General features: G+C 72.3%; 50 protein-coding genes and 1 riboswitch. Of the genes, 18 read left to right on the forward strand and 32 right to left on the reverse strand.

The features are described from left to right. Positions 1-166: 166 nt before the first annotated feature. From ACFRIC_RS03265 to ACFRIC_RS03280, 4 genes are all read right to left on the reverse strand, one after another. Entirely contained in the window at positions 167-859 is a 693-nt protein-coding gene (locus ACFRIC_RS03265) for a hypothetical protein (protein WP_382778765.1), read from the reverse strand. A 165-nt stretch (positions 860-1,024) separates the two neighbouring features. Continuing rightward, a complete protein-coding gene (locus ACFRIC_RS03270; protein ID WP_382778766.1) occupies positions 1,025-1,954 on the reverse strand; it encodes a hypothetical protein in 930 nt (309 codons plus the stop codon). Positions 1,955-2,035: 81 nt separating this feature from the next. Beyond that, positions 2,036-3,211, reverse strand: coding sequence for a DUF2306 domain-containing protein (locus ACFRIC_RS03275; RefSeq protein WP_382778767.1), 1,176 nt, complete (start codon positions 3,209-3,211; stop codon positions 2,036-2,038). Positions 3,212-3,295: 84 nt separating this feature from the next. Next, positions 3,296-3,826 carry a helix-turn-helix transcriptional regulator gene (locus ACFRIC_RS03280; protein ID WP_382778768.1) on the reverse strand — a complete coding sequence of 177 codons (531 nt, stop codon included), beginning with the start codon at positions 3,824-3,826 and terminating at the stop codon, positions 3,296-3,298. Positions 3,827-4,036: 210 nt separating this feature from the next. On the opposite strand from ACFRIC_RS03280, the gene ACFRIC_RS03285 reads away from it, so the two are divergent. Then, positions 4,037-4,354, forward strand: a complete 318-nt coding sequence (locus ACFRIC_RS03285; RefSeq protein WP_382778769.1) for a hypothetical protein — start codon at positions 4,037-4,039, stop codon at positions 4,352-4,354. Between the two features lie 60 nt (positions 4,355-4,414). Here ACFRIC_RS03285 and ACFRIC_RS03290 read toward each other — a convergent pair whose 3' ends face one another. Further along, positions 4,415-6,511, reverse strand: a complete 2,097-nt coding sequence (locus ACFRIC_RS03290) for an NlpC/P60 family protein (protein WP_382778770.1) — start codon at positions 6,509-6,511, stop codon at positions 4,415-4,417. Between the two features lie 7 nt (positions 6,512-6,518). After that, positions 6,519-6,690: riboswitch (cyclic di-AMP (ydaO/yuaA leader) on the reverse strand. Positions 6,691-7,170: 480 nt separating this feature from the next. On the opposite strand from ACFRIC_RS03290, the gene ACFRIC_RS03295 reads away from it, so the two are divergent. Further along, positions 7,171-7,347 (forward strand): hypothetical protein, encoded by a 177-nt coding sequence (locus tag ACFRIC_RS03295; RefSeq protein WP_382778771.1) that lies wholly within the window; start codon positions 7,171-7,173, stop codon positions 7,345-7,347. Between the two features lie 12 nt (positions 7,348-7,359). Here the strand turns inward: ACFRIC_RS03295 and ACFRIC_RS03300 are convergent, their stop codons facing one another. The 4 genes from ACFRIC_RS03300 to ACFRIC_RS03315 all read right to left on the reverse strand — a co-directional run bounded on the left by ACFRIC_RS03300 (position 7,360) and on the right by ACFRIC_RS03315 (position 9,901). Beyond that, positions 7,360-8,106 carry an alpha/beta fold hydrolase gene (locus tag ACFRIC_RS03300; RefSeq protein ID WP_382778772.1) on the reverse strand — a complete coding sequence of 249 codons (747 nt, stop codon included), beginning with the start codon at positions 8,104-8,106 and terminating at the stop codon, positions 7,360-7,362. Positions 8,107-8,196: 90 nt separating this feature from the next. Then, positions 8,197-8,367, reverse strand: coding sequence for a hypothetical protein (locus ACFRIC_RS03305; RefSeq protein WP_382778773.1), 171 nt, complete (start codon positions 8,365-8,367; stop codon positions 8,197-8,199). 124 nt (positions 8,368-8,491) lie between these two features. Next, positions 8,492-9,196, reverse strand: a complete 705-nt coding sequence (locus ACFRIC_RS03310) for a beta-glucanase (RefSeq protein ID WP_382778774.1) — start codon at positions 9,194-9,196, stop codon at positions 8,492-8,494. Between the two features lie 330 nt (positions 9,197-9,526). Further along, complete coding sequence (locus tag ACFRIC_RS03315) at positions 9,527-9,901, reverse strand: VOC family protein (protein WP_382778775.1); 375 nt, start codon at positions 9,899-9,901, stop codon at positions 9,527-9,529. A gap of 230 nt (positions 9,902-10,131) precedes the next feature. On the opposite strand from ACFRIC_RS03315, the gene ACFRIC_RS03320 reads away from it, so the two are divergent. Continuing rightward, entirely contained in the window at positions 10,132-10,725 is a 594-nt protein-coding gene (locus ACFRIC_RS03320; RefSeq protein ID WP_382778776.1) for a DinB family protein, read from the forward strand. Positions 10,726-10,864: 139 nt separating this feature from the next. Here ACFRIC_RS03320 and ACFRIC_RS03325 read toward each other — a convergent pair whose 3' ends face one another. Next, on the reverse strand, positions 10,865-11,428 hold the full coding sequence (locus ACFRIC_RS03325) for an exonuclease domain-containing protein (protein ID WP_382778777.1): 564 nt from the start codon (positions 11,426-11,428) through the stop codon (positions 10,865-10,867). A gap of 152 nt (positions 11,429-11,580) precedes the next feature. Continuing rightward, complete coding sequence (locus ACFRIC_RS03330; RefSeq protein ID WP_382778778.1) at positions 11,581-12,036, reverse strand: MarR family winged helix-turn-helix transcriptional regulator; 456 nt, start codon at positions 12,034-12,036, stop codon at positions 11,581-11,583. Between the two features lie 185 nt (positions 12,037-12,221). Here ACFRIC_RS03330 and ACFRIC_RS03335 point away from each other — a divergent pair, with 185 nt between their 5' ends. After that, positions 12,222-13,676, forward strand: a complete 1,455-nt coding sequence (locus ACFRIC_RS03335) for an MFS transporter (protein WP_382778779.1) — start codon at positions 12,222-12,224, stop codon at positions 13,674-13,676. A gap of 57 nt (positions 13,677-13,733) precedes the next feature. Here the strand turns inward: ACFRIC_RS03335 and ACFRIC_RS03340 are convergent, their stop codons facing one another. After that, a complete protein-coding gene (locus ACFRIC_RS03340) occupies positions 13,734-14,363 on the reverse strand; it encodes a GNAT family N-acetyltransferase (protein ID WP_382778780.1) in 630 nt (209 codons plus the stop codon). A 230-nt stretch (positions 14,364-14,593) separates the two neighbouring features. Between ACFRIC_RS03340 and ACFRIC_RS03345 the strand changes: the two genes are divergently transcribed. Continuing rightward, complete coding sequence (locus ACFRIC_RS03345) at positions 14,594-16,789, forward strand: FUSC family protein (protein ID WP_382778895.1); 2,196 nt, start codon at positions 14,594-14,596, stop codon at positions 16,787-16,789. Positions 16,790-17,183: 394 nt separating this feature from the next. Beyond that, positions 17,184-17,732 carry a GNAT family N-acetyltransferase gene (locus ACFRIC_RS03350; RefSeq protein ID WP_382778781.1) on the forward strand — a complete coding sequence of 183 codons (549 nt, stop codon included), beginning with the start codon at positions 17,184-17,186 and terminating at the stop codon, positions 17,730-17,732. Positions 17,733-18,073: 341 nt separating this feature from the next. Here the strand turns inward: ACFRIC_RS03350 and ACFRIC_RS03355 are convergent, their stop codons facing one another. From ACFRIC_RS03355 to ACFRIC_RS03370, 4 genes are all read right to left on the reverse strand, one after another. Next, entirely contained in the window at positions 18,074-18,514 is a 441-nt protein-coding gene (locus ACFRIC_RS03355; protein ID WP_328664593.1) for an Lrp/AsnC family transcriptional regulator, read from the reverse strand. 43 nt (positions 18,515-18,557) lie between these two features. Beyond that, positions 18,558-19,907 (reverse strand): transaminase, encoded by a 1,350-nt coding sequence (locus tag ACFRIC_RS03360; RefSeq protein WP_382778782.1) that lies wholly within the window; start codon positions 19,905-19,907, stop codon positions 18,558-18,560. 183 nt (positions 19,908-20,090) lie between these two features. Next, complete coding sequence (locus ACFRIC_RS03365) at positions 20,091-21,158, reverse strand: dipeptidase (RefSeq protein ID WP_382778783.1); 1,068 nt, start codon at positions 21,156-21,158, stop codon at positions 20,091-20,093. Then, the gene (locus tag ACFRIC_RS03370; RefSeq protein WP_382778784.1) at positions 21,155-22,576 is read right to left on the reverse strand and encodes an amidohydrolase family protein; all 1,422 of its coding nucleotides are present in this window, start codon (positions 22,574-22,576) and stop codon (positions 21,155-21,157) included. The genes ACFRIC_RS03365 and ACFRIC_RS03370 overlap by 4 nt, the downstream gene beginning before the upstream one ends. Positions 22,577-22,739: 163 nt before the next feature. Here ACFRIC_RS03370 and ACFRIC_RS03375 point away from each other — a divergent pair, with 163 nt between their 5' ends. From ACFRIC_RS03375 to ACFRIC_RS03395, 5 genes are all read left to right on the forward strand, one after another. Next, entirely contained in the window at positions 22,740-23,585 is an 846-nt protein-coding gene (locus ACFRIC_RS03375) for an IclR family transcriptional regulator (RefSeq protein ID WP_382778785.1), read from the forward strand. Further along, on the forward strand, positions 23,582-24,532 hold the full coding sequence (locus tag ACFRIC_RS03380) for an ornithine cyclodeaminase family protein (RefSeq protein ID WP_382778786.1): 951 nt from the start codon (positions 23,582-23,584) through the stop codon (positions 24,530-24,532). The genes ACFRIC_RS03375 and ACFRIC_RS03380 overlap by 4 nt, the downstream gene beginning before the upstream one ends. A 139-nt stretch (positions 24,533-24,671) precedes the next feature. After that, a complete protein-coding gene (locus ACFRIC_RS03385) occupies positions 24,672-25,559 on the forward strand; it encodes an oxygenase MpaB family protein (RefSeq protein WP_382778787.1) in 888 nt (295 codons plus the stop codon). A gap of 98 nt (positions 25,560-25,657) precedes the next feature. Next, the gene (locus tag ACFRIC_RS03390) at positions 25,658-27,685 is read left to right on the forward strand and encodes an ATP-binding protein (RefSeq protein ID WP_382778788.1); all 2,028 of its coding nucleotides are present in this window, start codon (positions 25,658-25,660) and stop codon (positions 27,683-27,685) included. Between the two features lie 231 nt (positions 27,686-27,916). Then, complete coding sequence (locus ACFRIC_RS03395; protein WP_382778896.1) at positions 27,917-29,080, forward strand: MerR family transcriptional regulator; 1,164 nt, start codon at positions 27,917-27,919, stop codon at positions 29,078-29,080. Positions 29,081-29,099: 19 nt separating this feature from the next. On the opposite strand, the gene ACFRIC_RS03400 is transcribed toward ACFRIC_RS03395, so the two are convergent. From ACFRIC_RS03400 to ACFRIC_RS03445, 10 genes are all read right to left on the reverse strand, one after another. After that, positions 29,100-30,308, reverse strand: a complete 1,209-nt coding sequence (locus ACFRIC_RS03400) for a cysteine desulfurase-like protein (protein WP_382778789.1) — start codon at positions 30,306-30,308, stop codon at positions 29,100-29,102. Positions 30,309-30,595: 287 nt separating this feature from the next. Next, positions 30,596-30,874 (reverse strand): GlsB/YeaQ/YmgE family stress response membrane protein, encoded by a 279-nt coding sequence (locus ACFRIC_RS03405; RefSeq protein ID WP_355773918.1) that lies wholly within the window; start codon positions 30,872-30,874, stop codon positions 30,596-30,598. Positions 30,875-30,955: 81 nt separating this feature from the next. Then, a complete protein-coding gene (locus tag ACFRIC_RS03410; RefSeq protein WP_382778790.1) occupies positions 30,956-31,861 on the reverse strand; it encodes a YihY/virulence factor BrkB family protein in 906 nt (301 codons plus the stop codon). 140 nt (positions 31,862-32,001) lie between these two features. Beyond that, positions 32,002-32,430: an ATP-binding protein gene (locus ACFRIC_RS03415; RefSeq protein WP_382778791.1), complete on the reverse strand. Its 429-nt coding sequence runs from the start codon at positions 32,428-32,430 to the stop codon at positions 32,002-32,004. Continuing rightward, positions 32,427-32,798 (reverse strand): STAS domain-containing protein, encoded by a 372-nt coding sequence (locus ACFRIC_RS03420; RefSeq protein ID WP_382778792.1) that lies wholly within the window; start codon positions 32,796-32,798, stop codon positions 32,427-32,429. Before ACFRIC_RS03420 ends, ACFRIC_RS03415 begins: the two co-directional genes overlap by 4 nt. A 22-nt stretch (positions 32,799-32,820) precedes the next feature. Further along, a complete protein-coding gene (locus ACFRIC_RS03425) occupies positions 32,821-33,186 on the reverse strand; it encodes a PRC-barrel domain containing protein (protein WP_382778793.1) in 366 nt (121 codons plus the stop codon). Between the two features lie 134 nt (positions 33,187-33,320). After that, entirely contained in the window at positions 33,321-33,704 is a 384-nt protein-coding gene (locus ACFRIC_RS03430) for an STAS domain-containing protein (protein ID WP_382778794.1), read from the reverse strand. Beyond that, positions 33,701-34,819 (reverse strand): B12-binding domain-containing protein, encoded by a 1,119-nt coding sequence (locus tag ACFRIC_RS03435; protein ID WP_382778795.1) that lies wholly within the window; start codon positions 34,817-34,819, stop codon positions 33,701-33,703. Before ACFRIC_RS03435 ends, ACFRIC_RS03430 begins: the two co-directional genes overlap by 4 nt. After that, complete coding sequence (locus tag ACFRIC_RS03440) at positions 34,816-36,483, reverse strand: PP2C family protein-serine/threonine phosphatase (protein ID WP_382778796.1); 1,668 nt, start codon at positions 36,481-36,483, stop codon at positions 34,816-34,818. The genes ACFRIC_RS03435 and ACFRIC_RS03440 overlap by 4 nt, the downstream gene beginning before the upstream one ends. Before the next feature lie 152 nt (positions 36,484-36,635). Continuing rightward, on the reverse strand, positions 36,636-36,812 hold the full coding sequence (locus tag ACFRIC_RS03445; protein WP_192582574.1) for a hypothetical protein: 177 nt from the start codon (positions 36,810-36,812) through the stop codon (positions 36,636-36,638). A 207-nt stretch (positions 36,813-37,019) separates the two neighbouring features. On the opposite strand from ACFRIC_RS03445, the gene ACFRIC_RS03450 reads away from it, so the two are divergent. Then, on the forward strand, positions 37,020-37,613 hold the full coding sequence (locus tag ACFRIC_RS03450) for a DUF4383 domain-containing protein (RefSeq protein WP_382778797.1): 594 nt from the start codon (positions 37,020-37,022) through the stop codon (positions 37,611-37,613). Here the strand turns inward: ACFRIC_RS03450 and ACFRIC_RS03455 are convergent. Both ACFRIC_RS03455 and ACFRIC_RS03460 read right to left on the reverse strand, forming a co-directional pair. Beyond that, on the reverse strand, positions 37,610-38,059 hold the full coding sequence (locus tag ACFRIC_RS03455; RefSeq protein ID WP_382778798.1) for a hypothetical protein: 450 nt from the start codon (positions 38,057-38,059) through the stop codon (positions 37,610-37,612). The genes ACFRIC_RS03450 and ACFRIC_RS03455 overlap by 4 nt on opposite strands. Positions 38,060-38,157: 98 nt before the next feature. Continuing rightward, positions 38,158-38,517, reverse strand: coding sequence for a DUF5133 domain-containing protein (locus ACFRIC_RS03460; protein ID WP_382778799.1), 360 nt, complete (start codon positions 38,515-38,517; stop codon positions 38,158-38,160). Between the two features lie 199 nt (positions 38,518-38,716). Here ACFRIC_RS03460 and ACFRIC_RS03465 point away from each other — a divergent pair, with 199 nt between their 5' ends. Then, positions 38,717-39,289, forward strand: coding sequence for a Dps family protein (locus ACFRIC_RS03465; protein WP_382778800.1), 573 nt, complete (start codon positions 38,717-38,719; stop codon positions 39,287-39,289). Positions 39,290-39,379: 90 nt separating this feature from the next. On the opposite strand, the gene ACFRIC_RS03470 is transcribed toward ACFRIC_RS03465, so the two are convergent. Further along, positions 39,380-40,315: an anti-sigma factor RsbA family regulatory protein gene (locus tag ACFRIC_RS03470; RefSeq protein ID WP_382778801.1), complete on the reverse strand. Its 936-nt coding sequence runs from the start codon at positions 40,313-40,315 to the stop codon at positions 39,380-39,382. Between the two features lie 306 nt (positions 40,316-40,621). On the opposite strand from ACFRIC_RS03470, the gene ACFRIC_RS03475 reads away from it, so the two are divergent. The 3 genes from ACFRIC_RS03475 to ACFRIC_RS03485 all read left to right on the forward strand — a co-directional run bounded on the left by ACFRIC_RS03475 (position 40,622) and on the right by ACFRIC_RS03485 (position 48,685). Beyond that, entirely contained in the window at positions 40,622-41,503 is an 882-nt protein-coding gene (locus ACFRIC_RS03475; protein WP_382778802.1) for an RNA polymerase sigma factor SigF, read from the forward strand. Positions 41,504-41,869: 366 nt separating this feature from the next. Beyond that, the gene (locus ACFRIC_RS03480) at positions 41,870-46,147 is read left to right on the forward strand and encodes a HAMP domain-containing protein (RefSeq protein ID WP_382778803.1); all 4,278 of its coding nucleotides are present in this window, start codon (positions 41,870-41,872) and stop codon (positions 46,145-46,147) included. A 120-nt stretch (positions 46,148-46,267) separates the two neighbouring features. Beyond that, complete coding sequence (locus tag ACFRIC_RS03485; protein WP_382778804.1) at positions 46,268-48,685, forward strand: SpoIIE family protein phosphatase; 2,418 nt, start codon at positions 46,268-46,270, stop codon at positions 48,683-48,685. A gap of 202 nt (positions 48,686-48,887) precedes the next feature. Here the strand turns inward: ACFRIC_RS03485 and ACFRIC_RS03490 are convergent, their stop codons facing one another. Both ACFRIC_RS03490 and ACFRIC_RS03495 read right to left on the reverse strand, forming a co-directional pair. Next, positions 48,888-49,628, reverse strand: coding sequence for an HAD family hydrolase (locus ACFRIC_RS03490; RefSeq protein WP_382778805.1), 741 nt, complete (start codon positions 49,626-49,628; stop codon positions 48,888-48,890). 101 nt (positions 49,629-49,729) lie between these two features. Continuing rightward, positions 49,730-50,536, reverse strand: coding sequence for a DMT family transporter (locus ACFRIC_RS03495; protein WP_382778898.1), 807 nt, complete (start codon positions 50,534-50,536; stop codon positions 49,730-49,732). Positions 50,537-50,883: 347 nt separating this feature from the next. Between ACFRIC_RS03495 and ACFRIC_RS03500 the strand changes: the two genes are divergently transcribed. After that, a complete protein-coding gene (locus tag ACFRIC_RS03500; RefSeq protein ID WP_382778806.1) occupies positions 50,884-52,056 on the forward strand; it encodes a PP2C family protein-serine/threonine phosphatase in 1,173 nt (390 codons plus the stop codon). A gap of 102 nt (positions 52,057-52,158) precedes the next feature. Here ACFRIC_RS03500 and kstD read toward each other — a convergent pair whose 3' ends face one another. After that, positions 52,159-53,973, reverse strand: a complete 1,815-nt coding sequence (gene kstD / locus ACFRIC_RS03505) for a 3-oxosteroid 1-dehydrogenase (RefSeq protein ID WP_382778807.1) — start codon at positions 53,971-53,973, stop codon at positions 52,159-52,161. 251 nt (positions 53,974-54,224) lie between these two features. Between kstD and ACFRIC_RS03510 the strand changes: the two genes are divergently transcribed. Further along, complete coding sequence (locus tag ACFRIC_RS03510) at positions 54,225-55,868, forward strand: GMC oxidoreductase (RefSeq protein WP_382778808.1); 1,644 nt, start codon at positions 54,225-54,227, stop codon at positions 55,866-55,868. The last annotated feature ends 93 nt before the right edge of the window (positions 55,869-55,961 follow it).

The following is a 55,961-nucleotide window of genomic DNA, read 5'->3' on the forward strand; positions in this document are numbered from 1 at the left end:
CGGGGGTGGTGTGGCAGCTCCCCCCCCCCGCGGCAAACCGGCCCCACCGGGGGTGGGTTATCCCCCGGTTGTGGGGCCGCGGGGGGGGGGGGCGGGCCGGGCAACCCCGGGGCGGCCCGGCGCCCCGTCCGGAGGAGCGACCGCGACGGCAGCGGGACCCTCGGCGTCAGGCGGTGGAGCCCGCCGTGGTGAGGCGGTGCGAGCGGACGACGGCGAGCACGCATCCGGCGAGGAGGGCCGCGGCCAGGGCGGCCAGGGCGCGCAGCGGCCCCGTCGTCACGGGTCCCGTGGCCAGCGCACGGGGCGGCATGCGCCCCTCGGGGTCGTAGACGACGGCGAGGACGTCCCCCGGCCGGGTGGACCGCCCGCATCCCCGCAGGACCCGCACCGTGAGCGGCGCACCGTCCCGGGCGACCACCGAGCAGAGGAGGCGGGTGCGCCCCGCGCCCGCCCTTCCCTCGTCGTCGACGGACGTGACGACCATGGGCGCCACCCGCTCCCCGTCGACCGGCACCACGTCCGCCGCGGCCTGCGGGGCCTGGAGGGCGAGACACACGCCGAGTACCGCGACGATGCCGACCAGGGCCCGCCCCGCCCGCTTGCGGACGAGGTGCAGGACGAGGATCCCGGCGCAGACGAGGCCCGCCTCACCGCTCGCCAGCACGGGTACACCGGTCCGGTCGCCGGCGACCCCGGCGCCGACGATCGATCCGGCTCCGAGCGCCCCGACGAGGAGCCCCTCCCCCACCAGCCGCCTGGGCGGCCATCCGACGAACTCGGCGGGACCCCACACCGTGCTCCGCAGATACGCCGTCAGATCCGGCTCCTGGACGGGCGGAGGACGACGCCACCCGCGCATAGCTGTACCACCCCCGGCAACGTTCCTCGTCGGTCGACGCCTCGTATCCTGCCGCCCCGGTCCGGACCACGGCCCTTCCTCCGTCCGGCAGTGATGACAGGGGCGACGTTGCCGGGAGTCGGCAGCGAAGCCTGGTCCGCGTCGTGCGTCCCCGGCCCTCGGCCCTCAGTTCCCGACGGCGGGGGCCCGCCGGGGTCGTGCCGCCGGGGACCGCGCCAGCAGGACGCGTCCGCTGAGGCCGGCCAGCAGGAGCCAGGCCACCATGGCGACGAGGCAGAGAGCCGGCCCCGAGGACCAGTCGACGGCGGAGGCGCGGCAGGCCAGGACGACGGTCACGGCGACGGCGGTGCCGGGCAGTGCGATCAGGGCCGGTCCGGTCCGGCCCAGGTCGTCCTCGGCGAGCGCCCCGAGGACGCCGACGCCGAGGGCCAGTGCCCATACCCCGAGCCCCTGCGCGTCGGCTCGGCTCACGCTCCACGGCACGAAGTCGGCCCAGAAGCCGGGACGTACGAGCAGCCCCGTACCGATGCCGAGCCAGGCCGAACCGAGCACGGCCAGCGCCGGTTTCGACCAGCCGGGCAGCGGCGCGCCGCGCGGGCCGGGGGGCCGGCCGGGGGTGAGGTACTGCCAGGCGAGCGCGATCAGGGCGCACACGCACAGCGTGCCGAGCACGAAGAGCCAGCCGAGGCTGAAGAGCACCGGGACGATGGAGCCGCCCGTGGCGATGTACAACTGGCCCGCGTTGAGCAGGCTCACCGTGAACAGTCCGACGAGCACGACGGCCAGCGGGTGGACGAGCGAGCGGGCCTCGTGCCAGGCGCGGACCCGGTTCAGCGCGAACAGGCCGGGTGCGGTGCCGAGCATGGCCGCGCCGATCAGCCCCGGCGTCAGCGACTCGGAGGAGCGCCAGGCGCCGAAGACGTGTCCGGTGAGCGCCACGGCCGCCAGCAGGCCGCCGACGAGGACGCCGACCACGGCGACCGCGGTGGCCAGCATCACCACTCCCGCGGTCAGCGGCCGCCCGTCCGCGGCGCGGGCCGTGGGCTGCTCCGGGACGTCGTCGTCGGTCCGGGGCGGGTCGGATGCGTTCGGCATGAGGATTCCGTTTCCGGGCGAAGGGCGCGGTGGAGTGGACGAGTTGACCGGGAGCGACGGCACGAGGGGCCGGAGCGTGGGCTACGGGACCGGCGCCGAGAGACGACCGGCCGAACCGGGGGCGGGCACGGCCCGCTTGAGGACCTCCCGGGCGTACATGACGCGCAGGCTCACCATCAGGGTCGCCGCGAACGCCGTCATGCCGCAGCCGATCGCCGCCCCCGCGGCCAGCGCCGTGAGCCCGTCGAGTCCCAGCGACCGCTCGAAGAGCGGGGCGGCCCCGACCGACAGCACCGGCGCCAGGCACAGGGCGACCCAGTGCAGGCGCCACTCCTCGCGCGCCCAGAGGCGGCCCTCTCGGCCGGCGGTCCTCGCGCGCAGGGCCATCACCGTGTACGTGACGGCGTACGGCAGGAGATAGGCGAGCAGGAGCCGGCGCCCCTGTGCGCCGTGGTCCAGCGAGGCGCGCGCGATCCAGGCCAGCGCGGCGGCCCCGGCGAGGTGCGCGACGGCCAGGACGGGGACGGGCGCCCACGACCCGGACACCCCGGCGACCCGCGAGCGCCGGTCGAGGGACCGCGAGGCGATCAGGGCGCCGAACGCGACGACGGAGCCCAGGTGCATGGTGGCGAGCTGGTTGATCTCGGCCATGGACAGCCCGGGCAGGAGCATCGGCAGGCCGCCCCACTCGAACCGGAGCAGCGGGGCGGTCAGCAGGAAGCCGTAGCACAGCAGCATCCAGCGCTGGTGCAGGTCGGGGAACCCGCCGACGGCGGCGAGCACGCCGAACGTCACGCTCATCACGGTGCCCACGAGGATGGTCGCGAGCACGATCCAGAACGCGGCGCCGCTGAAGGCGTCCTCGGGCGCCGTGCGCGCCAGGTACAGACCGGCGCCGGCCATCGAGGCGTACACGGTCAGCGCGAAGACCACCCCGAGCGCCCGGTGCAGCCGTACGCGCCGCCGTACGGCGGTGAGCACCTGCGCGGGGCCCAGCAGCATCAGCACTCCGCCGAGGACGGAGTGCACGATCATCGGGACGAGGCTGTGGCGGTAGGGCCCGATCCGGGTGGCCAGCGCGTCGGCCACGTACCGCGGTGAGACCACGTGGACCAGGATCCACTCACCGTACGCGGGCGCGCCGGGGCGCGCGTACGGCCACAGCTCGGTCATCGCGATCGGCGCGTAGCCCACACACACGGCCGTCAAGGCGATGACGGCGAGGCGGCGCCAGGTGGTACCCGTCGGACGACGCACGACGACTCCCTGCTCGTGGCCGCGACCCGGCCATCGATAGTCTCGTTTGGACTATCGAGACGGTAGGGCCGTCCGCCGCCGGGGTCAACGGTCTGTCGTGTCCTCGTCCCGGCGCTGCACCCAGCCCCAGAAATCGATCATCATCCGCTCGTACCGGATTCCGAACTCCAGCGCGTCCCGCTGTCCCCGCGTCAGCAACTCCCCGACGGTCTCCGCGAGTTCTTCGTACTCGCGCAGGGTCCTGCGGTGCTCGTCGAGCTGTACGGGACCGAGCACCTCGGGCCGGCCGCCGAACCACAGCTTGAGGATGCCGCGCTCACGGGCCTCCACCGGTACGAACGCGGAGTCGTCGAGCCAGCCCCGCAGAGCCGCCCTGCCCTCGTCGGTCAGCGTCAGCACCCTGCGGTTGCGGCCGCTCTCCTGCCGCACCTGGGACAGCATCCCGGCGTCGAGGAGCCGGTCGCACTGCGCGTACACCTGCGCGTGCGGCACCGACCAGAAGGGCGCGACCGTCCGCGCCGCCTCCCCCTTGACGTCGTACGCGCTGGCCTCGCCCAGCTTGTCGATGATGCCGAGGACGAGGTACGAGGCGGTGGTCAACCTAGCGTCAGCCATGGGGCGACGGTATCGCCACGCGATCACCGCACGGGCGGCGGCGCCGGGTCCCGGCCACCGCCCGGCCGACTCCGCCGGACCCACGGCCGCGGCACGCGGGCGGCGTCCGACGCGAAGAAGATCCGGGTGCCCGGCACAATGCGGGGTATACGGGCGATCACACAACCGACCGCACTTCAGGCCCTCGCGCCGGCCGCACTAGGAGTTCCTGTGACCACCTACGTCATCACCGTTCCCGGGACGTTCGTCCACGGCCTGCCCGACGCCTCCCGTGCCGACGTGGAGCGCAGGCTTCGCCCCCAGGATCCGCAGAACACGGACCTGGGCGAGACCGAGGAGCTGAGCCTGCTGTCCGTCGACGAGGACAACAGGTTCTCCGTACGGCTCGAGGTCGAGGCGGCGGACCGCAGAAGCGCCGAGGCCGAGGCCGTACGGCTCGTCTCCGGCGCGCTCCAGGACAGCGGCCTGTCGGCCGATGACGCCCCGCTGGGACCCGCCGCCGTCACGGGGATCGACAGCGAGTTCTGACGTCGGTACGTCCTGGACCTACCCGGTACCGGATGGGTCCAGGACGGCCGAGCCGCGGCCTCAGGCGGGGCGTACGACGCTGTGGACGGCCGCCCGCCCGGCGTAGTCGACCGACTCCTCGCTGATCCGTGCTCCGGGGCTCGGCGCGTGGACCATGAGGCCGTCACCCACATAGAGGCCCACGTGGCTCACGTTGGCGTGGAAGAAGACCAGGTCGCCGGGCTGGATGGCGGCGAGGTCGACGGTCGCGCCGGCCTGCGCCTGGTCCTGCGTCGCCCGGGGGAGCATGACTCCCGCGCTCTTCCAGGCCGCCTGGGTGAGACCGGAGGGGTCGTACGAACCGGGTCCGGACGCTCCCCACACGCACGGGCTGCCGATCTGGGCACGGGCGAAGGCGACCGCCTCGGCGGCCCTGCTGTCGTGGCCGACGACCGGCGGGGCGGCGGCTGCGCCGGCGACGAGGCTGTCGATGTCGAACCCGGGGCTGGTGCCGGCGGCCCCGGGAGCGGCGGGCCACGCCTGCTGGTTGCCGTTCGGCCGCAACGACTGCCGCCAGGCGTCGTCGACCGGCGGGGGCGGCGGCTGGTTCGCGGGGGGCATCGGGGCCGACGGGTAGGCGGCGGGTGGCGGGGTGGCCTCGTACGCGGGCGGCTGCGGTGCCGGCTCGCTCACCGGAGGCATGGGGGCCTGCTGGTAGGCGGCGGCGCGCGGCGCCGTCTCGTACGCCGGGGGCTGGGGCGCCGGCTCACTCACCGGAGGCATCGGGGCCGGCTGGTACCCGCTGGGCCGCGTCGGCTTGTCGTACGACAGCGGCAGGAGCACGGAGGTGTACTCCGGGGCCGGGGCGGGCGCTTCGTACCCGGGGGGCAGGATGACCGCCTTGGGCTGGGCGGCCGGGGGCGCGGGCTCGTACGGCCGGGGCATGGAGCCCGTGTCGAAGACCCCGGGCGCGGGCGCGGCCTGCGGAGCCGCCTCGTACGCGGCCGGCTGGGGCGCCGCCTGGAACGCGGGCGCCTGGGCGACCGACGGGAACGTGCCGGTCTGAGCGGCGGACGGGAACGGGGCGGCCTGCGGAGCCGACGGGAACGCGGTGGGCTGGGCGACCGACGGGAACGAGCCCGACTCACCGACCGCCGGGAAGGTGCCGGACTGGCCGACCGCCGGGAAGGAACCGCTCTGGCCGACGGCCGGGAACGAACCTGTCTGGCCGACAGTCGGGAAGGAACCCGTCTGACCGACCGAGGGGAACGAACCGGTCTGGCCGACGGACGGGAAGGAGCCGGTCTGACCGACGGACGGGAAGGTGCCGGACTGGCCGACCGCCGGGAACGAACCGGTCTGACCGACCGACGGGAAGGAGCCCGTCTGACCGACGGACGGGAAGGAACCGGTCTGGGCCACGGACGGGAACGAACCCGACTGACCCACCGCCGGGAACGAACCGGTCTGGCCGACGGACGGGCGGTACTCGATCGCCGGCGCCTGCGCGACGGGCATGCCCTGCCGTGCCGCGTGCCGCGCGATCAGTTCCCGGGCGACGCCGAGCTTGCGCCGGGCGCTCTGCTTCTTGACGTACGGCGAGGACTGCTGCGACGCGGCGGCCGGAGCGGCCCCGGCGCGGAGCCCCGCACGGACCGCCACCTCGGATCCCGGCACCGCCGGAGCACCGCCGGCCGGGAGCGCGGCCACCGGACCGGCGGTCAGCTCCAGGGCGGGCCGCCCACCCGGTTCCGACGTCGGACCGGCGGTCAGCTCCAGCACCGGAGCCGCCGTCAACTCGGCCACCGGCCGGACGAGTTGTTCGAGCTCGTAGATCGTCGGAAGGTCCGAGGAGGATCCCTTGGACCCCTTCGCACCCTCCTTCGGACGGGCACCGGCGCCACCGCGTTCGGGCTTCCTGTCGGCCGGGAGCGAGGCCGGAGCCGAGGGTCCGAACCGGGAACGCGCCCCGTCGAACCACTGCCGCATCAGGTCGTCCTGGGCGGCGTCGGAAACCCCGCTCCCCTGCCCCGGGCCCCGCCGGCCCTGCCTGCGACTGGAGTTCGCCAAGGCGCGGGTCCCGTTGAAGTTACCGGTGGCGAGCTCCGCCTGGTCGTAGAGGGACGAGAGTCTTCGGGCGACTTCTTCGCCACTGGGCGGGGTGCGTTCCGGCGCCATGGAGTGGTGCTCCTTCCGTCGTCCGCCTACCGGGTTAGCTGTCGGGTTCGGGCGGACGATTCCGGAAGGTATGCCCTACGGCCCCTGCCCCGAAAGGCAGTTGACCGATTCACCCCAGGTTCGGTGGGTCCCCGGCTCCCGCTGCCACGAGGACGGGCAGGACTCGGCGGAGGCCGCACCGCCCGGCGAACTTCGCCGGAGGGAGTCGGGCGGCCTGGTCGCCAACTTAGCGAGGGTGTGCACCCGATGTGAAGATCCACGTCCCAGATGTCCGATACATTTTCGTGACCTTCATCGCACCATCCCGCAGCGCGACCGTGAGGACACGGGCCGTACTCGAAAAGGCGGCTGAGCACGGCCGTTGAGGGGACCGGCGCCCGGCGCCCGGTCCGGACCCGCGGGGGACGCGCGGAGCCGAGCCGGATGTGTCGAAAGTGTGCACGGAACTGGCGTTCCCTGGCAGGTCGTTCGACATCGGCGGCGCCCTTTGGTCATACCTTGACCGGTTCTGGCCGAGCTGGCCGGATCACCGCTGGGACCACGTGCCGCCCGTACCGTCGATGCACGTCAGACCACGCGAGCGAGTCGAGGATCCCCACGTGCACGATGCGCCGATCTATGCCCAACTCATCTCCGAACGCGGTGACATACCGACACTCGTGCGAAGCGAAGCACGTCGGCTGCAACGCGATTTCGAGTGGATCCTGAGCTGGGATCCGTCGTCGGGCGTCCCGCTCCCCTCCTCCGCCGCGCGCCCGGCGTCCGGTTCGCGCCGCGCCTTCTCCCCCGCCCCCGACCCCGACGACCGACTCGACACACCGGGCTCGGGCAACTGAGGTGGGCGCACTCTAGAGAACGTCCGGCTCCCCGCCCGGTCGTTCGGCGGGGAGCGGGTCGAGGCCGTCGCGGATCCGGGTCACCAGCTCGGCTACCGTCGCAGCCGTGGCGCGGTGCCAGGTCCGCGCACGGCGGAGCATCGCGTGGTCACCGCCCTCGACCCGCACGGCGCTCGCGGAGGAACCCTCCTCCAGCGCCCGGCGGACGAGGGCGAACGACTCCGCAGGGTCGGTGACCCGGTCCCGGTCCCCGTGGAGCACGATGACGCGTTTGTCCCGCAAGTGGGCCACCGGCTCGCCTTCCGGGCACCAGGGTGCCAGCGCCACCACGGCACGGACCCGCGGCGCGGCCGCGGCCCGCAGCGCCGCGCGCCCGCCCATCGAGTGACCCACGAGCACGACCGGCACCTCCCCCACCAGAGCGGCGAGTTCGTCGAGTGCCCGCAGGACGTCGGCGAGGGGGTCGGCGTCCGCGCCGTTCCATCCCCGGTGCCGGTAGCGCACCTCCCCGACGAAGGTGTCCGCGTCCGGCAGGGCCCGTGTCACGGAGCGCACGAAGGGCCGCATCCGGGCGCGTGCCAGGTTCCACGGCCGCAGCGGAGCCTTGCTGTCGGCGGTGCCGCCGTGCAGGACCAGTACGGCCGCACGCGCCGGTGCCGCGTCCGGACGGGGGGTACGGCAGGGCCGCAGCGCCACGGAGTCGGGGCTCTCCCCGGACCCGGACACATCGTCCGCGGACATCCGCACAGAGCCTCGCATGACACCCCTCCACTCTCGCGGCGCTTCGTGCACGCCTCGCACTGGACCGTGAGGAGGGATCCTCTCACCGGCCACGGGCCCGCCCCAAGCTCACTCCTTGGGCTCGGGCCGCGGGCGGTAGCCGTTGCGCCACTCCTGGTAGAAGCGCCAGAGGCGGGCCGCCTGCGGGCAGCGTCCCGACTCCCGCTGGCACGTGCGGCAGTTGCCCACGTGACTGACGTAGGCGGACTCGGGGGCGTCCCCCGGTTGCGGATTCGGCATGGCCCTCGGCACCCGTCGGCGCGACGCGCACGGGCGCGACGTCGCTTCTGATGCCGTACTTCCGCGCCAAGGGCCCCGGCGGATGCACCTGCCCGGCTGCATCTGCCGGGGCCCCGCTCCGGCGTCAGTCGAGAAGGCCGGCCTCGTACTCCTCGGTCGCGGGGAAGGGCCTGCCGACCAGGGGTCTGCGGACCGTCAGCCGGGCCACCTCGAAGTCCATCTCGGAGGCCTCGGGAGGCGGCGGCGGATGGTAACGCCCCGCGCAGACGGAGAGGTTGACGATGAGATAGGCGTGCCAGGACCTGCCCACTCCGCGCCGGTCGTCGAAGGCCCGGATCCCGTTCACCCACCACACGACCCGGAGGGCGCCGAACTCGACCACGAGGTCCACCCAGGCACCCGGCTGGATCGCCTGGTTGCGGTAGTAGCGGTGGGTGTTGCGCACATGGTTGGACAGTTCCAGCAGGTCGGGGTTGTCGGGGTGGTACTCGAAGACGTCGATCTCCTGACCGCCGTCCCGCCACGTCCAGATCGCCGGCCAGGCCCCCGTCACCGTCGGCAGTTTGACCCGCGCCTCCAGCACGTCCCCGGTGCGGACCATGAACCCGTCCGCGCTGCCCTCGGTGGTCAGCAGACCCGCGTCCCAGTCGCCGTCCGGACGCCTGGTGGCCCGGAAGCGGCCTGTCCGGCTGTAGGAGGGGTCCGTGACCAGATGGTCGAGCTTGCCGTCGTCCGGGTTGACCGGACCGCCGTCGGGATAGGCCCAGGAATGGCCCGCGACCCACTGGCGGGCCGAGGCGAAATCCGCCGTGAAGACGACATCGGACACGGGGCACTCCTCGATGACGGCGTTTCGCGAACGTCCAGGTTCTCCCCGAGCCACGGACATCCACGCCCCGTTCACCCCAACTTGCCACAAAACAACCCATCGGGGTGAACCGGCGGCACTCCGGCGCGCGGCGCCTTCCGCATACCGCGCCCTGACGCCCGCGTCCCGCGCCCCGCACGCCTCGGAGGTCGCACCACGACGCCCGCCGCCCACGCACCGGTTCGGCCGGCTGCCCGGCCGGGCGCCGCATCCCGCGGTCCCGGCCGGGCGCCGCATCCCGCGGTCCCGGCCGGGCGCCGCATCCCGCGGTCCCGGCCGGGCGCCGCCCCGCTACAGGTAGGGGCGGGTGATCAGCTCGATGGCGTGGCCGGCCGGGTCCTTGAAGTAGACGCCACGGCCGCCGTGTTCGTCGTTGATCTCCCCCGGGCGCCGCATCTGCGGGTCGGCCCAGTGCTCGACGCCGTCGGCACGGAGCCGTCGGTACGCGCGGTCGAACAGTTCGTCGTCGATCAGGAACGCGTAGTGCTGCATCTGGATGTCCACCGGCGGCTCGGCGAACTGCAACAGCACGCCGTCCGTGAGCTGGATGTTGGTGAACGGCCCCCAGGACGGCGCTTCCGGCAGTTCCAGCAGTTCCCGGAAGAAGCGCGCCGACTCGTGGCGGTCCTTGGCTGCGACGATGGTGTGGTTGAAGGTGACTGTCATACGGCTGACCTCAGCAGTGCTCGACACGGGAGACGGACTCGCGGTGCACGAGCACGGGGAGGTCCACGCGCCGGGCCGGGTCGGTGCCTTCGGCACGCCCGTCGCGCGATCAGCCCTCCACCGGATTGCCGATCCGTGTGTGGCGAGGCGCCGGTCCGGTGTTCACGCCGGTGACGGTACTTGATCGGACCGGCCCCGACAACGCTCCCGGGAACGGCAGACTGGTCGCCATGACCTCACCGGATGCCAAGGCCGACCTTCACCGCTACCTGCAGTCGGCTCGCGACGCCCTGATCTGGAAGCTCGACGGTCTCTCGGAGTACGACATCCGCCGCCCGTTCACCCCGACCGGGACCAACCTCCTCGGTCTCGTCAAACACGTGGCCACCATGGAACTGGGCTACCTCGGCGACACCTTCGGACGGCCTTCGGACGAGCCGCTGCCCTGGCTGGAGAACGCGCACGAGACGAACGGCGACATGTGGGCCACCGCCGACGAGACACGCGAGTTCGTCGTGGGGCTCTACCACCGGGCCTGGGCCCACGCGGACGCGACGATCGAGGCACTCCCGCTGGAGACGACCGGCACCGTGCCGTGGTGGCCCCCCGGCAAGAACGAGGTCACGTTGCATCACGCGGTGGTCCGCGTGATCGCCGACACCCAGCGGCACGCCGGGCACGCCGACATCATCCGCGAACTCATGGACGGCTCGGCCGGGTTGAACGAGGACAACGACAGCCTGATGCCGGGCGACGCGGCATGGTGGGAGGACTACCGGGCCCGGCTGGAACAGGCGGCCCGGGACGCCGGCAAGAACGACTGACGCCGAAGCCGCTTCCGCCGGGCCGAGATTCGGACGACCATGCGGCCGAACGCCGGGGGCGGTCCGCCCCGACGGCCTCCGGGTCACGCGAGCGCCCCCAGCCCGCGATCCGCCGCACCGAGACCGGGTGACCGAACCGTCAGACGCCCGGCCAGGCCCCGCGTCCCGCCAGGTCCAGGACCAGCGCGGCGATGTTCCACGCGTCGTCCTCGCCCCGGTGGTGCCGTCCCTCCAGGGGCAGTTCGGCCAGGCGCAGGGCCTGCGCCATCCCGGGCCGCTTCCGCAGCCCGTGCGCGTCGGTGAAGACCGCCTTGGCGTTGGTGTGCCGCCGCCCGAAGGGGTACGGAGTCGCCGTGGCGGCGCACTGGCCGTTGAACTGATGGCGGTCGTAGTCACCCCAACTCGCCCACGGCCGCTCCCCCGCACCGTGCAGCGCCGCCAACTGGCTGCAGGCGTCGGCGAACTCGAGCCCCTGCTCGACCTCGCCCTGTGTCAGTCCGGTGAGTTCGGTGCAGAACGCGCTCACCACCGACCGCGCGGGCCGGACCAGAAGGCGGTGCTTGGCCACCCGGACGCCCTGGTCCAGGTCGACGACGGTCAGCCCGATCTCGATGATCTCGCTGACCGCTCCCGGCGGAGGCTCCCCCTCCCAGCAGGTCGCCTCGACATCGACGACGTTCAGCAGTCCCCCCGTACTTTTCATGCGGGCGAGCGTAGAACGCGACCCGGCCCCGCGTCGCCGGGTTTTCCGCTGTGGCGCGGGCGGTTCGCCACGAGGCTCCGGCACGGCACCGGCCGGGCCCCGGTCACGGGTGGGGACGGCGGATCAGAGGACGACGGTCAGGGCGCGGCGGGTCAGGGGCGCGGCCAGGGGCGGCCGCCGATACGCTCGATGTCCGTGTTGAAGCGCCGCAGGTAGGAGGCGAACGCGGCGATGTCCTCCTCGGGCCAGTCGGCCATGACACGGTCCAAGGAGTCGATGAGCCCCTGCCGCTCCTGATCGAGGAGCCGGGACCCTTCGTCGGTGATGCGGAACTTGCGCGCCATCCCGCCGTCGGGGTCGGGGATGCGCTCGACGAGCCCGGCGCGCATGGCCGCCGCGGTCTGCCGGTTGAGGGTGGAGGCGTCGAGCCCGAAGGCGTCGCTCAACTCACCGATCGACATGGGCCCTTGGATCCGGATCCGGCTGAGGAGGATGTACGCGCTGCGCTCCAGGACACCGTCCTTGGTGCGGCCGCCCCGGTGGTTCATCCATCCGTGGCGGCTGAGCAGCATCTGCTCGTACTCGACCTCGTGTGTGGGCCTGTCCATCCGCCTGCCGCCTCCCGCTGTCACCTGGGCCGCGCGTCCCGCGCACATCGGTGCGGCCCGGCTCCATGCTCCCACACTCACATGCAGGGGCCACATCGCATGCATGAACCATATAACATGCGCGATGCATACGGCATGTACGATGCACATCCCTTGCCCTCAGACACATCCCCGAGGAGTCCCTCATGGACGCCCCCCAGCCTTCCGCCCGAGCGGGCGGCGTGGTCGCCACGCTCGCCTTCGCCGGCACCGTGGCGGCGATCATGCAGACGCTGGTCACTCCGCTCATCGCCGAGCTGCCCCAGATCCTGCACACCACGCCCGCGAACTCCGCGTGGGTCATCACCGTCACCCTGCTCGTCGCGGCCGTCTGCGTCCCGGTCTCCGGCCGACTGGGCGACCTGCTGGGCAAGCGACGGATGCTGCTCGCCTGTTCCGTCCCGCTCGCGGTGGGCTCGGTCGTGTGCGCGCTCTCCTCGTCCGTCGTCCCGATGATCGTCGGACGAGGTCTGCAGGGCATGGGCATGGGCATCGTGCCGCTCGGCATCGCCCTGCTGCGCGACGTGGTGCCGACGGAGAAGCTGAGCTCCTCCATCGCGCTGGTCAGCGCCTCCATGGGCATCGGCGGCGGCCTCGGCCTGCCCATCGCCGCCGCGGTCGCCCAGTACACGAACTGGCGCGTCCTCTTCTGGGGCTCCGCCGCGCTGGCCCTGGCGATCGGAACGCTGATCTGGTTCCTCGTCCCGGACGTGCCGGCCAGCGCCAGGGGTCAGCGCTTCGACGTCCTCGGCGCGCTCGGCCTCGGCGCCGGCCTGGTCTGTCTGCTCCTCGGCGTCTCCAAGGGCGCCGACTGGGGCTGGGGTTCCGCGACGACGCTCGGGCTGTTCGCCGCCGCCGTCGTGGTCCTGATCGCCTGGGGAGCCTGGGAGCTGCGCACCCAGGACCCGCTGGTCGACCTGCGCACCACCGCCCGCCCCCGGGTCCTGCTCACCAACGTCGCCTCGATCTTCGTCGGCTTCAGCATGTACGCGAGCATGCTGATCATCCCGCAGCTGCTCCAGTTCCCCGAGGCCACCGGCTACGGCCTGGGCCAGTCGATGCTCGCGGCGGGCCTGTGGATGGCGCCCGGCGGCATCATGATGATGATCGTCTCCCCGCTCGGCGGGAAGCTGACGGACGCCCGCGGCCCGAAGTTCACGCTGGTCTGCGGTGTCCTCGTCGTCGCCCTCGGCTACGGGCTGTCGCTGGTCCTCATGGGCTCGGCCTGGGGCCTCATGCTGACCCTCATGGTCACCAGCAGCGGTGTCGGCCTCGCCTACGGTTCGATGCCGGCCCTGATCATGAGCTCGGTCCCGCTCTCCGAGACCGCCGCGGCCAACGGCTTCAACACGCTGATGCGCTCGCTGGGCACCTCGGTCGGATCGGCCGTCGTCGGCGTCACCCTCGCCCAGATGACGACCACCATGGGCGGCTACACCTTCACCTCCGAGGACGGTTTCCGCACCGGCCTCGTCGTCGGTGGCTGTGTCGCCCTGGTGGCCGCGGCCATCGCCGCCGTGATCCCGGCCGCGCGCGCCGCCGCCGGAGACGACAAGGCCGGCCCCACGGCCGCGCCGGAGGCGGCCGCGGCCACGCGCTGAGGCTCAGGCACTCCCCGCACCGGTCCCGGCGGCTCCTGTCCGCCGGGACCGGTGCGTTCACGTCTCCGCCACCGCCGTCGCCCTGCCCAGGTAGGTGAGCGGCCCCGGGTCCTCGACAGGGATCTCGTGGAAGCCGACACGGTCGTAGAACGCCCTGGCCGGTCTGTTCGCGGTCACCATGCCCAGGTGGACCGCCGGCACCCCGCGGTCGTGCAGTGCGGCGAGGAAGGTGTTCATCAGCGTCCTTCCATGGCCGCGCCGCTGGAAGTCCGGCAGCAGGTCGATGTGCAGGTGGGCCGGATAGGCGGCGAGTTCGGGCAGGACCATGCGCTCGGGAGTGTGCAGGAGCCCGACCATCTCCTCGGCGGGTGTGCGAGGCGGGGTCGTGGGTTCGGGATAGCGGTGCGCGACCAGGGGGATCCATTCGGCGCGGAACCGGGCGGCGAAGTCCGCGGTGTCTCCGGTGCCGACCACGTAGCCGACGGCCCGGCCGTTTCCGTCGTCGAGGACGAAGGCCAGGCCGGGATCCAGATGACAGTAGGGCGCCGCGAAGAGCGCCGGCATCAGCTCCTCGTCGGGGTACAGGGCACGCGAGTCCCCGCCGAGGTCGGCGGTGCTCACGCACACCTCCGCGACGGCGGCGCGGTCGGCGGGCCGGTAGGGGCGAATGGTCGGCACGGGGGTCATGACGGCATCCTGCCTCGCGTGGGAGCGCTCCCACAAGAGGGTTGTCACGTCCTCCGCGAGGCGAGCCGCCCGGTCACCATCCGGCACGGGACGCCGCATGGTGCCATGCTGAAGTACCGGATCACGACCTGGGAGCAGGGAACGACGGCAGCGTGAGGACAGTGACTCGGCCGAACCGAGCGGCGCTCTGGAACCGGTTCGTGGCATCCGACCCGGGGCTGCTGCGGCTCATGGCCGGGCTGCGGACCGTCGGCGCGATCGCCCTCACCCTCGCCGTCCTCGCCATGATGGGGGCCGGCCCCAGCCGCATGGTGACCGGGGCGATGACCGCCATGGTCGCCACGTTCTCCATCAAGGAGAAGCACCGCGGCGAACAGGCCGTCACCCTGGCGCTCGGTCTGCCCGTGGCCCTCACGGCCATGTCGCTCGGGGCGCTGCTGCGCGGTCACACGTTCGCGAGCGACGCCTGCTTCGTCGCCCTGATCTTCGCCGCGGTCTACTGCCGCAGATACGGGGACCGCGGCACGGCGCTCGGGCTGATCGCGTTCCAGATCTACTTCCTGTCCCTGTTCGGCGGAGCGACCTACTCCTCCCTTCCCGAACTCTGGGCGACGCTGGCCATCGGCTTCGCGTGCAGTGCCCTGGTCCGCTTCGCCGTGATCGCCGAGACGACCGAGCGGGTCCTGAAACGGCTGCGCAAGGCGTTCCGGGCCCGCGTGGCCCAATTGGTGTCCGTCCAGATCGATCTTCTCGACGCCGGTCCCGACGACGTCGAGAAGGCCCTGGACGACGTACGGCTGCACACCGCGCGGCTGCACGAGAGCGCGATGATGATCCAGGACCGCCTGGACGAGGGCACCGCCGACGGCGCGACCGCCTCGCTGCTCCAGCGGCGGGTCGCCGAGGCCGAGATCGCCGCGGAACGGCTCGGGATCCTCATCCTCACCGCGCGCAGCGCCGAACAGCCCGACACGCTCGCCCTGCACCTGCCGCACGCTCCACTGCCCGCGGCGGCGGACCGGCTCCGGAAGCAGGACGACACCCTCGCGACGCTGCACCGCGACCTCGAAGCGCTCCAGGTACTCGTCGCGGGCCCGGTCTCGGGCGAGCGCGGCGCCGGAGTGGCCCAGCTCCGCAACCGGCTGCTCGGCTACCGGGACGAGGACAACCTGCCGCACGCCCCGGCGCCCGTGCAGGACGTCTTCCGCGGCATCGGCGAGGCGACGCGGGCGGCCCTCGGACTGCGGCTGGCTCTGGACGGCCCCCAGGACGAATCCGACGACTCCCCCGAGACGAAACGTTCCCGCGAGGAGCTGGACGCCGAGGACGCCTCCATCGCGGCCGAGGAGGGCGAGGTGGAGGAGCCGCACCCCACGGGTCTGGACCGGCCGACGACCCGGGCGGCGGTACAGGTCTCGGTCGGGTCGACCCTGGCCATCGCCGGCGGCGAACTGCTCTCCCCGCAGCGGTGGTACTGGGCCGTGCTGACGTGCTGGGTCGTCTTCCTGAACACCTCCTCGACCGGGGAGATCCTGGTGAAGGGCTATCGCCGGCTGCTGGGGACGGTCCTCGGCGTGGTCGCCGGTGTCCTTCTGGCAGGCGTGGTGGGCGGCCACACCTGGACCGCGTTCACCCTGGTCCTGGTGTTCATCTTCGCCATGTACTTCACCGCCCCGGTGTCGTACGTCCTCATGTCCTTCTTCGTGACGGCGATGCTGGGGCTGCTGTACACGGTGCTCAACACCTACAGTCCGGCGGTGCTCGTCCTGCGGATCGAGGAGACGGCGCTCGGCGCGATCTGCGGGATGGTCGCGGCCATCGTGGTCCTTCCGGTGCAGACCGACCGCCGCACGGACGAGCTGCTCGCCGCCGTGCTGGTACGGCTCGGGGACGTCAGCGGTGCGGCTGTGGAGCAGCTCAGCGGCGGTTTCGCCCTCGATCTGCTCGGCAAGGCCCGTGAACTGGACGTGGCCCTGGACAAACTCCGGGCCTCCACCAAACCGCTGACCCACCCCATCACTCCGTGGCGGGCCCGCCGTCAGACCGCCCGCTACATCGTCGCCCTGCTGGAGACGTGCGCCTATCACGCGCGGTCCCTCGCCGCGACGGCCGAACTGCTCCCCTACAGCAGCTCGGTGGCCGCGGATCCCCGGCTCAAACTGGCGGGCCGCCGGATCAGCCACAACATCGACATCCTCGTCGCCCGGGTGGCGGCGGACGCCGGGGACGGGGTCGCGGAGACCGGGGCCAGCCTCGCCGCCATGCTGGAGCCGGACACACCGGACTCGCCCCGGCACGACCGCGTCACGGGACGCGTGCTGCGCCATCTGCAACGTCTCGACGAAGGCGTGATCGGTCTGGCCCGCCCCCTGGGGGTGCGGATCTCCACACCCGCCAAGAAGCCGGCCCGGGCGGCGGCGCGCTAGGGCGTGTTGCGAAAGTCCCGTCGTTCGCCCGAAGGGCGGGCCGCGCGGCGTCATGGGGGTGCCCCCTGCTCGAGCGGAGCCGAGAGCTAGGGGGAGCGTGCTCTCGGCGTGCCGGGCGGAAGTCCTCGTACTGGATGTACTTGGGCTTTCGCCCGGTGCGGCGAGAGTGCGTACATGGCGTCGCGTGGCAGGCGGGACTTTCGCAACACGCCCTAGGTCTGTCTGGCACTCCCGTCTGCCCGGCGGGCGACGACGCGAAGTGTCGGACAGACCTGGTTGATCAATTTCAAGGGGCGGCGGTGCTGCCTCAGGACTGATTGACGGAGACGCGTGGAGGGCGGCCGGGCCGGGCTCCGCCGGCTTCGGCGGTTGTGCGAACGATTACAGTGGCGCAATGTTCGAAGGCAAGTTGGTGAGGCTGCGTGCGCTGCGCTCCGAAGATGCGGAGCATCACCTTCGGTGGCGCAACGATCCGGAAGTGGTGCGCTGGGCCACGGCCGGCGATCCGTGTTTCGGCCCGGTCACGGCGGAGGCGATCGGTCTCGGCTTCGAGACCATGCTGCGTCTGAATCCGAGGGAGTCGGCCGTGTTCACGGTCGAGGACCTGGTGAGCGGAAGCGTGATCGGCATGGCCGATTACCGGGACCTGGACCCGTACGTCGGGGTGGCCACGCTCGGAGTGACCATCGGCGAGCGGGAGTTCTGGGGCCGTGGCCACGGCAGTGACGCGCTGCGGCTGCTCGTGGACCACCTGTTCGGCTCGTATGGCCTGAGCCGGCTGGAGCTGGACACCTGGAGCGGCAACGAGCGCGCCGTGCGCGCCTTCACCAGGCTGGGTTTCCTTGAGGAGGGTCGCCGCCGGTCGGCCGTGCTGCTGGACGGGAAGCGCTACGACAGCGTGCTCTTCGGGATGCTCCGTGAGGAATGGGCGAACCCCGCATGACGGCGTCGTTGGTCTTCGGCGCTGTCCGCGGACGCTCGGACACGGGCGCCCGAGATCATTGTGTGACGAACGACCTGGACGCCCTCGCCATGATGCAGGCCGTGCTCGGATTCACCACCCGGCGTGCACCCTCCAAGGCCTGTCTGTCGCCTTCGCGCTGACCGGAAGCCAGAGGAGCCGATGGGCGCGAGACCCTGCTGGACCTCCAGGTGCCGCAGCCGACCGCAAAGGCGAACAACGGCGTTTCGGCGGGCCCTGTTCAAGCCGCCTCGGCAGGTCGTCGAGTCGGTCGACGAGACCTTGGAAACCCCGGCGACGGTGTGGCTGTCGCAGGGGGCGGCTCAGCCCACGTTCCAGAGGAACCGGTGCGTGTGGATGCCGAAGTAGGGGAACGACTGCACCTGCCGGACGCCCTCGATCTGCCGTACGACGTCGTTGACGAAGTCGAGCAGGTCCCGCGGCCCGGGACAGACGACCTCGGCGAACAGGTCGAAGCCGCCCGAGGTCAGCACCTGGTAGACGACCTCGGCCCGTTCGGCGAGCGCGTCGGCGACCGCTCGGGGATCACCGTCGACGGCGATGCCGAGCAGGGCCATCGCCTGTCCGCCCATGCCCATCGGATCGGTGACGCCGACGACCTGAACCGCCTGTGAGTCGAGCAGGCGTTGCAGACGCTGGCGGGCCGCAGAGGCGGACAGCCCTACCTTGGGGCCGAGTTCGGCATAGGCGATACGGCCGTCGATCTGCAGCTCACGCAGGATGGCCCGGTCGATCTCGTCCACGCTGTTCCTCTCCGGCCGGCGGGTCCGAGTCTATCGACGGCGCTCAGCCGGCCAGTTCGGCCAGGGCGGCGGCGAAGACCTCGGTGTGGCGGTCCACGTCCTGTTCGGTGGTCGCCGGGCACATGAGCGCCATGTTGTGGAACGGGGTGAGCAGGATGCCCCGGTTGGCGAGGTACAGGTGGAGGAAGTCCTCCAGCTCGGTGTCCGCCGCGGCGGCCGATTCCGTTCCGGTGCGCGGCGCGGGGTCGGCGAACCGGTATTCCGTACGGGCTCCGAGCCGGCTCACCGACCACGGCAGACCCCAGGCGTCGATACCCGCCCGCACACCGGCCTCGAAGCGTTCGGAGAGCTTCGCCATCGCGTCGAACGCGGCGTCGGTGAGGACGTGTTCCAGGGTGGCCCGGGTCGCCGCCGTGGACAGGGCGTTTCCGGCGAGGGTGCCGCCGACGCCTCCCATGTCGATCAGGTCCAGATCGGCGCGGCCCAAAAGCTTGTCGGCGAGTTCGGCCGAGAGGCCGTAGGCCCCCGCCGGGATCCCTCCGCCGATCGCCTTGCCGATGGTGAGCATGTCCGGCTCCAGGTTCCAGGCGGCGGTGCAGCCACCGGGCCCGGCGGAGAAGGTGTGCGTCTCGTCGTTGATGAGCAGCGTTCCGTACCGGCGCGTCAGCTCGCGGACGCCTTCCAGATAGCCCGGCTCGGGCAGCACGATGCCGATGTTGGTGAGCGCGGGCTCCATGAGGACGGCGGCGACGTCGCCGTGGGCGAGCTCGCGTTCCAGTTGCTCCAGGTCGTTGAACTCCGCGACCCGGCTGGTGAGAGTCACGTCGCAGGGGGCGCCGACGTTTCCGGGTCGGGCCTCGCCCCGCCCGTCCGGGCCGACGACGATGAGCGACTCGTCGACGCTGCCGTGGTAGCTGTAGCTGTTCACCAGGATCTTCGGGCGGCCGGTGACCGCCCGGGCCAGGCGGATGGACCAGCGGTTGGCGTCGGTCGCCGTGAGCGAGAAGCTCCAGCGGGCGAGTCCGAAGCGGCGGGTCAGTTCGGCGCCCACCCACTCCGCGTCCTCGGTGGGCAGCATCGCGGTCGCGCCGCCGCTCTCGGCGAACCTGGTCCGCACCGCCTCGGCGACCACCTCGGGCGAGTGACCGGCCATCGCGCCGGTGTCGCCGAGACAGAAGTCGATGTACTCGTGTCCGTCGATGTCGGTGACGCGGGCTCCGCGGGCGCTGTCCAGATAGCGCGGGAAGGCCCCGGCCGTCTTGTTCATCCAGGTCATCGGGACCCTGCCGAAAAGATGCTCGGCGCGCTCGTACGCGGCCCTGGACCGGGGGTTTCGACGCTCGGCCTCGGCGCTCTCACGCGCGAGGAGCTGTTGCAGGCGAGTGCGGTCCATCGAGGGCTCCTCTGTCGGTCGACTCGGTCGCCGTGTTCGGTCGGCGAGCACGTTCGACGAGCGGTTTCGGCCAGCGTACGAACGCAAACGGTGCGGAAGCAAGAGCAGACGCTCGATTCAGTCGACGAGACGACTGAATCGAGCGTCGAGCACCGTCAGAACACTCGCCGCGACCCGAAGGGCCTACGGGACCCACACCCGGTCGGCGTAGTCGACGAAGTTCCTGCCGAGGATCTTCTCGATGCGTTCCGAGGTGTAACCGCGCTGCTCCAGAAGGCGGACGAGCTCCCGGAACTGGTCCACTCCGCTCAGCTCCAGCACGAAGGGAAGCGTGTCGTCGCGCTCGCCCGCCGCGCCGACACCCGCCTGGCGCCGCAGGGCCACGTGCTCGGCGAGATGCGCGCGGTAGGTGTCGAGGTCGTCGATGGACGTCACGGTCCCGTCGGTGCCGATGCCGACGGCGTCCTCGCCGCACACGTTGACGGCGTGGACGATGTGCTCCACCACGTCGGCGGCCGTCGCGTGGCCCGACAGGTTGAGGAAGGGCATGAAGTAGATGCCCACGAAACCGCCGCGCGAGGCGACCAGGCGCAGTTCCTCGTCCGTCTTGTTGCGGGGGAGGTCGGCGAGCGCGCGGCAGCCGGTGTGGTTGATCGACACGGGAAGGCGCGCCGTCTTGGCGGCCTCCAGGCAGGTCCGCTCGCCGCTGTGGGAGAGGTCGACCATCAGGTGGTGCTCGTCGAGGGCCTCCACGACGCTGCGGCCGAAGTCGGTCAGCCCCCGGTTCTCCGGTGCCATGGACCCGTCACCGATGTGATTGGCCTGGTTGTACGTGAGCTGGACGACCCGGACGCCGAGATCGGCGAACGTGGCGACGCGCTCGACGTCGTCGCCGACGGCCACGGCGTTCTGGAAGCCGTAGATGACGCCGATCCGGCGCTCCTGCCTGGCCCGGTGGATGTCCGCGACCGTACGGACCTTCAGGAGGTCGGCCGCGTTGTCCCGGATGATCCCGTCCCAGACCGCGATCTCGTGCAGCGTGTGCTCGTACGGCGGCAGGTCCCCCATCGTGTAGCCGAGGGTGATGTTGACGGCGGTGAGGCCCGAGGCATGGGCGTCGGCCAGCGTGCGGGCGTCGACGGTCATCTGCTCGCTGGACGGGTTGAGCTGCGCGGCGGCCTCGGCCGACTGCGGTGCGTTCGGGTTGTCGAGCTGCCCGAGCGCGTTGACGATCATGGGAAGGCCGGTCATCGGGTCTCCTCGGCGGGGTGGGTCACGTCGGCGGGGCGGGTGACGTCGGCGGGGGCGGCGGGCTCCTCGGACCCGGGGCCCTGGGCGGCCGCCGGCAGTCCGGCGTCGGCGGCGCTGCCGTCGAAGTCCCGGCGCTCGAAGCGACGGCCGCGCTTGACGGTCAGCGTGACGCTGCGCAGGTTCGCGATGTCCCGCAGCGGATCGTCCTCCAGGACGACGAAGTTGGCGAGCTTGCCCGCTTCGACGGTGCCCATGACGTCCTCGGCCCCGGCGCTCCGGGCGCCGATCAGCGTGGCCGAGCGCAGCACCTGCGCGGGCGACATCCCGCAGCGCTCGACGAGGAACGCCAGCTCGTCGTACAGCGCGGGGAAGGGGTCCCCGGCGTCGGTCTCGTAGTCGGTGCCGGTCGCGATGTCGACACCGGCGCGGTGGGCCTGCGCGGTGAGCACGGCGGCGAGGTCGGTGTTGGCCGCCGCGCGCGCGGCGTCCTCGGGACCCTCGCCCGCGAGGGCCTCGCTCGCCCACATGCCCGCGGTCGCGTCGAGGACCGTACCCCGCTGCCGCATCAGGGCGAAGAGCTCCTCGACACGGGGGTCGTCCCCGGCGGCGAACCGCTCGTAGTCGACCTTCGGCTTGGTCTTGTAGCTGGTCAGGGGCTCGTCCGTGCCCTCGAAGGCGAGCAGGGTGACATGCGAGACGGCGTCCGCGCCGGCCTCGACGATCTCGCCGGGCGAGGCGGGGAAGACGGTGGCGTGGGCCCAGACGGGGATGCCCTGGCGGTGCGCCTCCGCGGTGATCGCGGCGACGGTGTCCCGGTCGAGATCCGCGTACACCTTGATCGCGGAGGCATGGGTGCCGCGCGCCAGGGCGACGGCGATCGGCAGGTCGGTTTCCTTCGTGATCGCCTGCATCCACGGCACGGCGCCGGGCGTCTCGCCCTGCGACACCTGGTGGGTGCGCGGGTCGTCGAAGAAGCCGGGGCCCGCCATCAGGGCGGCGTAGCGGATGTCCGGGCCGGGGATCTCGCCGACGAGCGTCGCCCTCGCGAGGTCGCCCACCTGACGCAGGTCGTCGGCCATGTCACGGATGGCCGTGACGCCGCTGTGGACGAGCCGGCGCAGCACCGCCTCGGCCAGGGGCCGGTCGGGCGGGGTCGCGATGTGCTGGTGGGCGTCGATCAGACCGGGGATGACGAAACGGCCGTCGAGGTCGAAGACCCGGGCGTCCGCGGGCAGGTTCTCGGCGATCACGGCGTCGTCGCCGACGGCACGGATGGTCTGGCCGTCGATCACGATCGACGTCGACTTCCGGGCCGGAGCGCCGGTCCCGTCGAACAGTGTCGCGCCGCGGTACACCGCGACGGAGCCCTTCACCGCGGGCGCGTGCGGGGCCGGTGCGCCCGAAGTCTCGTCCGTCATCTTCACCTCAGTAGTCGCCGTGCCCGGGCCCGGCGGTCGCCGCCGTCCGGACCGATGGGCCGCTTGATGGATCTTGTTACGCTCTACGTAACAGACGTATCGTCTCTCGCAACATGCGCTACCGTACGCTCACATCTCACGACGTCACAAGGAGGGGCCGGAATTGACCGAGGCACCCCGCAGCGCGGTGGACAAGGCCCTGGACCTCGTCGAGGCCGTGGCCCGCGCGTCCCGGCCGCCGCGTCTCACCGACCTGGCCGAGGAGGTCGGGCTGCATCGCGCGACCGCCTACCGCGTGCTCGTCGACCTGGTCAGGCGCGGCTGGGTGCTGCGCGCCGGCGACCGCTATCTGCCGGGCACGGCGGTCCTGCGACTGTCGTCCTCGGCGGCCCGGAACTCGCTCGGCGCCCTCGCCGGACCGGTTCTCGCGGCGCTGTCCGAGCGCACCGGCCTGATGGTCAACCTCCAGGTGCCCGAGGTCGACCGGTCCCGCGTCATCGACGTCGTACGGCCCGACCGGCTGGCGATGATCAGCAGCCTGGACGGCCAGGCCCTGCCCGTCCACCGGTTCGCCGGCCCGCTCGCCCTGGTCGCCGCCCTCGACCCGGACCGACGGGGCCCCTATCTGCGCGCCGCGCAGGAGTCCGGGCACCCGCTGGACGGACCCGAGGGGCTGCTGGCGGACGTCGAGGAGACCGAACGCACGGGATTCGCCGTCGAGTACGGGCGCAACGAACAGCCCGTCGCCTCACTCGCCCGCGCCGTGGTCACCCGGCCGGGCGAGCCGGTCTGCGCCCTCACGCTGGTCGGCCTCGGCCCGGACTTCGACGAGGCCCGGCTGCCCGGCCTGCGCGAACACCTGCGGGAGGCGACGGACGAACTGGCCCGCATCCTGTCCGGCACGGAGACCGCCGAGACCCCCGGACCCAGCGGAACCACCCGCACCACCCACACCACCGAGACCACCGCGGTCACCGGAACGACCGAGACCACCGAAGGCCCGGCATGAGCGAGATCCTCTTCCTCGACGGGGCGCGGACGCGCGCCGCACTCGATCCGCGGCGCGTCCTGGACGCCTTGACCACGGCCCTCGTCGCCATCGGCCGCGACGAGGTCTCCGTACCGCCGCGGATCGCCGCCCATACCCCGCACGGGCTGCTCGGCGCGATGCCCGGTCATGTGCCCGGACTCGGGCTCGCGGCCAAGCTGGTCTCCGTGTTCGCCGACCCGAAGCGGCCGGGCCGCAGCAGTCACCGGGGGATCGTCGCGCTCTTCGACGAGACGGACGGCCGCCCGCTGGCCCTGATGGACGCGGAACCGCTGACCGAGATCCGTACCGCGGCGACCGCCACCCTGAGCGCCCGCGCGCTGGCCCGTCCGGACGCCGGCGAGGTCGCCGTCGTCGGAACGGGCGCCCAGGCGCGCGCCCAGATCGCGCTGCTCGCGGCCCTGGACCCCGAGACCCCCGTCGTCGTCGCGGGCCGCGATCCCGGACGGGCCGGGAGCGCCGCCGCGCTCCACCCCGCGGGCCGGGTGGCGGGCAGCGTCGAGGAGGGGGTACGAGGGGCCGGCACGGTGTTCTGCTGCACCGGCGCCGTCCGCCCGGTGATCCGTCGCGCCTGGCTCGCCCCCGGCACCCACGTCAGCTCGGTGGGCGGCTCCCACGGGCCCGAACTGGACCCGGACACGGTCCGGGACGCCACCCTCTTCGCCGAGTGGCACGGCGCGGCCTCGACCCGGCCTCCGTCCGGCGCCCACGAACTGCAGGACCTCCCGCTTGGGCGGACCGTGACGCTCCTCGGCCAGGTCCTCGGCGGCGACCACTCCGGCCGGCGCGCGGACGACGAACTCACCCTGTTCAAGTCGACCGGCCACGCCGCCCTGGACGTCGCGGCGGCCCACGTCGCGTACACCGTCGCCCGCGCGGAGGCGTGGGGCACCCGCGTCGCCATGTGAGGCGGGGTCGGCCGTCCGGCGCGACCCCGTGGACTTTCCTCCCCCGGTTCGACCATGCTGAAGGTGCTTCCGCCTTTCCGCCGGTCCGGAACGGACCGCGGGCCCGGCGGAACAGGACGCGAAGGGAGACCGACGCCCCATGAGAGCGACCGGAACGGACGGCCACGGAGTACGGGAGCGGCTGGGCAGCGCGCTGTTCTCCCGGGTCGCGGGCCCTGAGGGACCGAAGAACCGCGCCCGTATCCACGGCACGCCCGGCCCCCGCTGGTTCGGCCCGGACCGCCCCATCCGCGCCGTGCACGGGGACGCGTCGATGTTCATCGGCGGCCTGTCCGCGCTGCTGCTCCAGTCCCTGCACCCGCTCGCCATGGCCGCCGTCTCCGCGCACTCGGGCTTCCGCGGCGACCCGTGGGGAAGACTCCAGCGCACCAGCACCTTCCTCGCGGTGACGACGTACGGGACGGCCGAGAGCGCCCAGGACGCCTGCGAGCGGGTACGGGCGGTCCATGAGCGGGTGCGCGGGGTGACCCCGGACGGGCAGAAGTACCATGCGGCGGATCCCCACCTCCTGGGCTGGGTCCACGTCGCCGAGGTCGACAGCTTCCTGCGCGCGCATCAGCGGTACGGAGCGCGGCCGCTGTCCGCGGCCGGCCGCGACGCCTATGTGGCGGACACGGCCCGCGTCGCCGCCGCGCTGGGCGTCCTCGACCCGCCCACGACCGTCGCCGAGCTCGCGGAACGGCTGGCCTCGTACCGCGGCGAGCTGCGGGCGACGCCGCAGGCACGGGACGCCGCGCGATTCCTGCTGCTGAATCCGCCGGTACCGCTCGTGGCCCGCCTGCCGTACGGGGTGCTCGCCGCGAACGCGGTGTCCCTGCTGCCGCCCTGGGCCGCCGCCGAACTCCGGCTGCCACGAATGCCGTTGGTGGACAGCGTGTGCGTACGTCCGCTCGGCAGCGCCTTCACGGCGGCCGTGCGCTGGGCGATGGCGCCGCAGCGCGCCCGAACCGTGCGGGGGGTCGCCTGAGGGGCGCACGCCCTGGCGCGCTCCCCTCGCCCCACGAACGCGGTATCGACTCGGCGAAGTCGGCACACAGCGGACGTCGAGGCCGAAAGACTGTGCGTGTGCTGAGAAATCTGCCGGCCGTCCCTCCCGGCTTCGTCGGTCGCCTGGGCGAACTCGCCCACCTGGACGACGCGTTGTGCGAGGAGCGTGTCGTGACCCTCACCGGGGCCGGTGGCGTGGGCAAGAGCCGGCTGGCGCTGGAGGCCGCCGACCGGGCGCTGCGCTCGGCGGACCGCGGGGTGGCGTGGGCCGACCTGTGGCCGTTGCGGGACGACCGGCTGCTCGTCGCGACCGTGGCCGACGCGGTGGACTTCGCGGACCACACCACCGACCAGGCGCTCGACTCCCTGACCGGGTGGCTGGCCGACCGGGACGCCCTGCTCGTCCTGGACTCCTGCGAGCATCTGGTCGCCCCCTGCCGCCGACTGGTCGCCCGCCTCACCGAGGCCTGCCCGCGCCTGACCGTCCTCGCGACGAGCCGGGAGCCGCTGGGTGTCCCCGGTGAACTCGTCGTCGCGGTCGAGCCGTTGCCTCCGGCCACGGACGCCGTGGAGATGTTCCGCCTGCGCGCGGCCGCGGCGGGCACCCCGCTGTCCTCCCCCGCGGACCTGGTGACCGCGGCCCGGCTGTGCGAGCGGCTCGAAGGCATGCCGCTGGCCGTGGAGCTCATCGCCGGACAGCTCGCCCACCGTACGGTCGAGGAGGTCGAGCTGGAGCTCGGCCGGCGCCTGGACATCACGGCGGACGGACCGCTCCCCGGACCGCCCCGCCACCGGGCGGTCCGGACGACGATCGGCTGGAGCCACGAACTGTGCGCGCCCGCCGAACGCCTCCTGTGGGCACGGATGTCGGTGTTCCGGGAGCCGGTGGACGCGACGACGGTGCGCCTCGTGTGCGGCGGGGGTCCGCTCCCCGTGAACGACGTCGACCGGGCCCTGACAGGCCTGGTGAGGAAGTCGGTGCTGTCGCACGCCGGTTCCGACCACCGGATGCTCGACACCGTCCGGGAGTACGGGCGCATGTGGCTCGACCAGGTGGGCGAGAGCCGGGAGTCGGCCGACCGGCACGCCGCGCACTTCCTGGCGCTCGCCCGCGAGGCCCACACAGGCTGGTTGGGAGACCGGCAGGCCTGGTGGTACGAACGGCTCCGCTCGGCGCACGCCGATCTGTGCGCGGCGCTCGACCACCTCCTCTCCGCACGACCCGACGACGCCCTCGAACTGACCGGCCTGCTCGCCTTCCCGTGGAGCTGCTGCGGACATCTCAGAGAGGCGGCGGCGTACCTGGAGGACGCGCTGGCCCTGTCCGCCGCGTCCGGACCGGTCAGGACGAAGGCCCTGTGGGCGCTGGGCGTCACCCGTGTCCTGCGCGGCGAACACGAACAGGCGGCACAGCTCGCGGTGTTCTGCCGGGACCGCGCGGCGCTCCAGGAGGACCTCGGTGGAACCCTGCACGCCGCCTATCTCCTGGGCCTGACCCATCTGCTTCAAGGGCGGCCCATGGCGGCCAGACACGAGGTCGAGGGCGTCCTGCGGGAAGCCGGCGGGACGGCGTTCACCTCCGCGGGGCACGTGCTGTGCCACCTGGTCCGGGTGTTCGCGCTCACCGCGGAGGGGCTGCTGGACGAGGCGCGCCGGGCGGCGGAGGAACTGCGGCACGGCTGCGTCGCCCGGGGTGAGTGGTGGACGCGCTCGTACACCGACTACCAGCTCTCGCTCATCGCGCTGTTCGAGGACCGCGCGGAGGACGCCACCGCCCACGCCCTGTCGATGCTGGACGGCAAGCGGCACATCGGGGACAGCTTCGGTATCGCGCTCGGCCTGGACCTGCTGGCCTCCGCCCTGGCCGCCCAGGGCGCGGGCGAACGCGCGGTGGCCGCGTACGCCGCCGGGGAGACGTACTGGAGCGCGGTCGGCCATCCGCAGCGCGGCACCCCCGAACTGGGCCCGGTGCGCGCACGCTACGAGGACACGGCCCGCTCCCTCCTCGGCGACGACCGCTACGAACAGGCCCTGCTGCACTCGGCGCTCAGCGACCCCGAGACGATCCTGCACCACCTCCTCGACGGCCCCCGCAGGAGGTCCTGAGGAGGGTGGGGCGGCGCCGGTGTCACGGCGGGCCCGTCCGCTGCATCCGGGGGGCCTTCCCGGCCGGAAGCAGGGGTGAGCCCGGTGGACCGGCCGGGTCCAGGGCGGCTCCGGAATCGAGGCGAGGCCCGTCATGAACCGCTGCCACCGCGCACCGGGCCCGCCCGCCTCCGGGTGGGGCACCGCCGACGGAGCGCCGTCCCGCGTCCTCCCCGGAGCCGAGCCGTGGAACTGAGCGCCGGAGACGAGGCGGAGACCGCCGGAGTGGGGGTGACCACCGGTTTCCTGGCGCGCAGACTCGGCGTGTCGCCCACGACGTTGCGCTCCTGGGACCGGCGGTACGGTCTGGGACCCGCGGTGCGGGCCGACGGCCGTCACCGCCGCTGGACGCCCGACGACGTGGCCATGGTCCAGGAGATGTGCCGCCTGACAGCCGCCGGTCTGCCCCCCGCCGAGGCCGCCCGTGCGGCGAAGGAGGCGGCTCGCGACCGGGTCGCCGCCTCGCCGGCCCTGGCGGCGCGCAAGGGAACCACCGCCCGTACGCGGACCGCGGACCGTGCGCGGGCCGCCACTGGCACGCGGGCCGCCGCCCCCGCGCGGACCGGCGACCGGGCTCCGGAGCGGACGGCGGCGGGCCCGGGCACTCCTGGATCGGCATCGGGCGCCGGGCCGTCACAGGCCGAGCCCTCCGGCACCGGGATGCCGGACGCCGGTCCGGTCTCGGGGGACGCGGCCCAGGACAGCCGGGGTCTCGCCCATGCGGCCGTCCGGCTGGACGCCCCCGCCGTCCAGGAACGGCTGGCGGCGGCGGTCCGCACGCACGGTCTGGACCGGGCCTGGGAGGACGTGATGGTGCCCGCCCTGCGGGCGGTGGGCCGCAAGTGGGAGTCCTCGGGGGACCGTTACGTCGAGGTCGAGCACCTGCTGACCTGGCACGTCTCCGCCACCCTGCGACACGCCTACGTGTCCGCGGCCGGACAGGCACAGCCCGCCACGGCCTCGCCCGTCCTGCTGGCCTGCGTTCCGGGCGAACAGCACACCCTGCCCCTGGAGGCACTCAACGCGGCACTCGCGCAACGGGGCGTACCCGCCGTGACCCTGGGCGGCTCCGTCCCTCCCGAGGCACTCGTCGCGGCGGTGCAGCGCGTCGGTCCCCCGGTGGTCGTCCTGTGGTCCCAGTCGTGGTCCACGGCGAACCTGCCGCTGGCCCGGCACGTCGCCGCCACGCGCTGGGGCGTACGGGGAGCACGGACCCGGAGCCGGGTCCTGCTGAGCGGGCCGGGCTGGAACACCGAGCCCGGCCCCGGGCTCCTGCGTCCGCGTCACCTCGCCGAGGCGCTCCGCCTGATCACCGCCCCGGACGACCCGACGACGGAGCCGCCGGCGCTCGCCTGACGGGAAACCGTCCCCGCGCCTACGACCGCAGGAAGGCCGCCAGCCCCTCCAGCAGCCGGTCGACGTCGTCCGCGTCGTTGTACGGCGACAGCCCGACGCGCAGACCTCCGGTGTCCCCGAGGCCGAGGTGCCGGGACGCCTCCAGCGCGTAGAACGATCCGGCGGGCGCGTGCACCCCGCGGCCCGCCAGGAACACGGAGGCGTCGGCCGCCTTCCGGCCGTCGAACGTCAGCAGCAGGGTGGGCGTGCGCTCGGCCGCCCGGGAGCGGACCGTGACGCCGGACAGCTCGGCCAGGCCCGCCTCCAACCGCTCGCGCAGCGCCTCCTCGTGCCGCCCGATCGCCGCGAAGGCCGTACGCAGACGGTCCCGGCGGGCGCCCGCCGTCCCGCCCGCGAGTCCGGCGAGGAGGTCGATGGCGGCGATGGTGCCGGCGAGCAACTCGTAGGGCAGTGTGCCCAGTTCGAACCTTTCGGGCACGGTGTCGGTGGACGGCAGCAGTTTGTCCGGGTGCAGTCGCTCCAGCAGCTCCGGGGCGGCGGCGAGGACCCCGTGGTGCGGGCCGAGGAACTTGTACGGCGAGCACACGAAGAAGTCGGCGCCGAGCCGCGTGACGTCCACGAAGGTGTGCGCCGCGTAGTGCACCCCGTCGACGTGGAGCAGTGCCCGCGGGTGACGGTGGACCAGACGGGCGATCCCGGCGACGTCGGGCACGGTCCCGGTGAGGTTCGAGGCGGCGGTCACCGCGACCAGCCGGGTGCGCTCGGTCAGCAGCGCGCCCACGGCCGAGGGCGGGAGTTCGGCCGACTCCGGGTCGAAGTCGGCCCAGCGCACGTGGGCGCCGGCCTGTTCGGCCGCCTGGAGCCAGGGCCGGATGTTCGCGTCGTGGTCAAGACGGCTGACGACGACCTCGTCGCCGGGGGCCCAGTCCTTCGCGAGCGTCCGGGCGACGTCGTACGTGAGCTGGGTGGCGCTGCGGCCGAAGACGACTCCGGACGGGTGACCGCCCACCAGGTCGGCCACGGCCTGCCGGAACCCCTGGACCAGGTTCTCGGCGTTCACCTCTCCCGGCGTCAGGCGTCCCCGGATCGACAGCGGTCCGGTGAGCGCGTCCGCGATCGCCCCGGCCACCCGGGCCGGGGTCTGGGTGCCGCCGGGCCCGTCGAAATGCGCGACACCGGACAGCAGGGCGGGGATCTCGGCACGCAGCGCGCCGACGTCGTACGTCACTCGGGCTCCTCACTGGCTGCGTCGCGGGCCCGCTCCGGCCGGCCCGGAAGGGGGTCCGGCGGGCGGGGAGCCCGTGACCGGACGGGCCCGCGCGTTCTGTGGTGATCATGGCAGGAGGCTCGCCGCGCTGGGAAGGCGGTCCGGAGCCCCGGGCGCGCCCCGCAGGAACCGCCGCCGCGGGCATCGCCTCCGGGGGAACGACGAACGGCCTGGGGCCGGCACCGGAACTCCGGTGCCGGCCCCAGGCCGTGGGTCAGAACGCGCCGAACGGGCCGGGGCCCGGTCGGTCAGGCGTGGCGGTGCGATCGGCTGTTGCCGGTCAGCACCCGGTACAGAACCAGGAGGATCAGCGATCCCGCGATGGCGGCTATCCACGTCGACAGGTCGAAGAACCCGTCGATCGAGTCGACGCCGAAGATGACCTTGCCCAGCCAGCCGCCCAGCAGGCCACCCGCCACACCGATCAGCATGGTGATGATGATGCCGCCCGGGTCCTTGCCCGGCAGCAGCAGCTTGGCGATGGCACCGGCAAGCAAACCGATCAGAATCCAAGCGATGATGCCCACAGTTCCTCCAGCGTCCGTCCGTACAAGATGTGGCTTCCTCACTCCGTGTGCGCCGTCCCGGCCGGAACAAACCTGTGAACCTCAGACTGTCGCCCGATTCCCCGCCGTCACGGCCTTGTTCAGTTCGGCCGTGAACTGCGCGCCCGCCAGCAGCGCGAGGTTGGACAGCCACAGCCACACGAGGAAGACGACCAGGCCCGCGAGAGAGCCGTAGAGCCGGCTGTAGGCGCCGAGGGCGGAGGCGTACAGGGCGAATCCTGCCGAGACGGCGAGCCAGAGGACGGCCGCCAGGATGCCGCCCGGAAAGCTGTGCCGACGGCGTCGGGCGGGCGTCGGCCCGGTGTGGAACACGACGAGGACCAGCAGGGCCACCAGGCACGTCAACACGGGCCAGCGGAGCAGGTTCCAGGCCAGGGCCACCGGGCCGCGGACACCGAGGACGCGGCCCGCGGCCTCCGCCACGGGTCCGGTCAGGAGCAGGACGAGCGCGCTCACCACGAGCAGCCCGAGCAGCGCCAGAGCGGTCAGCACCAGCCGGTGCGCGGTGCGCCAGGCCGAGCGCTGGTCGGCCGTGTCGTGCATGCGGTGCAGGGCCCGCCGGAACACCGCGAGGTAGCTCGACGCCGACCACAGCGCGCTCGCGGCGCCGGTGACCAGCAGCGTCCAGGCGGCGGACCGCTGCCGCAGCATCTCCCCCAGCGCCTGGTGCAGTTCGGCCCCCGACTGGGCGGGCGCGTAAGCGGTGACGTGCGCGATGAAGTGCTCGGCGGTCTCCGGGCTGATCAGGCCGAAGGCGATGACCATCACCAGCAGGGCCGGGAGCACCGCGAGGATCGCGTAGTACGTCAGCGCGGCCGCCCAGTCGGATACGTCGTCGTTCCACATCGAGACCGGGGTACGGCGCAGGGCGGGCCACCAGAACGCGGGCAGCCGGGGCCCGTACCGGCGGAGCCGCGCCGGGCGGACCGCCTCGATGACACTGTTCATGACTCACCTCTCCGCGCCGGTCCGGCCGGCGTTCCGGACCCCGTGTCCGGCGGAGTCGGTCGAGGCTCTTCTTCCACGCGCGCGTCCCGCTACGCCCGCCGGCCTCGCACATCGCGACGGACGGGACGGGTGGGTCCGCCTCAGGTCAGGGGGACGAACACGTGGATCGTCTTGCCGCCGCCCGGGTACGGCTCGATGGTGACGGCGGTGGAGAGGCGGATGATCAGGGGCCAGCCGTATCCGTTCGTCCGGTGCGTGCGCGGGATCTCGCCGGTGCCGTAGGCCTGGGCGGGAACGACGTCGCTGTTGTCGCGCGCCGAGAGCCGGACGCCCTCGGGTGTCAGCGTCGCGTCGAATCCGGCGAGCCCGTCGCCGTGCCGGATCGCGTTGGTGACCAGTTCCGAGACGACGAGCAGCAGGTCGACGACCGCGTCCGGGTTCGGCCCGCCGGTCCGGCCGTGCTCGCGCAGCAGGGCCCGTACATGGTCGCGTGCCGTGGCGGCGCTCGTGATCGCGACACCCTCTCCCGGGCCCGGGCCCGCCGCCGACGGGCGGTCGCCCGGGGTCATGGTCCGGTCGCCGGGTCCGGGAGTTCCAGCGCCGCCTCGACACTGTCCGCGAGGACGAAGAAGCCCTCGGTCCCTGTCACGTCGAACAGCCTCCGTACGATGTCGCTGAATGGCCCGCAGATCACCATGAGCGTGCCACGGGCGCGGTGCGCGCGCTGCGCTTCGAGGAGGACGTGCAGGATCGAGGAGTCCGCGAAGTCGGTGCCGGACAGATCGACCACCGTGCGTTCCGGGCCCGCCCGGCCGGCCAGACTCAGTGCCTCTTCGAGCCGGAACGCGCTCTCGTGGTCGATGTCGCCGCCGACGTGTACGACGAAGGCGTCCTGGGCCGCCCCGTGCGTCACGGTGGCGTGCAACCCGTCGTGCATGTGAACACTCTTTCTCGTCCGCTCACGCGGGCTGCCTCGGCGGGAGGCCACGGTAGTAGGTCCCGACGCTGGACAGGTACGCGGGGTCCGAGGTCTCGCGGTCGGTCCTGAACACGGGTGCCGACTTGATCTCCTCGCGGGTACACGCGACGGAGATCTTCTGGGACTCCGTGTCGATGCCGGCGACGACGCCCACCGGCACCAGGACGCTCTTGCCGAACACCCAGACCCCGGTGTCGACGACCAGGTGGCGCATGCCCGAGTCGTCGGCCTGCCGGTCGACATGCCCTATGGTCCCGTCGGTCGCCTCGACGCTGTAGCCGGCCAGTTCGTGCGCTTCGGGGTGGTCGAACTCCGGTGCGTAGGACCAGATTCCGTCGATCGTCATGTCTTCCTCCGTGGGCTCGCCGGTCGTACAGGGCCCCCAATACCCCACTATCCGGCGTGCATTCGACGGAATGCGGCGCGTTGATCGCGAGCCCGGCGCCTTTCACCCGACAGCGTGACCCCGGCGCCGACGCGTCAGCCCGCCCCGGGGCTCCGCTCCCCGTCGCTCTCCTCGCGCAGCGCGGTGAGGTGTTCGAGCGTTCCCGTGATCTCCAGGAGGCGGTCCATGCCGCGCGGGCGCTGGTCGAGGTACAGGCTCAGACCCGCGGCGTCGGTACGGCGACGGATCATCAGCAGGGTGGACAGGCCCATGGAGTCGATGCTGCCGAGAGCGGCGAAGTCGACGCGCAGTTCCCGGAAACGTCTGCCGGGATCCTGGGGCGCGAGGAGGTACTGGTCGACGGTTCTCATGAGCTCGTCGCACGTCTCGTGGTCGAGGTCTCCGGCGACGCGGATCACGAGTGCGGCGGGCTGGACCTCGACGGTCAGCGTGAAGGCGGGGGGATGTGAAGTGGTCATTCGGGCTTTCCGGGGCCGGGGATCGTGGATGGCGGCGTTCGGTTTCCGAGCGCCTCCCGCGCGTGGGCCAGTGTGCGGCAGGCGCGTGGGAAGTCCTTCAGTTGCAGGGCCAGCAGGTCCAGGGCGGGGTCCAGGCTCCGCGCGGGGACTCGGCGGGCGGTGAGGATGTCGGCGGTCCAGAGGATGAACCGCGTGAACAGCTCCTCGTCGGCCACGTACAGCGAGGTGGCCAGGTACTCGACGATGTGCGCGAGGTCCTCGGCGGTGTGCCGCCGCTGGCGTTCGGTGTAACCGCGCAGCGGCTCGAACCGGTCCTCCAGGTCCGCCAGGGTCTGCTTGACGAGCTGGTGGGTCGTCCCGGCGACGATCGTGTATTCCTGGTCGGCCAGGTGCGGGAGGTCGTCGACGGTCTGGTGGAGGGACGGGGAGACGGGGCGGTCGAGGCCCCGTTCGAGGACCTCGGCCGCGCCCCGGGCGTCGGGCGCCCATCCGTCGGCGCCCAGCGCGCGGGCGTAGCGGCCCTCGGGCCCGAAGGCGGCGCCGCCCGCGATGACGGGCACGCCCGCCGCCTGACAGGCCGTGATGGCCGTGTGCGCGGTGGGCAGATGGGTGGGGATCGAGGAGGAGAGCGCCACCGCCCTCGGTCCCGTCTGGTGCAGATGCGCGATGAGGTGCGGGGTGGGCACGTGCGCGCCGAGGAAGTCCACCCGCCATCCGCGCAGCCGCAGCACCTCCGCGAGGAGCCTGGCCGGCAGGGCGTGCCACTCGCCGTCGACGCAGGCCACCGTGACGCGCGGGCCGCTCGGGGTCTCGTCGCGCGGGCCGGGTCGGTGGGCGAGGACCGCGATGACCCGCTCGTGGATGGCGGTGGCGGTGTGTTCCTGGGCGACGGTGAGCCGGTTGGCCGCCCACTCCATGCCGACTCTCGCCTGGACCGGGGCGATCAGGTCGAGCAGGACGGCCTCGGCGTCGGCCGACGACTCCAGCGCGTCGAGGACGACGGCCGCGGCTCCGCGCTCGTCGCCCTGGTGGACCGCGGACCACAGATGGTCACGGGCGGGGCCGAACGACACCACGTCGGGGTGCGGCGAGAGTGGTGGGGGTGGTGGGGTCATCCTGTGTACCTGCCCCGCGTGTGGCCGTTCACCGCGCTCAGATGCGCGTGGTGGGGTGCGGTGACCGCGACGGTCGCCATGTCGTCGTGGCCGCCGCGTCCGACCCACTGGGCGGCGAGCATCTGGATGTGCTCCACCACGGCTTCGGCGGGCATGCCGGCGCACTGCGCGAGCGCCGTCTCCAGCCGCCGTACGCCGAAGAATTCGTCGCCGAGCGGCCCTCCCCTGGCCTCGGTGATGCCGTCCGTGAAGAAGAGGCAGGTCTCTCCGGGCGCCAGTTCGACGTCGGCCGTGGTGGAGCTGACGTCCCAGAACGCGCCGATGAGGGTCCCGCGGGTTCTGGCCTGCTCGACCGCGCCGTCGGCCCGCACGATCAGCGGAGCGGGGTGTCCCGCGCTGGTGACCCGCAGCCGGACGACGCCCGCGCGGCGTACCACGGAGGCCATGGCGAGGGTGGCGAAGCGGGTGTGGTGGGAGTTCATCAGCGCGCCGTTGAGCAGTCCGAGCAGCCGCTGGTGGTCGTCGGCGAGCGGCAGGAGCGCCTGCACCGTGTTGCGGATCTTGCCGGTCAGGACGGCGGCCTCCAGCCCCTTGCCGCAGACGTCCCCGAGGACCACGAGGGACTCCTGGCCCTCGTCCGAGGCGGGGTGGACGTCGTAGAAGTCGCCGCCGACGCGTTCGGCCTGGCCTGCGGGGCGGTAGCGTCCGGCGAACTCGACCCCGTGCACCGCGTGCAGTTGGGGCGGCAGCAGTTCCCGCATCAACGTCGCGGTGATGGCGGCCTGTTCGGCGTACATGCGGGCCGCGGACATGGCGGCTCCGGCGCGCGAGGCGAACAGCCGGGCGAAGATCTCCTCGCTCTCGGTGAAGGCCGCGTGGCGGCTCGACCGGAGCAGGATGAGGGCGCCCGCGGGCACGCCGTGTCCGGGCAGCGGTGTCACGACGGCCGAGCCGACGGGTTCGGTGAACCCCTCCGGCACGACCCATCCGGGAACGGTGGCCGGGTCGATCCAGCGGGACGGTACGGGCGGGAATCCGCGCAGGGCCTCGCCGAGCCCCGGCAGTTGTCGTACGTCGTTCTGGACCGTCCGGTGCACCACGGCGCCGTCGGGTCCGCAGAACGTGAGCTGGATCTTGCGTCCGCGCGGCGGGGCGACGATCACGGCGGCGTCGGCGAGGTGCTCGGCGGCCAGTTCCGCCGTCACCTCCATGCACCGTTCGACGTTCAGCGAGGAGAGCAGGGCGCTGGAGGCGCCGGCGAGGAAGCCGGCACGCTCCCGTTCGGCCTTGAGGGCGTCCTCCGCCAGGCGCCGGTCGGTGTCGTCGACCAGCCACCAGACGACGTCGCCGTCGTCCGTGCGGGTGGGGTGCGCCTCGAAGGTGCGGTCGCCGACCGGGCCGTGCGCGATCGCGCCGGATCCGCGGTTGCGGGGGCCGGGCACGATGCCCGGCAGCCGCGTGTGGGCCTCCGCGATCCAATCGGGGACCACGTCCGGCAGCCATGACCCCGCGATCGCGTCGGGGAAGAGCGCGGCCGCGGCGTCGTTCGTGTCGACCACGCCACCGGACGGGTCGGCCACGACCACGGGGTAGGGGGCGGAACCCCACGAGGCGGCCGCGACGGCGCCACGTGGGCCGGGGGGAGGTTGCTGGGAAGTGTCCACGAGCAAGGGCCCGCTCAGCGAGCCCACCACCTTTCCGGACGACAGATTGTTTCCGTCCGACAACCATCTCCCGAGGGAGCGTGTCGCGGCAAGCCGCCCGGGTGAAGTCACCCGAATTGGGGCCGTTTCGGCCGGTTCCGTCCGCCCGTCCGTCAACGCCGGCGGCTGCGCGTCGTCCAGCCGCCGCCGACACCGGAGAGGTGCAGGGCGAGCAGCGCGAGCCCGATGAGCATGACGTTGGTGGAGGTGAACACGTGATTGGTCGAGACGTCACCGGCGTTGATCAGGAACGCGATGAACAGCAGGACGGCGGCGGCTATGCCGAGCATGAGGACTCCTCGTGAAGGTCCGGTCGTGGATCGATGGACACCGGATGCCCCGAGAAGCCCGCCCGACACCGCGCCGCACGACGAATTCGCCCGGCCACCGCCCGGAACGGGGTGCAACCGCGTGGCGCTTTTCCACGGAAGTGAGGGACGAAAGGGATGAAGGGGATGCCGTGCGGCGGTGTCCCCCGGCGAACGAAGGGACGGGCGATGAAGCTCCAGGACGAACTGCCCCTCGACCACCACCTGGCCACCGTCTACCGGTGGGGATCCGCGTTCTGCGGTGTGGTCCTGCTCGTCTTCGGCAGCCTCGGCTTCGCCGACGAACTCAGTCCGTTCGACACGAACGGGAACAGCGTCGCGGGCATGTCGACCAACGGCGCCCTGAGCCTGATCTCCGTCGTCGTCGGCGCGGTCCTGATCGCCGGCGCCGTCGTCGGAGGCAACGTCGCCTCCACGCTCAACATGGTGGTGGGAACCCTGTTCCTGCTCAGCGGATTCGTCCACATCTTCATCCTCGACCGGCCCGCGAACATCCTCGACTTCGGCATGACGAACGTCGTCTTCAGCTTCGTCATGGGCCTGGTGATCCTCACGTTCGGCATGTACGGGCGTGTGTCGAGCAAGCTGCCCCACGACAATCCGTACTGGCGGCACCGCCATCCGAGCGAGGCCACCCGGGAATCCCTGCCCCGCGGCGGCGCCCCGGCCCCGACCGCGCTCCCGGCCGGCACGGAGCGCGGCGGGCGGCACCTGACCGGGGCGGAATCGCCCGGCAAGCGCCGCCACGGGCCGTCGTCCTAGGAAGCGCTCCCGGCCGAGGCCCCCACGCCTTCACGGGCGACCGCGCCCTCCACCGGGCCGGTCGCCCGCCACACGCTCTCGTGGTCCTCGGCCAGTCCGAGCCCGGCCAGACCCTTGAGATGCCCCAGCACGGTGGAGCGCCGGAAGCCCACGGACTCGGTGAGCTCGGCGACCTCGACCCCGCCGGCGCCCGCCTCCGCCAACCGCTCCCAGGTGCGGACGGCATGACGGCTCAGACCGCTCTCGGTCACCGTCCTGGACACGGCCTCGGCCCGTTCCCCGTTCGTGTCCTGCCCGGGGATGGGAGGCTGGGGGCGCGGGGGCCTCGGGTCGGCCGCGGCCGCGCCCGCCGGCACCCGCACCTCACGGGGCGATCTCCTCGGTCCGACCGGACGGGGCGTCATGTTCACCTTGCGGTGCCTGCGGCCTTTGCTGTGTCGGCTCATCGATTCCTCATCTCCGCCTCGACGATGCTCACAGCAGGACAACGAGCGGGAGGCGAAGAGGTAGTTCAGCCGTTCGAAGGACAGGAACCACGTGGCGGTCAGTGGAGCGGACCGGACACACCCAGGGGTCTGCCGTTCAGGGACCGCACCTCGGTGTGCGGACGGGTGAGCGGCGGGGTGGTCGCGGACACCGCCTTCGGCGAGGGCGCGGGCGACGTCCCGCCCGCCAGCGATCCGGCCTGCCGCGCGTCCCGGCGCTTCTCTCCGGCCGCGAGCAGGACGTCCGCCGCGGCGACGGCTTCGCGGACACTGGTCGTCCCCGTCATCACACACAGCGTGTAGGTGACGTCCTCCAGTCCGCGGACCGTCTCCGGAGTCTCCTTCTCGGCGTACGCGATCTTCAGGGCCGCGTAACGGGTCAGCAGCCTCCGGACAACCTTCGGGTCGGGCACGAGCACGGCGAGGGCTCCTCTCTCGAGTTTCCGACCGTGTGCCCGGGTTCGCGGCGGTTCATTCGCAACAACCGCACCGGACAACCTATTTGGCTCAACGCCGCCTCAGGAACGCCATCCCGTCGCCGTCGCCCGTCGGGTACGGACCGGTCGGTTCCCGGGGCGAAAGGTGTGCATCCGCCGAACCAGGGCACTCGGAGGCACCATGACGACTTCCACGACTCTCCATTACACGGTCCCCGGCGTCAGCACACAGGACGGCGGTCGGATCATCGACGTGCTGAGCATGCGGCTGCACGCCCTCAACGACCTGTCGCTCACGCTGAAACACATCCACTGGAACGTCGTGGGTCCCCATTTCATCGCCGTGCACGAGATGCTCGACCCGCAGGTGGACCGCGTACGGGAGATGGCGGACGACGCCGCCGAACGGATCTCCGCCCTGGGCGGGGTTCCGCACGGCACTCCGGGCGCGCTCGTCGCCGAACGGACCTGGGACGACTACAGCGTGGGCCGCGCCGACGCCATCGCCCATCTCGGCGCCCTCGATCTCGTCTACACCGGGATCGTGGAGGAGCACCGCGCGGCGGTGGCCGAGGTCGGCAAGATCGACCCGGTGACCGAGGACCTTCTCATCGAGCAGCTCCGCGCGCTGGAGCAGTTCCAGTGGTTCGTCCGGGCACACCTGGAGAGTTCGGGCGGCTCCCTGTCGCAGGCCGGGGCCCGCACGGAGAGCGAGGCGGCGCGATCGGCCGGTCAGGGCGCCGCGCCGCGCTAGGGGCACACGAACGCGGTGGACGACGGCGAGGGGCCCGGACCGGGAGCACAGGTCCGGGCTCCTCGCCGTCCCTGCGACGGCTCGGAGGGGTCAGAGGCGGTCGATGTAGCTGCGCACGGTCGTTCCCGCGTCGTCGCTGTGCAGCCGGACGAGGTCCGAGAGGAAGTGCACGAGCAACAGGCCGCGCCCGCCGATCTGATCCGGACGCGCGGGGTGCCGGCCGGCCAGCGGATCGCTCAGCCTCCCCTTGTCCTGCGTCTCGCACACGATCTGCTCGCCTTCGGCCCAGATCTTCAGGGTTCCCGAACCGCCCCCGTGCACCACACTGTTGGTCGTCAGCTCGGCGACGACGAGGTTCAGGTCCTGGAGCCGGGCTGCCGACATCCCCCAGGCCCGGGCCTCCGCCAGGGCGAAGTCGCGCACGACGGGCAGGAGTTCGGCGTCGAACGAGGCCGTGGCCGCTCCCGGCGGATGGCGCAGCACCTGGTTGAAGCGGGCCAGCACACCGTCCGGGTCGTAGGCCGCGCTGAGGCACTGCCGCCCGGCACCGATCACGAGGGGGTGGGTGGCGTGGGCGTCGGCGATGACACCCGGGGCGAGAACACGGGCGTCGTAAGGGCAGAGGATGGTCACGTCCCGTCCGGCGAACGCCCGGTTGATCAGGGCTTCGTGCTGGACGCAGGCCGGGTACTCCACCGCCGTGCGGCCGGCCCAGACCGGCTCGCCGATGATCCGTACATGGACGTCTCGGTGGAGGTCGGCGAACGCCCGCAGGACGGAGGGGATGATCCGGCCGGGGTTCCGGCCGGCCCGCGCCATGTCGATCCAGCGGACGCCGGCACCGAGCGGTCCCATGGCGTCACGGACGAGTTCGAGCCGCTGGGCGGGCACGGCCACCGCCACCGGCTCTCCCGCGGCTACGCCGTCGGAGACGAACCGTGTCATCTCCTGCACGTACTCGAGTTCGTCGCGGTAGATGAGCGCGGGATGGACGAAGGGGTCGTCGTGCGGTGCCGTCGTCGTCATGGCGCGACCACCGCCGCTCCCGGGATGCGGCGCCCGGCCTGCGGTCCCGCGTCCGGGCACGCCAGGGGCGAGCGCGTCTGCGCCCGGCCCACTCGTCGCTCGCTACCCACTGACTCACCCCGAGACCCACTTTACTTCGCCGCATCCGAACGGTGTCCCGGGGACGAAGGAACCCCTGACCCGGGGTCGAGGGAAGGCGGCGCGCACGCGTTCCGCGAAATTTCGAAACTGGGTGGCATGAGCGGTGTGAGGCGGGGCAGACGGGCCCCTGTCATCAATTCCTTAGGACGATGCGGGGTGGACGGCATGGCAGCCGTGACGGCAGTGAGGACGACGGACACGGCGCACCAGGCAGCCACGGTCACGGAAGGCGTTCTTCCGCAGATCGACGAACCCCTGAAGATCAGCCCGAAGGACGCGCGTGAGCTGTCCCGTCAGTTCTTCGACCGGCTGGCCGTACTGGAGGAGGGGACGCCGGAACACCAGTACGCGCGCAACACCCTCATCGAGATGAACCTCTCTCTCGTCCGGTACGCCGCGGCGCGCTTCCGCAGCCGCAGCCAGGGCGAGATGGACGACATCGTCCAGGTCGGCACGATCGGCCTCATCAAGGCCATCGACCGTTTCGAGCTGACCCGCGAGGTCGAGTTCACCTCCTTCGCGGTGCCGTACATCGTCGGTGAGATCAAGCGCTTCTTCCGCGACACGAGCTGGGCCGTGCACGTGCCCCGGCGGCTTCAGGAGGCCCGCGTCGAGCTCGCCAAGGCGACGGAGGAGCTGCGCACCCGCCTCGGCCGGACGCCCACGACCCGTGAGCTGTCCGAGCTGATGTCCTTGTCGGAGGAAGAGGTCATCGAGGCCCGCAAGGCGTCGAACGGCTACAACTCCTCGTCCCTCGACGCCGCGCTCACCGCCGACGGCGGCGCGGACGGCGAGGCGGTCCTCTCCGACTTCATCGGCGAGCTGGACCCGTCGCTGGAACTGGTCGAGGACTTCAACTCCCTGGCCCCGCTGATCGCCGAGCTCGACGAGCGTCAGCGCCGGATCATCCACCTGCGTTTCGTCGAGGAGCGCACCCAGGCGCAGATCGGCGAGGAGCTCGGCATCTCCCAGATGCACGTCTCCCGGCTGATCACCCGCATCATCAAGCGGCTGCGCGCCGGGCTGCTCGACCCCGCGGTCGCCTGACCTCTGCGCACGTCACAGCCCGTACGCCTCTCCTGACGGCCCGCCCCGGACTCCGGTCCGCGGCGGGCCGACGGCGTGTCCCGCGCCCGAGGTCCCGTCCAGAGGGACACAGCGGGACCGAGAGGGTCCTGTGTATCCCGTTCACGGGAGGTTATTCCTGCGACCGGCGACATTTTCGGTCGCCCGGGGAATTCCTTCCGACGCTTTGTTCCGCCCCCGCTCCCTGGGTTAGCCTGCGGCGTATTTTCTTGATGGGATGACCCGTGATCTGCGGGAATCCCACGGGCCGGCAGGGGCCGTCCGTGGGCCCGGCGCGGTTCCGAGTTCCGTGACACGGGACTCCAGGGGAGCGGAACGAGGGTGGCCATGACCAGGGCAGCGAGCGGGACGTCCGTACGGACACCGGGTGAGCAGGAGCTGCGGCAACTGCTGGCCGGCCTCACCGCGGTGCGCGACGGCGACTTCGGCACCCGGCTCCCCGACGAGGCCGGTGGTCTGCTGGGGGACATCGCCACCGTCTTCAACGGCATGGTCGACCAGCTCTCGGTGTTCACCTCGGAGGTGACCCGGGTGGCCCGTGAGGTCGGTACGGAGGGGACGCTCGGGGGCCAGGCGGAGGTGCCGGGGGTCTCGGGCACCTGGGCCGACCTCACCGACTCCGTCAACGCCATGGCGGGAAATCTCACCACGCAGGTCCGTGACATCGCGCAGGTGGCCACCGCGGTCGCCAAGGGCGACCTCTCGCAGAAGATCGACGTGCCCGCCCGCGGCGAGATCCTGCAGCTCAAGGAGACCGTCAACACGATGGTCGACCAGCTCTCCGCGTTCGCCGACGAGGTCACCCGCGTCGCCCGCGAGGTCGGCACCGACGGACGCCTCGGCGGCCAGGCCCAGGTTCCCGGGGTCGGCGGTGTGTGGCGTGATCTCACCGACTCGGTGAACTTCATGGCGGGCAACCTCACCGCCCAGGTCCGCAACGTGGCCCAGGTCACGACGGCGGTGGCGCAGGGAGATCTCTCACAGAAGATCACCGTGGACGCCCGCGGCGAGATCCTGGAACTGAAGAACACCATCAACACGATGGTCGACCAGCTCTCCGCGTTCGCCGACGAGGTCACCCGCGTCGCCCGCGAGGTCGGCACCGACGGACGCCTCGGCGGCCAGGCCGACGTGAAGGGCGTCAAGGGCACCTGGCGGGATCTCACCGACTCGGTGAACTTCATGGCGGGCAACCTCACCGCCCAGGTCCGCTCGATCGCCCAGGTCGCCACGGCGGTGGCCAAGGGCGACCTGTCGCAGAAGATCACCGTGGACGCCCGGGGCGAGATCCTGGAGCTCAAGGAGACCATCAACACGATGGTCGAGCAGCTCTCGGCGTTCGCCGACGAGGTGACGCGTGTGGCCCGCGAGGTCGGCACCGCGGGCAACCTGGGCGGACAGGCCACCGTGCGGGGTGTCTCGGGCACCTGGAAGGACCTCACCGACAACGTCAACGTCATGGCGTCGAACCTGACCGGTCAGGTCCGCTCCATCGCGCAGGTGGCGACCGCCGTGGCCCGCGGCGACCTCTCGCAGAAGATCACCGTGGAGGCCAAGGGCGAGGTCGCGGCCCTGGCCGACGTCATCAACACGATGGTCGACACCCTGTCCGCCTTCGCCGACGAGGTCACCCGCGTCGCCCGCGAGGTCGGCACCGAGGGACGGCTCGGTGGCCAGGCGCACGTGCCCAACGTGGCGGGCACCTGGAAGGACCTCACCGACAACGTCAACTCGATGGCCAACAACCTCACCGGCCAGGTGCGCAACATCGCCCTGGTGACGACGGCGGTGGCCAAGGGCGACCTGTCCAAGAAGATCGACGTCGACGCCCGGGGCGAGATCCTCGAACTCAAGACGACCATCAACACCATGGTCGACCAGCTCTCCGCCTTCGCCGCCGAGGTCACCCGCGTGGCCCGCGAGGTCGGCAGCGAGGGCAGGCTCGGCGGCCAGGCCGAGGTGGAGGGCGTCTCCGGCACCTGGAAGCGGCTCACCGAGAACGTGAACGAGCTGGCCGGCAACCTCACCCGTCAGGTCCGCGCGATCGCCGAGGTCACCAGCGCCGTGGCCGAGGGCGACCTGACCCGGTCCATCACGGTGGAGGCCTCCGGCGAGGTCGCCGACCTGAAGGACAACATCAACTCCATGGTGGAGTCGCTGCGGGAGACCACGCGCGCCAACCAGGAGCAGGACTGGCTCAAGACGAACCTGGCCCGCATCTCCGGCCTGATGCAGGGCTACCGCGACCTGGACGTGGTGGCCGACCTCATCATGGACGAGCTCACCCCGCTCGTCGCCGCGCAGTACGGCGCCTTCTACCTCGCCGAGGAGACCGTGAAGGGCACGGAGCTCCGGCTCGTCGGGTCGTACGGCTATCCCGACGAGGAGGGGCGCCCCACCCGCATCCCGCTCGGCCGCTCCCTCGTCGGGCAGGCCGCACGCAGCAGGCGGGCGATCACCGTGGACGAGGTGCCGCCGGGGTACGTCACCATCTCCTCGGGCCTGGGCCACACGGCACCGACGGCGCTGGTGGTCCTGCCGATCGTCGTCGAGGAGCAGGTGCTGGGCGTCATCGAGCTGGCCTCGGTCACCCGCTTCAAGCAGGGCCACATGACGTTCCTGGAACAGCTCATGGAGACCATCGGCGTCAACGTCAGCACCATCGTGGCCAACGCCCGCACCGATGAACTGCTCGGCGAGTCGCAGCGCCTGACCGCCGAACTCCAGGCCCGCTCCGAGGAGCTCCAGGTCCAGCAGGACGAACTCCAGCGCTCCAACGCCGAGCTGGAGGACAAGGCCTCCCTGCTCGCGACCCAGAACCGCGACATCGAGGCGAAGAACCTCCAGATCGAACAGGCCCGGCAGGAACTCGAGGCCCGGGCCCAGCAGTTGTCGCTGGCGTCCAAGTACAAGTCCGAGTTCCTCGCCAACATGAGCCACGAGCTGCGGACCCCGCTCAACAGCCTGCTCATCCTGGCCCAGTTGCTGGCGCAGAACCCCTCCCGCAACCTCACGCCCAAGCAGGTCGAGTACGCGGGCATCATCCACTCCGCCGGCTCCGACCTGCTCCAGCTCATCAACGACATCCTGGACCTGTCGAAGGTCGAGGCCGGCAAGATGGACGTGACCCCCGAACGGGTCCCGCTGCGCCAGCTCCTCGAGTACGTCGAGGCCACCTTCCGCCCCATGACCTCGCAGAAGAGCCTGGAGTTCACGGTGAGCACCGCTCCCGGGGCCCCGGTGGACCTGCTCACCGACGACTCCCGGCTGCGGCAGGTGCTGCGCAACCTGCTGTCGAACGCGGTCAAGTTCACCGAGCGGGGCCGGGTCGAGCTGCGCATCGAACCGGCGTCCGACCAGGAGATCCCCGCGGGGGTGCACCGGGGCGGGACGATCGCGGCCTTCCGGGTCAAGGACACCGGTATCGGCATCCCCGAGCAGCAGCTCGAGACGATCTTCGGCGCCTTCCAGCAGGCCGACGGCACCACGAGCCGCAAGTACGGCGGCACCGGTCTCGGTCTGTCGATCACCCGGGAGATCGCGCACCTGCTCGGCGGGGCGGTCACCGTGGACAGCACCCCCGGACAGGGCAGTACGTTCACGCTGTTCCTCCCGGTGGCACGGCCCGAGTTCGAGGAGCTGATGGCCGGCGGCCGGGCCCCCGAGCCGGCTCCGGACCGGGGCGCCTCGGCGCACTTCGAGCCGCGGCACGCGCCCGCAGGCTCGACGGGCCTGCCCCGCCAGCGCAGGAGGCGGCTCCTGGTGGTCGAGGACCGGCCGCGGGGGCTGCTGACGCTGGTGGCCGAGAGTGCCGTCGGCGATGTCGCGCGCAGCCGTGACGAGGGCGACGCGCGGGAGAGCGTCGACGTCATCACGGTCGTCGGCGCGCAGGAGGCGGCCAGTGCCCTGGCCGCGGAGCCGTGGCACTGCGTCGTCCTCGAACTCGGCATGCCGGAGGGCGAGACCGCCCGGTTCCTCGAGGCGGTGGAGGGTGACTCGGCCCTGGCGACCGTCCCCGTCCTCGTCCACAACGGCAGCCGGGTCGACCTCGCGCAGGAGCAGGCGCTGCAGTCCCGCTCGGGCGCCCGGTCGCTGGAATTCCTGTCCAGCCTGGACGAGTTGCGCGAGCGGATCGCGCTGCACCTGTCCGCGGAGCAGCCCGGCGACGTGGTGCCGCTGGTCCGCGCCGAGGAGGCCAGGAGCCGTCCCGCGCGGCCGATCGACAGCGCCTTCGAGGGCCGTACGGTGCTCGTCGTCGACGACGACGCCCGCAACCTCTTCGCCCTCAGCGGGATCCTGGAGCTGCACGGTTTCCAGGTGCTGCACGCGGAGAACGGCAGGAAGGGCATCGAGACGCTGCTGAGCCGGCCCGAGATCGCGCTGATCCTGATGGACGTGATGATGCCCGAGATGGACGGGTACACCGCGACCGCCGAGATCCGCAAGATTCCCCGGTACGCCGATCTGCCGATCATCGCGGTGACGGCGAAGGCCATGCCCGGCGACCGGGAGAAGAGCCTGCTGTCGGGTGCCAGCGACCATGTCACCAAGCCGGTCGACACCGAGGACCTCATCGCGTGCGTCCGACGCTGGCTCGGGGCGTGACGTGACACCCCGTACCCCGTACCCACCCCGTGCCCTCCGCCGCGGCTTCGCGACGGGACACCCGCCGCTGCCGCCCCTCCCCCGGCCCGCACCGGGCACCCGCCGAGGAGCGGCCGCACGATGAACCGTCCTGAGACAACCGGCCCGGACGTCCCCGATCCCGCGGACGACGCCGCGGACGCCGGGCCGGCCGGCGACCGGTCGGGCGTGGCCCGGACCTCGCCGGTGGGCCGGCTGGCCGCCACCGTCGATCGGCTGCGCCGCGAGGTACGGGCCGCGCAGGCGCAGGCCGACGGGCGCGCGCTGATCGAGCTGGCCAAGGGCATCCTGGTCGAGCGGCTGGGCTGCGGCCCGGCCCAGGCCGCCCGCCAGCTCGCCGAGTTGGCCGAACAGGCCAAGGTGCCCCGGCTCCAGCTCGCGGTCGAGATCATCAACCAGGCGGCGCACGACCGGCTTTCGGAGGTGACCAGCACCTTCCTCTCCGCCACCGCGGAGCGTCCCCCGCGGGACGACGCCCCCGCGGTACGGCTGCGCGCGGCCGAGAGCGGCGCGCTGGCGGCGGGCGACACCCAGTCGGTGGCCGACTCCCTGCTCCAGCACGCGCTGACCCCGCTCGGGGCGGTCGCCGTGGCCATCTGGGCGGCGGACGCCGACGGTTCGCTGTCGCTGGCGGGCAGCGCGGGCTTCTCGGCGGGCGAGGCCAGGCGCTGGCGCCACGTACCCCCGGGCGTGGCCACGATGGCACGCCGGGCACTGTCCGACCGTACGGCGCAGTGGGCGCGCTCGCTGGCGGGCACCGGGACGCCGTCCATCGGGCACGCGGAGTATCCGGACGGCGGCCGGGTCGCGGTACCGGCCGGCTCGGCAGGCCGGATCCACGGCGTCCTGGAGATCGCGTGGCCGTCCGCCCTGGAACCTCAGCCACCGCAGGTCGTCCGTCAGGTCGAGGCCCTGGCCGAACTGTGCTCGCACACGCTGGAGACCCACACGCTGCCGGGCGACTGCGCCGACGTGCGGGGGACGGCCGACGTCGGCGAACTGATCGACCTGGTCGACGGATTGCACGATCCCGCCCTGGTCCTGGTGCCCCAGCTCGACGACCAGGGAAGACTCGCCGACTTCCGCATCCGCCATGTGAACGGGCGCTTCCTCGATCCGGCCGGCCGGCCGCGTGGCACCGTTCAGGGGGCGCTGCTCCTCGAGGCCTATCCGCTGGCCGCCGGGGACAGCGGCCTCTTCCAGTGCGTCGAGCGCGTCTACGCGACCGGGGAGCCGTTCCGGGCGCGGCGCATGGATCTGACGGCGCTGGTCGACCAGGTGCGGCTGTCGGCCGTGGCCGACATCAACATCAGCCGGCACGGCGGAACCGTGCTGCTCATCTGGCGCATAGAGGACGAGACGGCACGGCTGGCGAGTCTGCTCCAGCACGCCCAGCGGCTCGGCAGGATCGGCGGGTTCGAGGAGAATCTGCTGACGGGCGAGACCATCTGGAACGAGACGCTCTTCGATCTCTACGGCCGCTCCGCTTCCGGCGCCCCCGTCCCGCTGGAGGAGCTGGCCGCGCACGCCCACCCGGACGACGCCGTCACCATCGGCCGCTTCCTGCGGACCGTCCTGCACCACCGGCGGCCCGCGTCGGCCGCGTTCCGGCTGCAGCGTCCCGACGGCGTGACCCGGCACATCCGCGTGGTGGCCGAGCCGGTGCTCGACGCCGACGACCGGCTGTTCGCGGTCCGCGGGGCCTACCAGGACATCTCGGCGCAGCACTGGACGGAGGTGGCCCTGGCCGTCACCCGCGACCAGCTCGCGCACACCGAGCAGCAGGCGCACGAGCGCAACCGGCTGACCCTCCAGCTCCAGCATGCGATCATGCCGCCGGCCCAGGCGCCGTTGCGGGCTCCGGGCCTCGGCGTGGCGGTGCGCTACCGGCCGGCGGAGACCGAACAGCTCGTGGGCGGCGACTGGTACGACGCGGTCGTGCTGTCCTCCGGGCTGGTCCTGCTGTGTGTCGGTGACGTGGCCGGTCACGGGATAGAGGCGGCGACCAGCATGGTGGTGCTGCGCAACGCGCTGCGCGGACTGGCCGTGACGGGTGCGGGGCCGGGGCAGTTGCTGTCCTGGCTCAACCTCGTGGCGCACCATCTGACGGGCGGGGTCACCGCCACCGCGGTCGTCGGGATCTACGATCCGCGCCGCCGCGTCCTGCGCTGGGCCAGGGCCGGACATCTGCCGCCGGTTCTGGTCCGGGACGCGGACGCCACCCCGCTGCCCCTGCTCAAGGGCATTCTGCTCGGTGCCGTCCCCGAGGCGACGTTCGAGGAGAACGAGGTGCAACTGGAGGTCCACGACACGCTGTTGATGTACACGGACGGTCTGGTCGAACGGCGTGACCGCTCGGTGGAGGTGTCGCTGCGCCAGCTCCTCACCGCGGCCCGTACGACGTCCGGGACGCTGGACCACCAGCTCGACCGGCTCCTGACGTACAGCCGGTCCGACACCGACGACGACACCTGCATCGTCGGCATCCGGGTGGAGTAGGACCGCACGGACGTGGAGCGGGGCCGTACGAATGCGGCCCCGCCGGCAGCCGGGGGGAGTGACTGCCTGCGGGGCCGTGCAGCTCGGGGTTCGCCAGGGGGGTAGCTTCCCGAACTGTCTCAGGATGCTGGTGCCCCGCCCCCGGCGATGCATGCACACGAGTTTCCGACGGGTTTTCCGCTCGTATGGCGCAGTGATCGGCTCAGGAGGATTCCCGCAGGGTACGCAGCAGTGGCTCCAGGGAATCCGTGACGCACCGCTCGGGAACACCGGCCTCCCGCAGTGCCCGCGCTCTGCTGGGGTGGCGGGCGTAGCCGAGGAACGGGACACCGGCCCGGCGCGCCGCCGCGTGGTCCTCGGGGGCGGCGCCGATCATCAGCGAGACGTCCGGCTCGGCGTCCATGGCGCTCAGGGCCAGTTCCAGGGCGGCCGGACGGGGCGCGGGCGTTCCCGGGTGCGGTACGCGGCCGAATATGTACGGGGCGAAGCGAGGCGTGAGACCGCGCGTGTCCAGGTAGGTGGTGACGGCCCGGGCCGATGTGCCGGTCGCCACGGCGAGCCTCGCCCCGACCGCCGCCCAGGTGTGGATGAGCGGATCCGCGTACGCCGTCGGCATGGCGGTGCGTACCGCCTCCAGCTCGGTCCCGGTCAGCCACGCGTCGAGCCGGGCGAAGGCCTCTCCCGGGTGCCGTCCGGCCACCGCCGTCAGAACGCGATAGGGGTCCGCGGCGTCGCGCTCCTCCTCGGCGAGTGCCGCGCGCAGGTCCGGTTCCGTCAGCCGGTCGAGCCGGGCCCGCGCGAGGGCCGTCGCCGAGGGCCCGGAGAAGAGCTGGCAGATCGGGCCGTCGAAGCCGAGGACGACGTACCGCGTCCGCGCGACCAGTTCCCGAACGTTCTCGATCCGACTCGTCACCACCAGGGTCTGTCCAGTCCCGGCCGTCACCAATCGAGCGAGTGTCGGCCACGCGCGGGGCACCGTCCGGCCCGGGCTCCACCGGCGGTCGCGGGCGGGCGTGAGCGGGCGTGAGCGGGGTGGGCCATACGTCAATGAGCCATGTCCGCGAGATTCGGGACCACCCGGGTCAGCCGCAGGACGCCCCACAGGACCAGGCCCGCGCCGATCAGCTCGGGCAGCAGCCACCAGCCCGTACGGATCGTCTCGCCGAACAGCGTGACACCGAGTACGAGGCTGAGGGTCGCGTCTCCGATGGTCAGCGCGGGCTGCGAGGCGGCCAGCGGACCCGCCTGGAGGGCGTTCTCCAGGAGCAGGACGGCGGCGATCCCGGTCAGGGCGAATCCGTAGGTCTGCCAGATGCCGAGGAAGGCGACGAAGCCGTCGTCGCGGAGCGTTCCCACGGCCGATTTGAGCAGGGCGGCGGTCAGCGCGTTGCTGATGGCCGAGGCCGCCCCGAGCACGGCCGCGCGGAAGAGCGGCGGGCGGCCCGGCCTGGCGACGACGACCGCGACCGCCACGCTGCCCAGGCACGCGATCAGTACGGGGATCCAGCGCTCCATGGAGGCGTCGGACCGCGCTCCGGAGGGAGCGGCCGCGAGGAGGACGAGGCCGAGGCCCGCCACCACGCCGGCGACGGCCTGCCATCCCGCGCGCGACAGACGGCGGTGCAGGAGCGGGACGGCGATCATCAGGGCGAAGGGCAGTTCCAGGATGAACAGCGGCTGCACCAGGGACAGTGGCCCGTTCGCCAGCGCGAGGGCCTGGAAGAGCGCCGCGCCGATCACCCCGGCGATGCCGATCAGCCAGGGCGGCTGCCGGGCCAGCCGGATGATCAGGCGCAGCCCGCCGCCTTCGGTGAGGCGGGCGGCGGCCTTGCGCTGGAACGCCGTGCCCATCGCGTTGCTGGCGGCCCCGAGGAGCGCGAACAGCACGGCCAGTCCTGTCACCTCTCCACCTTGCCCCGGAAGCGGAGCCGGGGCCTCTCCCGAAAGCCGGTGGGATGAATCGCGGACGGCGGGGCATCCGCCCTGTGGAGCCCCGTCATCTCATCCCCGTGATGGCGGGGCTTCGTGCCGCCTCGCACCACCCGCTCCCCTCGCCGGTCCCCCGTCCTGGCCGTCGCAGACGGCTCGGCACCGCACACTCCGGCCCGTCGGCTTCCACGCACCGCCCGTGCCGGCGAGCCGATCAAAATGCGCGACGGCGGGGAAGGGAGGAGCGTGGTGACGAAGGGAGGAGTGCCATGGCCAGGAAGGCCGCGCCCGGTCGGCGGGACGACTACCCGGGATGGCTGCGCGGCTCGCCCCCTCCGCGCTGGGTGAGGCTGCTCCCGCCGGTCCTGCTGGCGGCCGTCCTCGTGGCGGAACTCGTGAGCAGCGAGCCCCCGGACATCGGCTTCCTGCTGGGCGCCATCCCCTCCCTCGCCGTGCTCTCCTACGGCCCCCTCTCGACGGCGGGCTTCGGCGTGGTCGTCGTGGTCCTGATGAACATCCCGGCCCTGCACCTCAACCATCCGGGCAACGCGGACCTGCTCACGATCACCTTCATCGCCGTGCTGAGCGTGTTCGTCTCGCTCGTCTGCAGCCGCAGGGACGCGCATCTGGTCACCGTGCGGTCGGTCGCGGAGGCCGCTCAGCTCGCCGTGCTGCCGCCGCTGCCCGAACGGGTCGGCCCGGTCCGCTGCGCCGGGCTGTACCGGCCCGCCCAGCGGGAGACGCTGGTCGGCGGTGACTTCTTCGAGGTACGGGACGGGCCGTTCGGGGTCCGGGCCGTGATGGGCGACGTGCAGGGACACGGGCTGTCGGCCGTGGGGACGGTCGCCTCGCTGCTGGGGGCGTTCCGCGAGACGGTGCTGGACCAGCGCGATCTGGAGGAGGCCGCGGCCCGGCTCGACCGCAGGCTGGTGGTGGACTCGGCGTCGGTCGATCACGCCGAGCTGTTCGCCACCGCGCTGCTCCTGGAGTTCCCGCCGGGCACCGACACCGTACGGATGGTGTCCTGCGGGCATCCCGCGCCGATGCTGTTGCGCGGGGCCAAGGCCCTCGAACTGGACACCGATCCGGGGCCCCCGCTGGGGCTGGGATTCTTCGAGCTGTCCCCGCCGAGGGCGCGCACGGTCGAGCTGGACCCGGGCGACCGGCTCTTCATGGCCTCGGACGGAGTGAGCGAGAGCCGGGACGCGGGCGGCGCCTTCTACCCGCTGCCCGACCGGCTGACCTCGTTCGCCGAGGAGCCGTCGGACGCGCTCGTCGGCCACCTGTGGGAGGACCTGGTCCGGTTCTGCCCCTCGATCCGCGACGACGTCTCCGTCCTGGTCCTGTCGCCCCGGCCGCGCGGCGACCGGCACGCCGACGGGGACGGGGACGGGGACGCCGGCGCGACCGCCGACAGCCACAGCGAGAGCACCGGCGGCTGACCGTCCAGCGGCCGCCGTCCTCGCGGGTCGTCCCCACGAGGGTCGGGTCGCCGCCGCTGACGTCAGGTCGTCACCGCCTGTGTCGGGCCGCCGCCGCGTGCGTCAGCTCGACGCCGCGAGGTCGAGTGCCGCGATGTAGCCGAACGTCATCGCGGGCCCGATCGTCGACCCCGCTCCCGCGTAGCTGTGGCCCATGACGGCCGCGCTGGCGTTGCCCGCCGCGTACAGCCCCGGGATCACCGTGCCGTCGGGGCGCAGCACGCGGGCGCGGGCGTCGGTGCGCAGTCCGCCCTTGGTGCCGAGGTCACCCGGGACGATCTTGAAGGCGTGGAACGGAGGCAGCCACAGCGGGGCGAGGCAGGAGTTCGGGAGCACCGCGGGGTCGGTGTAGTAGTGGTCGTAGGCGCTGTCGCCGCGGTGGAAGTCGGTGTCCTTGCCGCTCAGGGCCAGGCTGTTGAAGCGGCTGACGGTGGTGCGCAGGGCGGCCGCGGGGACACCGATGCTTCCGGCGAGCGCGTCCAGGGTCCACTCCTTGTGCGCGGCTCCGGACGTGTACCAGGAGTCGGGGAACGCGAGGGTCGGCGCGACGTCCTTGAAAAGGTAGCGGTTGCGGTAGTTCTGGTCGACGACCAGCCACGCCGGGATGTCCGGAGCGCTCGGGTCACGGTCGTACATGGTGTGCACGACGTCGCTGTAGGGTCCGGCCTCGTTGACGAACCGCGCGCCTGCGGCGTTGACCAGCAGGCCGCCGGGCAGGGTGCGTTCGGCGAGGCAGAAGTAGGGCTCGCCGGGCAGCGGGACGGCCGGGCCCCACCAGGCGTCGTCCATCAGGTCGAGTGCCGCCCCGGCCCGCCGCCCCGCCTGGATGCCGTCGCCGGTGTTCTCCTTGGCGCCCACGGTCCAGGCGGTCCCGATGGGCTGCCGCTGGAACTCGGCGCGCATGGCCGCGTTGTGCTCGAATCCGCCGGAGCCGACGACGACCCCGCGCCTGGCCCTGACCAGTCCGGCCGCGCCGTCGCGGGTGACCACGGCGCCGGTGACCGCGCCGTTCTCCATGAGCAGGTCGGACATCGGGCTGTTCAGCCACACCGGGACCTGGGCGGCGAGCAGGCCGGCACGCAGTCCGGCCGCGAGCGACTGGCCCATCGTCAGCGGTTTCTGGCCGAGCAGCGCCGCCTTGGTGCCGCGTGCCAGGCATGCGGTGGCGACGGCCGCGCCCTTCGCGCTGACGGCGGCGAGGGTGAGCCACTTGTAGTCGGCGCTGAAGACGACCATGCCGGCCGGGACGGCCAGGTACGCGGGGTTCAGGCGGGCGAGTTCGGCTCCGATGATGTTCCCGTCGAGCTGGTCGGGCTCCATGGAGCGTCCGCCCGGCAGGCCGCCGGGAAGTTCGGGGTAGTAGTCGCTGTAGCCCTCCATCCAGCGGAAGCGCAGCGGGCTGTTGGCCATGACGAAGGAGATCATGGCCGGTCCGTTGCCGAGGAAGGCCCGCTGCCGGTCGGCCGGGACGTCCGGGCCGACGACGGCCGCGAGGTAGGCGGCGGCCTTGGCCGGGGTGTCGGGGACGCCCGCGGCGAGGATGACGGGGTTGTTGGGAATCCAGATGCCGGCGCCCGAGCGGGCCGCCGAGCCTCCGAAGGTGGCCGCCTTCTCCAGGACGACGCAGCTCAGCCCCCGTTTCGCGGCGGTGAGCGCCGCGGTCATCCCGGCGGCTCCCGAGCCGACCACGACGACGTCGTACGTGCCGAGCAGGGGCAGGTCGGCCGCCGTGGCGGGACCGGCGGCGGCGACGGCACCGGCGGCTCCGGCAGCGAGCGCGAGGGAGGCACCCGTGGCCGCGCCGAGCACCCGGCGCCGTGACGGACCGGAGGACGGGAGGGCGGGGGCAGGGCCGGCGGGCCCGGGGATCGGGGACATGGCGGGGCTCTCCAGCGGGGCGGGGGAAGGTGAGGCGTTCCGTTGCTCCGGGAGCCCTACCGGCCCCCGCCGTACCGGTTCTGATGCGGCGTCAGGAATGTCGCGCGAGGGTCTTGTGAAGTCAAGAGCAAGCGGAGCAGACCTCGCCGATCACCCCAAGATCGGGCAGAAGTTACCAACCGGTATGTAGTGACTTAACAAGCCGGCAACAGTAGAACCTGTTCCCACTCGTAGAGAGTGAGGAGTGTCACGTGGGTGACATCAACCAGCAGACCAACGATTCCAGGGGTGTTTCGCGCCGACGATTCATAGCTGGAACAGGTTCTATTCTTGGAGCAGTGAGCCTTGCCGGTCGCGCCGTCGCGGCCCCCGCGACCATCGCCACGGCGGCCTCGTCGATCCCGTCCGGCGCACACGTCCCCGTCCTCGTGATCGGCACCGGTTACGGCGGCTCGGTCGCCGCCCTGCGCCTCGCCCAGGCGGGCGTCGACGTGCAGATGGTCGAGATGGGCATGGCCTGGGACACACCGGGCTCGGACGGCAAGATCTTCGCCAACACGACCAGCCCCGACCAGCGTTCGTACTGGCTGCGGACCAGGACCAAACAGCCCCTCAGCAACTTCCTCGGCTTCCCCATCGACAAGGACATCCCCCGCTACACGGGGATCCTCGACGCCGAGGAGATGGGCCAGATCATCGTGTACCAGGGCCGCGGTGTCGGCGGCGGATCACTGGTCAACGGAGGTATGGCGGTCACTCCGAAGCGGGAGAACTTCGGCGCGATCCTCCCGTCGGTGAGCGCCGACGAGATGTACGCGACGTACTACCCGCGCGCCAACGCCACGCTCGGCACGGGCCTCGTCGACCCGGCGTGGTTCGACACGACCGACTGCTACCAGTACGCGCGGGTCGGCCGGAAGCAGGCCCAGCGCTCCGGCTTCCCCTTCGTCTTCGTGCCCGACGTGTACGACTGGGACTACATGAAGCAGGAGGCCGCGGGCACCGTCACCAAGTCGGCCCTCGCCGGGGAGATCCTCTACGGCAACAACTACGGCAAGAAGTCCCTCCAGAAGACCTACCTGGCCCAGGCCACGGCCACCGGCCGGGTCACCATCTCACCGCTGCACAAGGTCACTTCGGTCGCGCCCGCGTCCGGCGGCGGCTACACGGTCCTGATCGACCAGCTCAACACCACCGGGGACACGACGGCCACGAAGTCGGTGACCGCGGACCGGGTGTTCTTCGCGGCTGGAAGCGTCGGGACGAGCAAGCTCCTGGTCCGGCTGAAGGCGACCGGCGCGCTACCCGGCCTCAACGGCGAGATCGGCCAGGGCTGGGGCGACAACGGCAACGTCATGTGCGGCCGCGCCAACCACCTGTGGGATCCGACAGGTTCGCTCCAGGCCAGCATCCCCTGCGGGGGCATCGACAACTGGGCCGCGGGCGGGGCGTTCGCCGAAGTGGCGCCACTGCCCACGGGCATCGAGACCTGGGCGTCCTTCTACCTGTCCATCACCAAGAACCCGAACCGCGCCCAGTTCACCTGGAACGCGGCGACCGGGAACGTCGACCTCAACTGGCAGACCGCCTGGAAGCAGCCCGCGATCGACATGGCGAAGACGATCTTCGACAAGATCAACGCGAAGGAGGGCACGATCTACCGGACCGATCTCTTCGGCGTGTACAAGATCTGGGGCGACCATCTCACCTACCACCCGCTCGGCGGCGCCGTACTCAACAAGGCCACCGACAACTACGGGCGCCTGCGCGGCTATTCGGGCCTGTACGTGATCGACGGCGCGCTGATTCCCGGCAACACCAGCGTCAACCCGTTCGTCACCATCACCGCCCTCGCCGAACGGAACATCGAGAACATCATCGCCGTGGACCTCTAGGGCGTGTCCGCGACGTCACGTCGTCCGCCCCAGGCGGTGCGGACCCCGTGAGGGGTCCGGATCCGCTCGGAGGGCCGCGACGGCCTGCCGCCG

The organism is Streptomyces sp. NPDC056738 (assembly GCF_042790435.1).
Classification (GTDB): Bacteria; Actinomycetota; Actinomycetes; order Streptomycetales; family Streptomycetaceae; genus Streptomyces.

What these genes read in the sequence shown, in the direction of transcription:
- ACFRIC_RS03270 (WP_382778766.1), bottom strand. Translation starts at nt 1,954, where the DNA reads ATGCCGAACGCATCCGACCCGCCCCGGACCGACGACGACGTCCCGGAG.
- ACFRIC_RS03335 (WP_382778779.1), top strand. Translation starts at nt 12,222, where the DNA reads ATGGACGCCCCCCAGCCTTCCGCCCGAGCGGGCGGCGTGGTCGCCACG.
- ACFRIC_RS03315 (WP_382778775.1), bottom strand. Translation starts at nt 9,901, where the DNA reads ATGACAGTCACCTTCAACCACACCATCGTCGCAGCCAAGGACCGCCAC.
- ACFRIC_RS03450 (WP_382778797.1), top strand. Translation starts at nt 37,020, where the DNA reads ATGAAGCTCCAGGACGAACTGCCCCTCGACCACCACCTGGCCACCGTC.
- ACFRIC_RS03300 (WP_382778772.1), bottom strand. Translation starts at nt 8,106, where the DNA reads ATGCGAGGCTCTGTGCGGATGTCCGCGGACGATGTGTCCGGGTCCGGG.
- ACFRIC_RS03455 (WP_382778798.1), bottom strand. Translation starts at nt 38,059, where the DNA reads ATGAGCCGACACAGCAAAGGCCGCAGGCACCGCAAGGTGAACATGACG.
- ACFRIC_RS03420 (WP_382778792.1), bottom strand. Translation starts at nt 32,798, where the DNA reads ATGCACGACGGGTTGCACGCCACCGTGACGCACGGGGCGGCCCAGGAC.
- ACFRIC_RS03410 (WP_382778790.1), bottom strand. Translation starts at nt 31,861, where the DNA reads ATGAACAGTGTCATCGAGGCGGTCCGCCCGGCGCGGCTCCGCCGGTAC.
- ACFRIC_RS03385 (WP_382778787.1), top strand. Translation starts at nt 24,672, where the DNA reads ATGAGAGCGACCGGAACGGACGGCCACGGAGTACGGGAGCGGCTGGGC.
- ACFRIC_RS03415 (WP_382778791.1), bottom strand. Translation starts at nt 32,430, where the DNA reads ATGACCCCGGGCGACCGCCCGTCGGCGGCGGGCCCGGGCCCGGGAGAG.
- ACFRIC_RS03480 (WP_382778803.1), top strand. Translation starts at nt 41,870, where the DNA reads ATGACCAGGGCAGCGAGCGGGACGTCCGTACGGACACCGGGTGAGCAG.
- ACFRIC_RS03495 (WP_382778898.1), bottom strand. Translation starts at nt 50,536, where the DNA reads ATGGGCACGGCGTTCCAGCGCAAGGCCGCCGCCCGCCTCACCGAAGGC.
- ACFRIC_RS03445 (WP_192582574.1), bottom strand. Translation starts at nt 36,812, where the DNA reads ATGCTCGGCATAGCCGCCGCCGTCCTGCTGTTCATCGCGTTCCTGATC.
- ACFRIC_RS03360 (WP_382778782.1), bottom strand. Translation starts at nt 19,907, where the DNA reads ATGGACCGCACTCGCCTGCAACAGCTCCTCGCGCGTGAGAGCGCCGAG.
- kstD (WP_382778807.1), bottom strand. Translation starts at nt 53,973, where the DNA reads ATGTCCCCGATCCCCGGGCCCGCCGGCCCTGCCCCCGCCCTCCCGTCC.
- ACFRIC_RS03430 (WP_382778794.1), bottom strand. Translation starts at nt 33,704, where the DNA reads ATGACCACTTCACATCCCCCCGCCTTCACGCTGACCGTCGAGGTCCAG.
- ACFRIC_RS03350 (WP_382778781.1), top strand. Translation starts at nt 17,184, where the DNA reads ATGTTCGAAGGCAAGTTGGTGAGGCTGCGTGCGCTGCGCTCCGAAGAT.
- ACFRIC_RS03265 (WP_382778765.1), bottom strand. Translation starts at nt 859, where the DNA reads ATGCGCGGGTGGCGTCGTCCTCCGCCCGTCCAGGAGCCGGATCTGACG.
- ACFRIC_RS03500 (WP_382778806.1), top strand. Translation starts at nt 50,884, where the DNA reads ATGGCCAGGAAGGCCGCGCCCGGTCGGCGGGACGACTACCCGGGATGG.
- ACFRIC_RS03380 (WP_382778786.1), top strand. Translation starts at nt 23,582, where the DNA reads ATGAGCGAGATCCTCTTCCTCGACGGGGCGCGGACGCGCGCCGCACTC.
- ACFRIC_RS03330 (WP_382778778.1), bottom strand. Translation starts at nt 12,036, where the DNA reads ATGGACAGGCCCACACACGAGGTCGAGTACGAGCAGATGCTGCTCAGC.
- ACFRIC_RS03485 (WP_382778804.1), top strand. Translation starts at nt 46,268, where the DNA reads ATGAACCGTCCTGAGACAACCGGCCCGGACGTCCCCGATCCCGCGGAC.
- ACFRIC_RS03475 (WP_382778802.1), top strand. Translation starts at nt 40,622, where the DNA reads ATGGCAGCCGTGACGGCAGTGAGGACGACGGACACGGCGCACCAGGCA.
- ACFRIC_RS03280 (WP_382778768.1), bottom strand. Translation starts at nt 3,826, where the DNA reads ATGGCTGACGCTAGGTTGACCACCGCCTCGTACCTCGTCCTCGGCATC.
- ACFRIC_RS03305 (WP_382778773.1), bottom strand. Translation starts at nt 8,367, where the DNA reads ATGCCGAATCCGCAACCGGGGGACGCCCCCGAGTCCGCCTACGTCAGT.
- ACFRIC_RS03325 (WP_382778777.1), bottom strand. Translation starts at nt 11,428, where the DNA reads ATGAAAAGTACGGGGGGACTGCTGAACGTCGTCGATGTCGAGGCGACC.
- ACFRIC_RS03470 (WP_382778801.1), bottom strand. Translation starts at nt 40,315, where the DNA reads ATGACGACGACGGCACCGCACGACGACCCCTTCGTCCATCCCGCGCTC.
- ACFRIC_RS03345 (WP_382778895.1), top strand. Translation starts at nt 14,594, where the DNA reads ATGGCCGGGCTGCGGACCGTCGGCGCGATCGCCCTCACCCTCGCCGTC.
- ACFRIC_RS03320 (WP_382778776.1), top strand. Translation starts at nt 10,132, where the DNA reads ATGACCTCACCGGATGCCAAGGCCGACCTTCACCGCTACCTGCAGTCG.
- ACFRIC_RS03365 (WP_382778783.1), bottom strand. Translation starts at nt 21,158, where the DNA reads ATGACCGGCCTTCCCATGATCGTCAACGCGCTCGGGCAGCTCGACAAC.
- ACFRIC_RS03370 (WP_382778784.1), bottom strand. Translation starts at nt 22,576, where the DNA reads ATGACGGACGAGACTTCGGGCGCACCGGCCCCGCACGCGCCCGCGGTG.
- ACFRIC_RS03465 (WP_382778800.1), top strand. Translation starts at nt 38,717, where the DNA reads ATGACGACTTCCACGACTCTCCATTACACGGTCCCCGGCGTCAGCACA.
- ACFRIC_RS03340 (WP_382778780.1), bottom strand. Translation starts at nt 14,363, where the DNA reads ATGACCCCCGTGCCGACCATTCGCCCCTACCGGCCCGCCGACCGCGCC.
- ACFRIC_RS03290 (WP_382778770.1), bottom strand. Translation starts at nt 6,511, where the DNA reads ATGGCGCCGGAACGCACCCCGCCCAGTGGCGAAGAAGTCGCCCGAAGA.
- ACFRIC_RS03435 (WP_382778795.1), bottom strand. Translation starts at nt 34,819, where the DNA reads ATGACCCCACCACCCCCACCACTCTCGCCGCACCCCGACGTGGTGTCG.
- ACFRIC_RS03425 (WP_382778793.1), bottom strand. Translation starts at nt 33,186, where the DNA reads ATGACGATCGACGGAATCTGGTCCTACGCACCGGAGTTCGACCACCCC.